At 42.7% G+C, this 57,003-nt stretch carries 46 protein-coding genes, 15 tRNA genes, 2 rRNA genes and 2 pseudogenes (1 of these 65 running past the window's edge); 8 read left to right on the forward strand and 57 right to left on the reverse strand.

Going from position 1 to position 57,003, the window contains the following annotated elements:
- The 4 genes from EV146_RS02150 to EV146_RS02165 all read left to right on the forward strand — a co-directional run.
- Nucleotides 1-500, forward strand: the 3' end of a protein-coding gene (locus EV146_RS02150) for an alpha/beta hydrolase (protein WP_132001508.1). Its footprint begins 586 nt before the window's first position; only the last 500 of its 1,086 coding nucleotides appear in the window; its start codon lies beyond the left edge, outside the window; its stop codon occupies nucleotides 498-500.
- Nucleotides 501-826: 326 nt separating this feature from the next.
- Nucleotides 827-2,008: an MFS transporter gene (locus EV146_RS02155; RefSeq protein WP_132001313.1), complete on the forward strand. Its 1,182-nt coding sequence runs from the start codon at nucleotides 827-829 to the stop codon at nucleotides 2,006-2,008.
- Between the two features lie 219 nt (nucleotides 2,009-2,227).
- Nucleotides 2,228-2,389: a general stress protein gene (locus EV146_RS02160; RefSeq protein WP_132001316.1), complete on the forward strand. Its 162-nt coding sequence runs from the start codon at nucleotides 2,228-2,230 to the stop codon at nucleotides 2,387-2,389.
- Nucleotides 2,390-3,487: 1,098 nt separating this feature from the next.
- Nucleotides 3,488-5,074: an MIR domain-containing protein gene (locus EV146_RS02165; RefSeq protein WP_199232650.1), complete on the forward strand. Its 1,587-nt coding sequence runs from the start codon at nucleotides 3,488-3,490 to the stop codon at nucleotides 5,072-5,074.
- Nucleotides 5,075-5,168: 94 nt separating this feature from the next.
- On the opposite strand, the gene EV146_RS02170 is transcribed toward EV146_RS02165, so the two are convergent.
- Both EV146_RS02170 and EV146_RS02175 read right to left on the reverse strand, forming a co-directional pair.
- Nucleotides 5,169-6,578, reverse strand: coding sequence for an MFS transporter (locus EV146_RS02170; protein ID WP_132001322.1), 1,410 nt, complete (start codon nucleotides 6,576-6,578; stop codon nucleotides 5,169-5,171).
- A 59-nt stretch (nucleotides 6,579-6,637) separates the two neighbouring features.
- Nucleotides 6,638-7,287: pseudogene (locus EV146_RS02175) on the reverse strand (nitrite reductase).
- 631 nt (nucleotides 7,288-7,918) lie between these two features.
- Between EV146_RS02175 and EV146_RS02180 the strand changes: the two are divergent.
- On the forward strand, nucleotides 7,919-8,248 hold the full coding sequence (locus EV146_RS02180; RefSeq protein WP_132001325.1) for a four-helix bundle copper-binding protein: 330 nt from the start codon (nucleotides 7,919-7,921) through the stop codon (nucleotides 8,246-8,248).
- 342 nt (nucleotides 8,249-8,590) lie between these two features.
- Here the strand turns inward: EV146_RS02180 and EV146_RS02190 are convergent.
- The 11 genes and pseudogenes from EV146_RS02190 to EV146_RS02240 all read right to left on the reverse strand — a co-directional run.
- Nucleotides 8,591-8,742: pseudogene (locus tag EV146_RS02190) on the reverse strand (sporulation protein YhbH); the annotation flags it as partial.
- Nucleotides 8,743-8,950: 208 nt separating this feature from the next.
- On the reverse strand, nucleotides 8,951-10,387 hold the full coding sequence (locus tag EV146_RS02195; RefSeq protein ID WP_132001328.1) for a DHA2 family efflux MFS transporter permease subunit: 1,437 nt from the start codon (nucleotides 10,385-10,387) through the stop codon (nucleotides 8,951-8,953).
- 23 nt (nucleotides 10,388-10,410) lie between these two features.
- The gene (nfsA, locus tag EV146_RS02200) at nucleotides 10,411-11,151 is read right to left on the reverse strand and encodes an oxygen-insensitive NADPH nitroreductase (protein ID WP_132001511.1); all 741 of its coding nucleotides are present in this window, start codon (nucleotides 11,149-11,151) and stop codon (nucleotides 10,411-10,413) included.
- A gap of 104 nt (nucleotides 11,152-11,255) precedes the next feature.
- Nucleotides 11,256-11,375 (reverse strand): ribosomal-processing cysteine protease Prp, encoded by a 120-nt coding sequence (locus EV146_RS02205; RefSeq protein ID WP_422392466.1) that lies wholly within the window; start codon nucleotides 11,373-11,375, stop codon nucleotides 11,256-11,258.
- 54 nt (nucleotides 11,376-11,429) lie between these two features.
- Nucleotides 11,430-11,651, reverse strand: coding sequence for a hypothetical protein (locus tag EV146_RS02210; RefSeq protein ID WP_132001331.1), 222 nt, complete (start codon nucleotides 11,649-11,651; stop codon nucleotides 11,430-11,432).
- Between the two features lie 54 nt (nucleotides 11,652-11,705).
- Entirely contained in the window at nucleotides 11,706-12,833 is a 1,128-nt protein-coding gene (locus tag EV146_RS02215; RefSeq protein ID WP_132001334.1) for an NtaA/DmoA family FMN-dependent monooxygenase, read from the reverse strand.
- Nucleotides 12,834-12,866: 33 nt separating this feature from the next.
- On the reverse strand, nucleotides 12,867-13,904 hold the full coding sequence (locus EV146_RS02220) for an LLM class flavin-dependent oxidoreductase (protein ID WP_132001337.1): 1,038 nt from the start codon (nucleotides 13,902-13,904) through the stop codon (nucleotides 12,867-12,869).
- A gap of 15 nt (nucleotides 13,905-13,919) precedes the next feature.
- A complete protein-coding gene (locus EV146_RS02225) occupies nucleotides 13,920-14,072 on the reverse strand; it encodes a nitroreductase family protein (RefSeq protein WP_241993780.1) in 153 nt (50 codons plus the stop codon).
- 10 nt (nucleotides 14,073-14,082) lie between these two features.
- Nucleotides 14,083-15,426: an NtaA/DmoA family FMN-dependent monooxygenase gene (locus EV146_RS02230; protein ID WP_132001340.1), complete on the reverse strand. Its 1,344-nt coding sequence runs from the start codon at nucleotides 15,424-15,426 to the stop codon at nucleotides 14,083-14,085.
- A 244-nt stretch (nucleotides 15,427-15,670) separates the two neighbouring features.
- Nucleotides 15,671-16,099 (reverse strand): MarR family winged helix-turn-helix transcriptional regulator, encoded by a 429-nt coding sequence (locus EV146_RS02235; RefSeq protein ID WP_132001343.1) that lies wholly within the window; start codon nucleotides 16,097-16,099, stop codon nucleotides 15,671-15,673.
- 362 nt (nucleotides 16,100-16,461) lie between these two features.
- Nucleotides 16,462-16,821 (reverse strand): winged helix-turn-helix transcriptional regulator, encoded by a 360-nt coding sequence (locus EV146_RS02240; protein WP_132001346.1) that lies wholly within the window; start codon nucleotides 16,819-16,821, stop codon nucleotides 16,462-16,464.
- Between the two features lie 222 nt (nucleotides 16,822-17,043).
- Between EV146_RS02240 and EV146_RS02245 the strand changes: the two genes are divergently transcribed.
- Entirely contained in the window at nucleotides 17,044-17,790 is a 747-nt protein-coding gene (locus tag EV146_RS02245) for an NADPH-dependent F420 reductase (protein ID WP_132001349.1), read from the forward strand.
- 1,325 nt (nucleotides 17,791-19,115) lie between these two features.
- On the opposite strand, the gene EV146_RS02250 is transcribed toward EV146_RS02245, so the two are convergent.
- The 8 genes from EV146_RS02250 to EV146_RS02285 form a co-directional block, all read right to left on the reverse strand.
- Nucleotides 19,116-20,120 (reverse strand): LacI family DNA-binding transcriptional regulator, encoded by a 1,005-nt coding sequence (locus EV146_RS02250; RefSeq protein ID WP_132001352.1) that lies wholly within the window; start codon nucleotides 20,118-20,120, stop codon nucleotides 19,116-19,118.
- Between the two features lie 226 nt (nucleotides 20,121-20,346).
- Nucleotides 20,347-21,783, reverse strand: coding sequence for a D-xylose transporter XylE (gene xylE / locus EV146_RS02255; RefSeq protein WP_132001355.1), 1,437 nt, complete (start codon nucleotides 21,781-21,783; stop codon nucleotides 20,347-20,349).
- A gap of 217 nt (nucleotides 21,784-22,000) precedes the next feature.
- Nucleotides 22,001-22,828: a sugar phosphate isomerase/epimerase family protein gene (locus EV146_RS02260; protein ID WP_132001358.1), complete on the reverse strand. Its 828-nt coding sequence runs from the start codon at nucleotides 22,826-22,828 to the stop codon at nucleotides 22,001-22,003.
- Between the two features lie 103 nt (nucleotides 22,829-22,931).
- On the reverse strand, nucleotides 22,932-23,951 hold the full coding sequence (locus tag EV146_RS02265) for a Gfo/Idh/MocA family oxidoreductase (protein ID WP_132001361.1): 1,020 nt from the start codon (nucleotides 23,949-23,951) through the stop codon (nucleotides 22,932-22,934).
- 881 nt (nucleotides 23,952-24,832) lie between these two features.
- Nucleotides 24,833-26,002 carry a sporulation protein YhbH gene (gene yhbH, locus EV146_RS02270; RefSeq protein ID WP_132001364.1) on the reverse strand — a complete coding sequence of 390 codons (1,170 nt, stop codon included), beginning with the start codon at nucleotides 26,000-26,002 and terminating at the stop codon, nucleotides 24,833-24,835.
- 535 nt (nucleotides 26,003-26,537) lie between these two features.
- On the reverse strand, nucleotides 26,538-26,765 hold the full coding sequence (tatA, locus tag EV146_RS02275; RefSeq protein ID WP_121609813.1) for a twin-arginine translocase TatA/TatE family subunit: 228 nt from the start codon (nucleotides 26,763-26,765) through the stop codon (nucleotides 26,538-26,540).
- 23 nt (nucleotides 26,766-26,788) lie between these two features.
- On the reverse strand, nucleotides 26,789-28,498 hold the full coding sequence (locus tag EV146_RS02280; protein WP_132001367.1) for a GMC family oxidoreductase: 1,710 nt from the start codon (nucleotides 28,496-28,498) through the stop codon (nucleotides 26,789-26,791).
- 18 nt (nucleotides 28,499-28,516) lie between these two features.
- Nucleotides 28,517-29,263: a gluconate 2-dehydrogenase subunit 3 family protein gene (locus EV146_RS02285; RefSeq protein ID WP_132001370.1), complete on the reverse strand. Its 747-nt coding sequence runs from the start codon at nucleotides 29,261-29,263 to the stop codon at nucleotides 28,517-28,519.
- Between the two features lie 199 nt (nucleotides 29,264-29,462).
- Here EV146_RS02285 and cccB point away from each other — a divergent pair, with 199 nt between their 5' ends.
- Complete coding sequence (cccB, locus tag EV146_RS02290; protein WP_371862535.1) at nucleotides 29,463-29,789, forward strand: cytochrome c551; 327 nt, start codon at nucleotides 29,463-29,465, stop codon at nucleotides 29,787-29,789.
- 208 nt (nucleotides 29,790-29,997) lie between these two features.
- Here cccB and EV146_RS26730 read toward each other — a convergent pair whose 3' ends face one another.
- From EV146_RS26730 to queG, 7 genes are all read right to left on the reverse strand, one after another.
- Entirely contained in the window at nucleotides 29,998-30,168 is a 171-nt protein-coding gene (locus EV146_RS26730) for a hypothetical protein (protein ID WP_158286969.1), read from the reverse strand.
- Between the two features lie 142 nt (nucleotides 30,169-30,310).
- Nucleotides 30,311-30,490, reverse strand: coding sequence for a hypothetical protein (locus tag EV146_RS02295; protein ID WP_132001373.1), 180 nt, complete (start codon nucleotides 30,488-30,490; stop codon nucleotides 30,311-30,313).
- Nucleotides 30,491-30,578: 88 nt separating this feature from the next.
- Nucleotides 30,579-32,474 carry a PrkA family serine protein kinase gene (locus EV146_RS02300; RefSeq protein WP_121609818.1) on the reverse strand — a complete coding sequence of 632 codons (1,896 nt, stop codon included), beginning with the start codon at nucleotides 32,472-32,474 and terminating at the stop codon, nucleotides 30,579-30,581.
- A gap of 354 nt (nucleotides 32,475-32,828) precedes the next feature.
- Nucleotides 32,829-33,578: an oxygen-insensitive NADPH nitroreductase gene (gene nfsA, locus EV146_RS02305; protein ID WP_132001376.1), complete on the reverse strand. Its 750-nt coding sequence runs from the start codon at nucleotides 33,576-33,578 to the stop codon at nucleotides 32,829-32,831.
- Nucleotides 33,579-33,680: 102 nt separating this feature from the next.
- On the reverse strand, nucleotides 33,681-34,154 hold the full coding sequence (gene trmL, locus EV146_RS02310; RefSeq protein ID WP_132001379.1) for a tRNA (uridine(34)/cytosine(34)/5-carboxymethylaminomethyluridine(34)-2'-O)-methyltransferase TrmL: 474 nt from the start codon (nucleotides 34,152-34,154) through the stop codon (nucleotides 33,681-33,683).
- Between the two features lie 65 nt (nucleotides 34,155-34,219).
- Nucleotides 34,220-35,113, reverse strand: coding sequence for an amidase domain-containing protein (locus EV146_RS02315; RefSeq protein WP_132001382.1), 894 nt, complete (start codon nucleotides 35,111-35,113; stop codon nucleotides 34,220-34,222).
- 325 nt (nucleotides 35,114-35,438) lie between these two features.
- Nucleotides 35,439-36,569: a tRNA epoxyqueuosine(34) reductase QueG gene (gene queG, locus EV146_RS02320; protein ID WP_132001385.1), complete on the reverse strand. Its 1,131-nt coding sequence runs from the start codon at nucleotides 36,567-36,569 to the stop codon at nucleotides 35,439-35,441.
- Between the two features lie 108 nt (nucleotides 36,570-36,677).
- Between queG and EV146_RS02325 the strand changes: the two genes are divergently transcribed.
- Entirely contained in the window at nucleotides 36,678-37,349 is a 672-nt protein-coding gene (locus EV146_RS02325; protein ID WP_132001388.1) for a B3/B4 domain-containing protein, read from the forward strand.
- 41 nt (nucleotides 37,350-37,390) lie between these two features.
- On the opposite strand, the gene EV146_RS02330 is transcribed toward EV146_RS02325, so the two are convergent.
- The 29 genes from EV146_RS02330 to EV146_RS02470 all read right to left on the reverse strand — a co-directional run.
- Nucleotides 37,391-38,299, reverse strand: coding sequence for a proline iminopeptidase-family hydrolase (locus tag EV146_RS02330; RefSeq protein WP_373566069.1), 909 nt, complete (start codon nucleotides 38,297-38,299; stop codon nucleotides 37,391-37,393).
- A 378-nt stretch (nucleotides 38,300-38,677) separates the two neighbouring features.
- Nucleotides 38,678-39,826: a galactonate dehydratase gene (dgoD, locus tag EV146_RS02335; protein WP_132001391.1), complete on the reverse strand. Its 1,149-nt coding sequence runs from the start codon at nucleotides 39,824-39,826 to the stop codon at nucleotides 38,678-38,680.
- A 17-nt stretch (nucleotides 39,827-39,843) separates the two neighbouring features.
- Entirely contained in the window at nucleotides 39,844-40,842 is a 999-nt protein-coding gene (locus EV146_RS02340) for a 2-dehydro-3-deoxygalactonokinase (protein WP_158286970.1), read from the reverse strand.
- Nucleotides 40,843-40,865: 23 nt separating this feature from the next.
- Nucleotides 40,866-41,507, reverse strand: a complete 642-nt coding sequence (locus tag EV146_RS02345; RefSeq protein WP_132001397.1) for a bifunctional 4-hydroxy-2-oxoglutarate aldolase/2-dehydro-3-deoxy-phosphogluconate aldolase — start codon at nucleotides 41,505-41,507, stop codon at nucleotides 40,866-40,868.
- A 74-nt stretch (nucleotides 41,508-41,581) separates the two neighbouring features.
- Nucleotides 41,582-44,767, reverse strand: a complete 3,186-nt coding sequence (gene ebgA / locus EV146_RS02350) for a beta-galactosidase subunit alpha (RefSeq protein WP_132001400.1) — start codon at nucleotides 44,765-44,767, stop codon at nucleotides 41,582-41,584.
- Between the two features lie 66 nt (nucleotides 44,768-44,833).
- Nucleotides 44,834-45,664: a carbohydrate ABC transporter permease gene (locus EV146_RS02355; RefSeq protein WP_132001403.1), complete on the reverse strand. Its 831-nt coding sequence runs from the start codon at nucleotides 45,662-45,664 to the stop codon at nucleotides 44,834-44,836.
- Nucleotide 45,665: 1 nt separating this feature from the next.
- Nucleotides 45,666-46,613 (reverse strand): carbohydrate ABC transporter permease, encoded by a 948-nt coding sequence (locus EV146_RS02360; RefSeq protein ID WP_132001406.1) that lies wholly within the window; start codon nucleotides 46,611-46,613, stop codon nucleotides 45,666-45,668.
- A 42-nt stretch (nucleotides 46,614-46,655) separates the two neighbouring features.
- Nucleotides 46,656-47,975 carry an ABC transporter substrate-binding protein gene (locus EV146_RS02365; RefSeq protein ID WP_158286971.1) on the reverse strand — a complete coding sequence of 440 codons (1,320 nt, stop codon included), beginning with the start codon at nucleotides 47,973-47,975 and terminating at the stop codon, nucleotides 46,656-46,658.
- Nucleotides 47,976-48,152: 177 nt separating this feature from the next.
- On the reverse strand, nucleotides 48,153-48,926 hold the full coding sequence (locus EV146_RS02370; RefSeq protein ID WP_199232651.1) for an IclR family transcriptional regulator: 774 nt from the start codon (nucleotides 48,924-48,926) through the stop codon (nucleotides 48,153-48,155).
- A 294-nt stretch (nucleotides 48,927-49,220) separates the two neighbouring features.
- Nucleotides 49,221-49,294: transfer RNA gene (locus tag EV146_RS02375), tRNA-Gly, on the reverse strand.
- A gap of 207 nt (nucleotides 49,295-49,501) precedes the next feature.
- Complete coding sequence (manA, locus tag EV146_RS02380; protein ID WP_132001415.1) at nucleotides 49,502-50,449, reverse strand: mannose-6-phosphate isomerase, class I; 948 nt, start codon at nucleotides 50,447-50,449, stop codon at nucleotides 49,502-49,504.
- 78 nt (nucleotides 50,450-50,527) lie between these two features.
- A complete protein-coding gene (locus EV146_RS02385) occupies nucleotides 50,528-52,489 on the reverse strand; it encodes a PTS fructose transporter subunit IIABC (protein ID WP_132001418.1) in 1,962 nt (653 codons plus the stop codon).
- Between the two features lie 103 nt (nucleotides 52,490-52,592).
- Nucleotides 52,593-54,548: a BglG family transcription antiterminator gene (locus EV146_RS02390; RefSeq protein WP_132001421.1), complete on the reverse strand. Its 1,956-nt coding sequence runs from the start codon at nucleotides 54,546-54,548 to the stop codon at nucleotides 52,593-52,595.
- Nucleotides 54,549-55,148: 600 nt separating this feature from the next.
- Nucleotides 55,149-55,230, reverse strand: a tRNA-Leu gene (locus EV146_RS02395).
- A gap of 23 nt (nucleotides 55,231-55,253) precedes the next feature.
- Nucleotides 55,254-55,328, reverse strand: a tRNA-Cys gene (locus EV146_RS02400).
- A 9-nt stretch (nucleotides 55,329-55,337) separates the two neighbouring features.
- Nucleotides 55,338-55,412, reverse strand: a tRNA-Gly gene (locus EV146_RS02405).
- Nucleotides 55,413-55,417: 5 nt separating this feature from the next.
- Nucleotides 55,418-55,492: transfer RNA gene (locus tag EV146_RS02410), tRNA-Gln, on the reverse strand.
- Nucleotides 55,493-55,530: 38 nt separating this feature from the next.
- A tRNA-His gene (locus EV146_RS02415) sits at nucleotides 55,531-55,606 on the reverse strand.
- Nucleotides 55,607-55,620: 14 nt separating this feature from the next.
- Nucleotides 55,621-55,694 (reverse strand) — tRNA-Trp (locus EV146_RS02420).
- Nucleotides 55,695-55,700: 6 nt separating this feature from the next.
- Nucleotides 55,701-55,785: transfer RNA gene (locus EV146_RS02425), tRNA-Tyr, on the reverse strand.
- A gap of 39 nt (nucleotides 55,786-55,824) precedes the next feature.
- A tRNA-Phe gene (locus EV146_RS02430) sits at nucleotides 55,825-55,900 on the reverse strand.
- Between the two features lie 166 nt (nucleotides 55,901-56,066).
- A tRNA-Asp gene (locus EV146_RS02435) sits at nucleotides 56,067-56,143 on the reverse strand.
- 3 nt (nucleotides 56,144-56,146) lie between these two features.
- Nucleotides 56,147-56,220: transfer RNA gene (locus EV146_RS02440), tRNA-Met, on the reverse strand.
- 13 nt (nucleotides 56,221-56,233) lie between these two features.
- A tRNA-Val gene (locus EV146_RS02445) sits at nucleotides 56,234-56,309 on the reverse strand.
- A 4-nt stretch (nucleotides 56,310-56,313) separates the two neighbouring features.
- Nucleotides 56,314-56,388, reverse strand: a tRNA-Glu gene (locus EV146_RS02450).
- Nucleotides 56,389-56,405: 17 nt separating this feature from the next.
- Nucleotides 56,406-56,497, reverse strand: a tRNA-Ser gene (locus tag EV146_RS02455).
- A 3-nt stretch (nucleotides 56,498-56,500) separates the two neighbouring features.
- Nucleotides 56,501-56,575: transfer RNA gene (locus EV146_RS02460), tRNA-Asn, on the reverse strand.
- Between the two features lie 19 nt (nucleotides 56,576-56,594).
- A 5S ribosomal RNA gene (gene rrf / locus EV146_RS02465) occupies nucleotides 56,595-56,710 on the reverse strand.
- A 125-nt stretch (nucleotides 56,711-56,835) separates the two neighbouring features.
- Nucleotides 56,836-57,003: ribosomal RNA gene (locus tag EV146_RS02470) — 23S ribosomal RNA — on the reverse strand; the annotation flags it as partial.

Genomic DNA, 57,003 nt, shown 5'->3' on the forward strand with positions numbered 1-57,003 from the left:
CCAATCGCAACGGGCTTAAACACTCGCAGACTCTCGAGCAGAGAAAAAAGATTCTCGAGGAGGCAGTGGAGCAGCGCTATGTGGAGTTCACAGGTGGTGAAACCAAATACACCAGTGGGACAGTACATGAACTGAATGAAAACTCTACCCCTATTGAACGTGAGTTTTATGATTTCTACCGCACCCCTAGAGGAGAATTTACTCCCAAGGGCTCGTCACCTGAACTCACGACACACCCGACGCTGACTAGTAACATCAAGTTCATGAATTTTTACCCGTTCGAAGACATAGAAACGATTTCTCCTCGTCCGATGCTTTTCATCACGGGTGAAAACGCTCATTCCAGAGAGTTCAGCGAAGACGCCTACAAGCTGGCGGGGAAACCGAAGGAACTCTACATTGTTCCGGGCGCAGGTCATGTAGATCTGTACGACCGGGTGAATTTAATCCCTTTTGACAAGCTTGAGTCCTTCTTCAAAGAAAATCTGAAGAAAAGATAAGGTTTGTGTTTGAAAATCGTAGAGAGCTTGGAGTACCAATGCACTTCGAGTGAACCCGCTGTGTGAATCCTGCAACTCTTGTAGGGATTCACACTTTTTTGTCTGAATTGATTCCACGTTATGCAGAGTTTTTTATAGTTGGCGGATATGACGAAAAGAGAAAAAGTCAGTATGAAAGGAAGTCCTTGCTCTAAAGAAAACGATATTACTCATAATAGGGGCTCAGCTGCTATGGAAGATATATAAGAATAGATATAACACCCAATGTATGGGCCCCTTTACGCAGCTAGAAAATGACCTTTTCCTGAAGGAAGGAGATCCGTTTTATGACTAAACGTAATAATTTACTTATATTTATAATGGCGGTAGGCGTTTTTGGCATTATCAATACTGAAATGGGCGTTATTGGGATATTACCTTCCCTTGCTGAACACTTTGATGTCAGTGTTTCAAAAGCAGGATTGCTGGTGAGTCTTTTCGCCCTTGTTGTTGCAGTATCGGGTCCAACTATGCCGTTATTATTTTCGGGTATCAACCGCAAGACCGTCATGTTGCTTGTACTAGGTATTTTTGTTATAGGTAATATTATTTCCATTTTTGCCTCTAACTTTACCGTTGCTTTAATATCTCGTGTCATTCCAGCTTTTTTCCATCCCATTTATTGTTCATTGGCTTTTACAGTAGCTGCTGCATCAGTCAGTAAGGACGAAGCCCCAAAAGCTGTATCTAAAGTATTTATAGGAGTATCTGCCGGTATGGTGGTTGGGGTACCCATCGCAAGTTTTATTGCGAGTACAACCTCTTTACAAATGGCGATGGTATTCTTTACTGCTGTAAATGCTATAGCATTCATTGCTACACTCCTATTTGTACCATCTATGCCGGTTAAGGAAAGACTTTCATATGGAACACAATTATCCGCATTAACCAAATCAATTGTCTGGCTTTCCATTATTGCAGTCATCCTTCTCAATTCAGCTATATTCGGGGTTTATAGTTATTTTGCTGAGTACATGAAAACTGTTACAAATTTCCCTTCGAATACTATTACACTAATGCTTGCCATTTACGGTGGAGCCAATATCATTGGGAACGTTATGGCAGGAAAGTTACTTACTAAAAATGCCCAGAAATCTGTAGTAGCTTTTCCTTTTGCACTGGGAGCAGTTTATATCCTATTATTCCTATTTGGTCAGTATTCTCTACCCATGGCATTCATTACTATAGTTTGGGGAATTTTAGCTGGAGTAGGAGGAAATATAAATCAATATTGGGTTATGTCTTCAGCTCCTGAAGCTCCTGACTTTGCCAATGGATTATTTTTATCATCCTGTAACGTAGGAACAACAATTGGTGCAGCTCTAGGTGGACTATTTATATCTCAAATCGGTACACAATACGTCGTATTAGTTGGACTTTTATCGTTAATATTGGGTTCGGTCTCTATTTTTCTAAGAAAATATATGTATAGTTTACAAAACGAAGCTCTAGAGAAGAAAATAATTTAACATTCTATTAAGTTGGCTTTCATGATCGGTTTCATCACCCGTACGAGTATGCAGAAAGAGATTTACATTATAACGAATGGGGTTTTATATGGGCCTTGCTCTTTTATTAAAAATTATAGATTCCTACCACTCTATAAAAAAGTATAGACGTAAAATGTGTCTAAAGAACCTGAAGAACGGGTAAATAATCATAGTGAATGGAACAGAAGGTAATTTTTAATGAGGGAACGTGTTATTGGCGTATATGAAAACGAACAACTAGCGGCTGAAGCTGTTGAAGATTTAAAAAAGAAAGGCTATACATCTGAGCAAATTTCAGTTATAGCTAAAAATACAAATAAATTATCTGAAATAACACAAGAGGTTAAAGCCATCGACTAAGGATGGGGCCATTGCAGGAGCTGCTACTGGAGGAGCCATTGGATTAGCAGGCCTGATCGTAGGGTTATCCGCTGTATTGGTTCCCGGAGTTGGCACTGTATTGGCTGCGGGCCCTATCATTACCACGCTGGGAGGAGCAGTTGTGGGAGCAAGCTCTGGTGCTGGCGGATTACTGCACGCTCTTATTAATATTGGAGTCCCAGAAGATCAGGCCCAACGCTATTCTAACGATGTTCAGGATGGTAAAATACTGGTGTTTCTACAACCCTATGAGTAATAATGAAATAATTGGATAATATAACCGAAGTTTAAAGATTCATGAAAACACACTAAGCCTGAAAGTGTTTTGTAATTATAACACCCCATTGTTCCAGAAAGGTTTTATCTTCGACACCTTCACTAGTTCAAGCTTGGAAAACCAAGTTAGTACGGTAGAATACGTTTCTCCACCTCGATCGTCCCAGTCGGATTTTCCCCAAAAGGTTTAGGTCGCTGCTACTGCCTCCCCTTCTGGTTCAAGTAAGTCTGCCTGGATTGTCTAATGCCCACCTTTTTTTAGTCACTCCCCTGTGACCGCAATAACTGCAGTCGAAGTGGTCTGATTATTCTCTTACTCGAGTAAAATTGCGTCCAAAGAAAATGGATGTGAAAATATGAACCAGAAAAACGACTGCTCTTTTTGAACAATCGCACCCATTCATATTATAAGGTCAGCCAGGTATATAACTGGTTGACCATTTTTTATATGATTGCCACAGTTTTTTTTAGTTCCCCCATTGCTCCAGAAAAGGTCTCTTCTTCAAACACCTGCGTTACTTCAGATTAGTATGGTGAAATACGTTTTTCCCGCCTGCCTATGAAGGTCCTGCGCGAGCGAGGATAAATTATTAATTCACTGGCCTTACTCATTAGCATAAAAGCTTTGATATGCTCATAACCATTTTTAGAACAATCGAACATGTTGTTATGCAGTGGTTGAAACAGGAGGTGTGTGAGTATTAAAAACAAGATGATGCCTATATTGATCAATTGGTATTTACATTATTTCGATTAAGCACGAGGGACTATAGGAACAGGTTCCAAAACATTCAATACGGAGTGGATCATTTTATGACAAACAAGCTTCTCCCAGGACAGGAACTCCTGGAAAACCAACAGCTTACCGCGGCAAATGGGCGAGCATTCTTAATCATGCAGGGCGATGGAAATTTCGTGCTCTACGAAGTACATAAAGGCAAACACATCCCTGTCTGGGCTTCCGGTACCAATGGCAGTGGCGGCGTTAAAGCAGTCATGCAGCATAATGGGACTCTTGTTGTATGTAAAGCGAATGGCGAGGCGGTCTGGCATTCTCCTGGTACCGAGGGGAATTCTGGGTCATACCTCATTATGCAGGACGATGGGAACGCCGTAATTTATACTAACCAGGGAAAAGCGCTTTGGGATTCAGGAACATGGCGCCATAGTCGAAGGCTTGATTTTAACCCCGCTGTTCACGGGTTTTTGTTTCCAAACGAGTTTGTCAATGCTGTGGCCAACATTCCCGGTCATGGACAGGTGAAAACACTGGGAAGATGCGGCGGAATGGCTTTTGCGGCGCTCGACTACTTCCTTAAAGGCATCCCTGTTCCGAAATATAGCGGGAGCTTGTTTAACGGAGAGGTTCCCCCAGATGGACACTGGCTTGCCGATTACATCTACAGTCGACTTATGGACAGCTTCCTCGTCCCTTCCTCGATTAAGTATGTGCATTGGACCGTGGCATCCGACCATTCTACCTGGCTAGGCGGAAAAGGTGTAAGCCGCTGGACGAAGGAGGAAGAATTCCCCAAACTGCGGTCATCCATCGACTCAGGTCGGCCGGTTGTCCTTGGAATGGTAGATGCCACTAACCTTGCGCAGATTGGATCAGAAAATCATCAGGTTCTGGCCTATGGATACGAGTGGCACTCGAAGGCCAATATCATGAAAGTATTCGTATATGATAAAAATACGGTGGGAAAAGAGGTCGTCTTGTCCTCCGAACCTGGAAACCCGCACTTTGACGCCACGAATAAGACTAACGACCCTTGGCGAGGATTTTTTGTGGTTGATTACCAGCAGAAAAACCCGCCTGTATTCACGATGCAGCCTCCAGCAGCCACTGATGCAATCCGTTACGGCCAAACGATCAAGCTTAGTCATCTCATGACGGGACTGACACTACATTCGCATGCACTCTACTATGGACACAGCAGAAGCTCAGGTCAACAACAGGTTACCTGCTTCAGAGGGGCCGATGACAATGACCTATGGAAGGTCAAGGGGCCCCATGGTACCCAGGCAAATCACAGGAGCAATGAACCAGTGCAACACGGAGATGTCATCAGGTTCGAACACGTGCTTACCCAACTCAACCTGCATAGCCATTCAGGACACCCTTCCCCTGTTACGGGCCAGCAAGAGGTGACTTGCTTCGGTTCTGGAGGTCAGGGAGACAGTAACGATAACTGGCGTGTTGAGGTTGAAGGCGGAGGACAGTGGAACGGACAGCGACGAGTCCGGCTTATTCACCTGAATACAAACCATGCACTCCACTCCCACCGTGGGCACAGTGATTCCCGCTGGACAGCCGGCCAGCAAGAGGTAACCGGCTTTGGCGGACGTGACGATAATGACTGGTGGTGGCTCCTCGAAATCCGGTGATTGTTTCCTGGGAAACATCCGCCCCCCAAGATAATAGACTGTAAGGATTTAGAAACCGTATTTTGCTAACCGGTAGAACTCGTTATTTCGATTGTCATTTTTCCGGTGTGCGGACAAACAGGAGTGCTAATAGAGCGCCCGCAAATGCGACTATTCCACACCAGAAGAATGCTTGTTGATAGCCTTCATTAAGAATTAGCTCTTTAGCTCCGGTAGCACTTGCCGTTGCTGCTGCTGCAATCGAAACTATAACAGCTAAACCAACTGCAGATCCTATCTGATATGTTGTATTATACAAACCTGAGGCAAGACCGGACTCTTCTGATTTTGCCTCAGATACTGCTGCCGTGGTTGCTGGTAGATAAGCAAGTGCATTTCCAAGTGCTGCTAGTAGCAGCGGGGTGAATACGTCGCCCCAATAATGACCATTGACTGTATTACCTGAAAATAAAAGTCCTGCAATACCAAGAATGATAAATCCAATCATCATTGTTATTTTCATACCCAATTTATTCATAACCCTTTCAGCTAGCACAATCATGAATATAGCCATCAGGATCGGCGCAGGCAACATTCCCATTGCTGCCTCGAAAGGTTCATACTTCATCACTTGCTGCAAGTATAAAATAAGGAAATAAATCAGTGGGAACCAAGATGCAGATAATAATATAAGCGATATATTCCCCGCTGCCAGATTAGGCGCTTTAAAGATGCTTAGCGGTACAAGTGGATCTTTTCTAAACATTTGGATAAGGATAAAAATGATAAATAGAATGCCACCCATTACTAAAGGTAATACAGTTGAAAGTGCTTGCCAGCCATTTTGTTCTACATTTACGATACCATAAACGATTAAAACGAGTGCCGCTGTAACAGCAATGGCACCTGCATAATCAATGCGACCTGTTTTTGGCGTGCCTTTTTGTAGAAGCTTTGGTGCTAAGTACATAACGATAATAGAAATTGGGACATAAAAGAGTAATGTCCAACGCCAGCTAAAGAGTTGTGTCAATACACCCCCAAGAACGATACCAAGAGCACCGCCTGCTGCTCCAGAAAGCCCCCAGACTGCAAGTGCCTTCCCCAATTCTTTCTTATTGGCAGAAAATAATATCATAACAATTGAAAGTGCTGACGGTGCAATTAAAGCAGACCCAACACCCTGGATTCCTCTTCCTATGTTCAAAGACATTTCATTCCAAGCTAAACCTGCGAATAAGGACGAAACAGCTAAAATTGAAATACCCCACATAAAAATGCGCCGGTGACCGAATAAATCAGATAGTTTTCCTCCTAAGAGTAGTAATCCTCCAAACATAATCAGAAAAGCGTTCATAACCCATTGTAAATTCGCTTCCGTATATCCAAGTGCATCTTTAATAGATGGTAAAGCAACTTGAACAACAGCTGAATCCATCATTACTATAAAATTCGCAAATCCCAATAAAGCCAATGCCTTCCAACGCTTTGGATTGGGTTGCAAAAGTGATTGTGTTTTTGACATGTTTTAATCTCCTCTTTTTGCTGATTGGCTATATTGATTCATAGTGAGCCTTCAGCTTTTTAATTTAAAACTGGTTTAAAAGGATCGATGGTTAAAATCAGGTTGTCTTTCCCAATTCTTTTTAGGAATTTATGAAAGGTCTCACGTTTCTTTCCCGTTCTTGAATAGACCACTATGATATCTTCCACGGCATGGTACAATTCATCTGCTGTTAGGTTTTCCTTTAGCAAGAAACCAACATCAGCGTCTTTCCCTTTTGCCTTTCCTCCAACATATAAATCATACAAGTCTCTATTTTTCATAATCCCTATATATCACTTAACAAAGGTTCACTACACCCAACAGGGCATCCCGTATAGGCAACCTTAAGGGTGAATGGAACTGGTTTCCCGACAATACGCCGATTCAGCTCTTTTGCAACGGGCATCCCTTCTTCTTCTTCCCCTTTGCAGAAATTACAGGTTTTTAAGCTCTTTACAAAGTTTCCAACCGGATAACATGCTAAGCCAACACTTTGAAATTCTTCTATGATTTCTTCTTTCTTGTTTACAGGGATGTCTAGATAGATTTGTTGAAATGTGGTTAATTCAATCTCCTCATCTTCATTCAGATATTTTGAAATTGTCCCAAGTTGCCTTGAGTTTAATTTTGCCCCAAACCCTATTCCTCCATTTACGGCTATCTTACTATTTTTGCTGTTACTCTCCATATTCATTTCCCCTTCCTTTTTTATAAGTACCATACCCGCGAATGGTATCTTAAGCTATCAAAGAGTTCCTGTAGCCAAAGGCTGCAGGCTTATTAATTGGCAATATTCAATAACTAATTTGTTTCTCTAAAATTCGCCATGTTTATCACCTTTTAAATATACCCCCATGGGGTATATTTTATTGTTAAAAATATCTTAATTTATCAGAATGATGACTCTTTCTTTCTGATGGCAATCCAGTTTATTTCCTCACACATTTAATCTCAACTCACACTAATAATTTACTTTACCCCCCTATGGTATGTCAAGAGGTAAATACTAAAGTATAATTATCTTATGTCATTCTTATACCCTACCCCCCTAATGTTTAAAAGCTGTTTATTAGGGAAAATTCTTTATGAATAAACCGGAAGGGGGTATATTACTAAATGAATTGACACTTTCAAAAGGTTGTTCTTCAAGGTGGACCGAAATAGTAATTGTTTTCATGTGGGATCACTTTATAAGGTCAACTTTAATCGAGTTGGAATGCAGTATTAACAGCCTTTGATACTGCATGATAGTTGGATTTAATATCTTGTACACCAATTACTAAGATAAGTATGAAAATATTTTAAGGAGGTACAATCAAATGTCACATGAACAATACCAATCTGTACTTGAATTACTCCACGAATGTATGGTCGCATGCAATCACTGTTATGATGCTTGCCTAAAAGAAAATCATGTAGGGATGATGGCAGAATGTATCCGCTTGGATAGGGAATGTTCAGATATTTGCAGTTTCTTAGAACAAGCAATCACGAGGGGAACTCCATTTGTTAATGAACTTGCTGAAGTTTGTGCAAAAATTTGTGAAGCTTGTGGAAACGAATGTAAAAAACATGATCATGACCACTGCCAGAGATGTGCTGAGTCATGTTTCAAATGCGTAGAAGCATGCCGCAACCTAATCGCATAATAAGACTTTGGAAAAGAAGAAGTGAATCTATTAAGGATTCACTTCTTCTTTTCATCAACTGATTTAGTGACTGATGAACAACGAGTTCTATCAAAAGTATCTACCACCAATGTTTACCGCGGAATTTGTTTTCCATCTTTGAAGAATCCCCCTTTTCGGGTCCAACAGTCGTTAACCAAAGGATAGACTCAGCTGCTTATTTGGAGCCCTTGGAGCAGATGGTCCACCCATATCTGAACTTACCCACCCGAAAACCCTCACCTCTACCCCAAAACCCTGGCTTCATATTATAGTATCGCTGTAAAAAAACTCGACAGGCTCAGCAGGCCTGTCGATTTTTTGTCATGCATATTGTTTGTTTTCGTCCTTCTTAAAGAAGCTCTTCATGGAATGGAATACATCGGCCTTCTGCTTGAGGATATAGTAGCGGAATTTCTCATCTTTGATGTTTTTGTACGCGGACATTAGGTCGAGTGGCGGTTGTACTGGTTTAGTTAGCCACCGTCTATCCTTACAGGAAATGACTTTTGCCTTAACTATGCATTGCTCTTATGCTTTATTATCCTCGTACTGTCCTAGTGAAATTCTTTGGCTATCCAAATGAACACCCTTACGAAGTAATTGACCGTCTGTGTGTCAGAATGGAAAATTGCAGGGTCAACTTATTTATCCGCTAAGGGACCCTGCTGGCTTTTTAAAACATTAATGTGGCGAATTCATCACCTTGTGGCCGACTAAGACGCGGCGGATGAAGAACGCTATAACCAAGCCAATCAGTGCTATGATCATCGTGAACAGGAACACGTTTTGTGATCCAGCCGTCATCGCGTTTGCAATTTCGGCCTGTTTGGACGGAGCGGAGGAGCCATGCAAGTATTTCTCCATACCGCCCGTAAGGATACTGATTGCGACCGCTGTTCCAATCGCGCCCATGACCTGCTGCAGTGTGTTCATGACTGCCGTGCCGTGCGGGTATAACTCCGGCGGCAGTTGATTTAGCCCATTCGTTTGAGCAGGCATCCATATCATGCCTACCCCAACCATAAGCCCGATATGCAAAGACACCATAAAGGCCACTGAAGAAACAGGAGACAGGGTAGTAAAAAACCATAACATGACTGAAACAATCACGAGGCCGGGAATAACGAGCCATTTCGGCCCATACTTATCGAATAAGCTCCCCATACGCGGGGAGAGGATACCGTTCAGCGCGCTGCCCGGCAAAAGCATGAGTCCCGCAGTGAACACAGACAATCCTGCACCCGTCTGCAAAAACATCGGCAGGATAATCATGCTCGACATAATGATTAACGTACACGACAGTACCAGGAGCAGCCCAGTGACGTACATCGGATACTTGAAAACGCTCAGATTCATCATTGGATCGTGCATAAGATTCTGCCTCAGAATGAACAGTACCAGCGCAACAAGCCCAATGATAATTGATGTTACTACGACCATGCTGCTCCAGCCTTCAGCTCCTTCGCCCGCCTTACTGAAGCCAAAGACAACTCCTCCGAAGCCCATTGTTGACAATAAGACAGATAATAGATCGATCCGAGGCTTTGTGACATCTGTAACGTTTTCCAAATACTTCAGCCCTATCAACAACCCTATAACCAAAAGTGGCAGCGAGAACCAGAAGATATAATGCCATGTTAAATACTCGATTAATAGACCACCTATGGTCGGGCCGGTTGCTGGCGCAAACATGATAACAAGTCCAACGAATCCCATCGCCGCTCCCCGCTTTTCCGGCGGATATATAACAAGAATGGTATTGAACATAAGTGGAAGCAACAATCCCATGCCTGCCGCCTGTAAAACTCGGGCGAACATCAGCATTTCAAAATTGAACGCGAGCGCCGCAATCAATGTACCGGTGATTAAGCTTATGAGCGAACCTGTGAACAGCTGCCTCGTCGTAAACATCTGCAGCAGCAACCCGCTCATGGGCATTAAAATGCCGAGAGTCAGCAAGAACCCGGTTGTTAACCATTGTGCGGTTGCAGCCGAAATTTGGAACACTTCCATTAAATTAGTCATGGCTATATTTAGAGCGGTCTCGCTAAACATGCCAACAAAACCGCAGATAAGCAGCGATGCCAAGATGGCACGCGTATTGTATTCTTTCTTCATTTCATATCTCCTTGTAAATCACTTTATTTTTTAGCAAATCCTTGTTTGTTTAAATACTCGAGCATGAATGGCAGTCTGCTTCTTTCAAGATGATCCTCAATATGGTCTTTCCAGCCCTTTACTTTCTTTACTGTGAAAGGAGCTTTAACAGGACGATCTTGGTAATACTCACGCATCTGTTGGTCATAAGTTGCTAATTTTTCTTCATCCAGTGGCTGATACTGATTATCAAACATGACCATCGATTGAGGCAGTCGTGGTTTTAATCCAGGCTTCTCTCCAGCAGGATGGCCTATGCATAGACCAACTAAAGGAACCACATACTTTGGTAAATTTAATACCTCTGTTAATTCTTCAATATTAAGTCTTACTCCACCGATATAGACACCACCGAGTCCCATTGATTCAGCTGCAGTTAATGCATTTTGAGCCATTAGCCCAGCATCGAATGACCCTATTAAAAGGTATTCAATATAGCCAAGGTCCACATTGGGAGCAATCTGATGATTTCGGTTAAGATCTGAACAAAAAATCCAAAACTCTGCTGCTTCTTCTATATAAGGCTGATTAGCAGAGAGCTGCATGACTTTTTTTCGAAGATCTGGCTCTGTAATTCTAATGATGGAAACCGCCTGTAAAAGGCTGAAAGACGAAGTTTGATTAGCTGCCTTAAAGATTGCATCACGTTGTTCCTCTGTCAGTGGTTCATCTGTGAAAGACCGAATGGATGTATGATTATGAAGCAATTCAAGAGTAGCATTCATTTGAATCCTCTCCTCTATTAATATATTAATATTTAGCATTTCCATATTGGTAAGGAACTCCCATATTCTCTCGCAGTGTTTTTCCTTCATATTCTACAACGCTTCTATTGAGTTAGACGTTCCAATGTTACAGCCGATACACCAGCACAAACAATGTCCTTTCCATGTACGTCATAATTCGCATGACCCTCAGTTCGGTAAGACAGGATTTTAGCGTCAGAAATGCTTCCATAATGTCCACTTTAATCAATTAGCTGTACCTCCCTTCCAAATGGCAATTATCCTAGATTGCCATTCATAAAGTACCAGCGATCACCTCTATTATGAAGGTTCCCTTTTTTCTTCAGGGTCCTTAATTGTTTAAAAATAGAAGCTTGCGAATTCGTTTCTTCCGTTACTAATAAATTGTTTGTTTTTGAATCCAGACAAGATACAATCTTCTTTGCGCTTATTCCAGGGTGTTCTTTTATACAAGTGAGGATAATGTCCTCAATTTCCATTGGTCACATTTCTCCTCTGTTTAATAAAAGTATAATGTTCAAGGCTCTTCTTAATCAGATAGAATATCGATTCTTTGGATAAGGTAAACCTAAATTCCCACGCAAAGTTTTTGCTTCATATTCTTCACGGAAAATTCCTCTTTCTTGTAAGAGTGGAACGACTAAATCAATAAAGTCATCAAATCCTGAAGGAAGCTCCTGTCTTATCAGCAATAGATCCAGCGCCCCAGCTTCGTGCCAGTGTTGAATTTGATCTGCCACCTTTTCTGCCGAACCAAAAAGTTTTGGTTTTGGTATACGGTAAATCGGCATCAGCGCTTGCAGCTCCTGGAATTTTTCCTCAGCTTCTCTTTCTGTCTGTCCTACAATCGGATTATGTGAAATCGCAAGTAGGAAATCATCAAACGAACGCCCTTCTAACTCCACTCTCCTCTTTAACTCTTGACTAAAAGCTTTTGCATCTTCTAAATTATCAGCCGGGAGAAATACACCGTCGGCATGCTTTGAGGCAATATTCATGAAATCCCGAGAAGAGCCGGCTTGGAAAATAACCGGTCTTCCTTGTCTGGAACGGCTAATATTTAAAGGGCCATCTACTGAAAAATAGTTTCCTCTATAATTTAGAGCATGCATTTTTCGATGATCATAGAATACTCCACTTTCTTTATCTCGTATAAAAGCGTCATCCTCGTAGGAATCCCAAAGACCTTCGACAATCTCTAAAAATTCTTTTTTCATTGGATACAAGTCTGCTTTAGAAAGATGAGTGCGACTATAATTCGCTAATCCTCCTGGATTCGAAGTAACGGCATTCCATCCTGCCCGGCCATTGCTGATTTTATCAAGAGAAGCCATCTGACGGGCAACCGTGAATGGATCTGCATAGGAAGTTGCAATTGTGGCAGTAAGCCCAATAGAATGAGTCACCATGCTTAAGGCAGATAGAATACTTACACCTTCAAACATACTTAGATAATGAGGAATCATCCCCGGTCCAATATGGCTGACATCAACTAAAAAGATGGTGTCAAACTTTCCTTCTTCTAATCTTTTAGCTTTTTTTACGTAGTAATCGATGTTCTCACTGGCATTAGCTGGCATATCCGGGTGACGCCACCCCATGTAATTCCAGCCTACTCCATCTATAATCCCACCGAGCTTCAGTTGTTTTTTCTCTTTCATTCATTTCGCCTTCTTTCATTCTAGTCTGGTTAACTATTTAGAACTAAAATCAAATTCTTCCGCCAGTAACTGATAACCCTTTAGCCGGCTTGCTTGGTCAGGATAAAAATCCGCGATCATAATTTCATCTACTAAAGCTTCATTTGCCATCCGCTTTAACTTTTCAGCAACATTGGCTGCACTTCCAATAACAAAACGGTCTTTATTATATTGACGCGCTTCCTTTTCCTGTGGTGTATAAACATACTTACTTGCTTCTTCCGTTGTTGGAAATGAAAGATCCCTTGAACCTGTTGCCATTCTTGCCCACATTAATTCCACGGGCCCTGCCAAATATTTTGCCTCTTCCTCTGTTTCTGCAGTAATAACTCCAATTGCCAACATGCTCTTTGGCTCATTCATATAAATAGATGGCTTGAAATTTTCACGATAGGAACGAAGCATTGGTATAGCTAATCTAGGTTCCAAGTGGGCTGCAAACACAAAACCAAGTCCTTTATCGATAGCGAACTGCACACCGCCCTGGCTGGAACCTAACATATACAGATCGGGTACTAATAATCCATTCCCTGGAACGATTATCTTCTTGAAGGGATGATGAGCTGGGAAATTTCGTGAAAAAAACGAGAGTAATTGATCTAATTGTTCTGGAAAGTCATTTGAAGTAACTGACTCTTGTGAACGTTGTAAGGCTAATGCAGTTAATCCATCTGTTCCCGATGCTCTTCCTATTCCAAGGTCTACCCTGCCAGGATAGAGGGCTTCGAGTAATGTAAAGTTTTCCACTACTTTCAGAGGACTATGGTTAGGTAACATAATCCCTCCTGAACCTACACGTATATTTTGGGAATGTGAAGCTGCGTGCAGACTTAACAAATCAGGAGATGTACTGACTTGGCTAGGAGTATTATGATGTTCCGTGAACCAGTATCTCTTATAACCTAATCTATCGGCTAGTTGGACCATCTCTGTTGAATTTTTTAAACTTTGAATAGGATTACTACCAGCATATACATGTACAAAATCTAAGATAGATAACGGTAGATCATTATCAAGTTCATTTTTGACCATTAAATAAAACTCCTTTTAATCAATGATAGAAACCACCTGCAAAAGGCTGAAAGATGATGTTTGATTAGCTGCCTTAAAAATGGCATCCCTTTGTTCCTCTGTCAGTGGTTGATTCGTAAGAGAACGAATGGACGTACGATTATCTAGCAATTCAAGGGTATTATTCATTTGAAAACTATTAATTACTGTTATCATTCAGCCTTCCGTATTGATAAGGAACCCCCATGTTCTCACGCAGTGTTTTTCCTTCATACTCTTTGTGGAACAAACCGCGGTCTTGCAAAATCGGGACAACCAGTTCCACAAAATCAGCAACTCCATCATAGGCTATATCCGGAACAACCGAGAAGCCGTCACATGCACCGGCCAAAAACCATTCTTCCAAGAAGTCAGCAACTTGTACGGGGGTACCTGCCACTACTGGATGATAGTTAATGACCCCATGGGCAAGAACATCTCGAATGGATAGCCCTTGTTTCAGCAGATCTAAAGCTCTGTCGGAACGTGGATCCATTGGGTTGGCATATGCCTTTTTCAACATGTCAGCTGATAAAGGTTGATCAATATCTACTGAGTGCACCGATAGTGGTAAGCCAACCATGGAACCAAGGTAACTTACTCTTCCTGGTATCTCCTCTGGATTAAAACTCATAAGCTGTCTTCGCCGCTCTAAACCTTCTTCTTCAGTTGAACCGATGGAAAACATAAAACCTGCATACATCTTAATATCATCAGGATTTCTGCCAAAACGGGCAGCACTTTGTCGAACCGCTTGCCTATGTTCACGAGCAGATTCGATATCATAAGGATTTGCATAGACACCAGAAGCGTATCTCCCTGCCAATTCCAAACCTAATTCCCCTCCGCCTGCCTGGAAAATAACTGGTTGACCTTGCTCAGAAGGAGGGATTGGCAAAGGACCACGAGACGCATAATACTGCCCTTGAAGATTGATAGGCTGAATTTTGTCCATGTCGGCAAATTTTCCGCCTTCTACATCTAACGTCCAAGCGTCTTGTCCCCAACTCCCCCACAATGCTTGGACAATTTGGATGGATTCATGAGCCATGTTATATCGTTCTTTGCGACTGGCAATCTGAGCACCAAAATTTGCTGCAGCTGCTGGATTTGATGTGGTAACCGCATTCCACCCTACACGCCCATGACTTATAACATCCAGTGCTTTGAACTGACGTGCTATGTTATATGGATAATTGAATGTCGTTGATAGGGTAGCAACAAGCCCAATATGTTTCGTTTCCCTGGCTACAGCCATTAGTGCTAACATAGGATCCATAGGGAACATGGGAGTCTGAGGACCTAAGTCATTGTATAATCCAGGAGTATCAGCGATAAAGATCATTTGAAATTTTCCTTTTTCAGCTAATTTAGCTCGCTCCACATAACTATCGGTATTTGTGTAGGCTGCTGGGTCGGTGCCAGGCATTCTCCAAGCGCTAAATTCGGCTCCGTACCCCGAAACCATTTGTAGTGCTAGTTGCATCTGTTTTCTTTTTTTCATGTATTTCTTCCCCTTTATTTTTAATAGGCTCCAAGTAAGCAAAAGAGCCGCAGTTTATTAGTTCTAATTACATTTCAGTGAAATAATATTTAGCTTGCTAACTAATTTATGGTGAATACCCAGCACAGACAGTTTTCTCTTTGGTGCCCTTACTAAATTGTGGCGTACAATACTCATAGTCTTTGGATTTTGTATTAAGTGCCAAACATTTATTTAGCAGGCTAAATATCAACATAGAGGAAACTTAGAACAAGTTTCTCTCCATTCGCTTCATAAGTTCCCTTAAAATTAAGCGTTCTTCCGGTAAGATTGAACCGAGTAATTTTTCTTGCTGCTGTTTCCATTTGAAATCAACCGGTTTCTCTAATTCTTTGCCTTTGTCTGTTAGATAAATTCGCATAACCCTTGCATCCTGTTCATCACGTTTACGGTATATGAACCCATTCTGCTCCAGCGATTTAACCATATTTGTTACCGTAGGCGGCTCGCATTTTAAATGTTCACATAGTTGCATTTGTGTTATTCCATCACCTAACCACAAACGAGCGAGTAGTCTATCCTGGCCTACATGAAGATTAAGTTCTCTTAGATTTTCGCTATAATCTCGACGCATTTTGGATGAAATTTTATCTAACGACTCACGGATATCGCATCCAACCTTATTATCGTTCATGAATATGCCTCCACTACTAAAATGTACTTAGCAAGCTAACTATATCACGTTTGAAATTTAGTGGCCATTTATCTTAAGGGACCTACTTTCATATTACGGGCTATATTTATCTAGAACGGAGGTCAAATATATGGATCCATCAATAAGATTGAGCCCTTCATCCACATCAGCTATTTCATAATGTCCAGACTGCATATTACTCCATTGCCTAACAACTTGTTGTATGGAGTAATTTTATTACTGAACTCAGAATAAAACCATTTCTCATCTTTGTGAAGAGGACAATAAAAATTGCCGTAGTACATTTTTTTGTACTAATAGCTTAGTTAGTACAAAAAAAGCTGCCCCAATGACAGCTTCAGTTAGTCTACCTGCTCCCCGAACTTCTTCCCGAACTCTTCCATCAAATCAATGATAGGAATGAATTCTTTCCCTTTTGAGGTTAATGAATAATCCACTCGAGGAGGAACCTCTGGATAAACTTTTCGACTTATTAAGCCATCGCTTTCTAATTCTCGAAGTTGCTTTGTAAGAGAACCTTGTGAAATGTCCCATAAAAAGGCTTTAATTTCACTATAGCGACGCTCTTTGTTCTTTAAATACCAAAGAATGATATATTTCCAACGTCCAGAAAGTATGTTTTGGGTATAGGCAATGCCATAAACCTCTCTTTGTTCCTTTATACACTCTTTGTCAAATCCATCCTTACAGATCCTAGACACCTTTTCACCTGCTTTCTACTGTTTAGTACAAAAAAATGAACTACGTCCATTTTTATTGCCTACTTCAAAAAGATGGGAAATCATTTTATTCTAGTATGTGTAACAGAAATACACAATACATTTTTATTATCTAATATATGTTAATCGTTTAATAAACATATGATTGTGTAACTTTAAACAGAATAGCTCTTTCATATACAAAATACATTAGGAGGAACAATAATGAGATTTGGAATTATAGGTGCAGGACCAATTGGGTCAATCATTTCAAAAAAATTAGTTAAGAATGGACATGATGTCAAAATCGCAGATGCACGAGGAGTTGAACGTTTAGAAGGAAAGGAGTTTGCTGGAACAGCTGTGCGCGTAGAGGATGTAATTAAAAATATTGAAGTTCTTATAATATCTCTCCCAATAAAAGCACTGCCAAGCATTCGGAACATTATCGATCAAGTCGGGGAGGAAGTAATCATTATAGATACTTCAAATTATTATCCTTTTAGAGACGGAAAAATTGAAGAAATCGAGAACGGGATGGTTGAAAGCGTTTGGGCTTCAAATCAATTAGGCAGACCTATCATTAAAGCTTTCAACAACTTATTAGCCTATACTTTAGAAAATGAAGGAACATCCGAAGATTCTAGTGAACGAATTGCGATGGCAGTTGCTGGTAATGACCCATCACAAAAACAAGTAGTCATGGACATAGTATACGAGCTAGGCTTCGACGCAGTAGACAGTGGTTCTTTAAGTGACTCTTGGAGACAACAGCCAGGAACTCCTGCTTACTGCACAGAGCTAACAAAAGATGAACTCACGAAAGCGTTGAAAAAGGCAAATAAAGAAAAAGCACCATTACTGCGGGATAAGGTGATGGAAAGGTTCGCAGAGCTTCTTGCAGAAAAAAAGGGAGTTGAATTTTCACATAATGATATTGTGAATATAAACAGAGAAATATACAATTCATAAAAACAAAAGGTGCACTTAGATAGAGCGCACCTTTTTTACCCATATATATCCATAAAGTTGTGAAGATATAGGTACCTATTTCCTTTTTGATTGGTAATTCTTACATCTTACAAAACTCATTCCAGTCCGATCTCAATCTTTTTCAAAAACAGACCCTAAGTATGATTATATTTTAAATCCCTCTTCCACTCCCTCAATAAAAGAAGCGAACACCCGGTTATTCCAGGTTTTTCCCTTTAGGCATCCATGAAGCGAAATTCGCGCCTGATCAGAAAAAATAAAAAGGGATCGACACTTTCAATACTAGATCTGCGGCTGGGTTGGTTGGTTAACTAGGGTGGGAGAGCCCACCCGTTTTTTGTACTAGGCCATTTATGGGCAATTTATTAACATCTATTAACATTAAGAAATTCTATGGATGGCTAGCGTATTTAATCAGGGCTACCGGAACATTTATATCATCAATATTAATATGTCCGAAACCACCCGTTTCATTGTCCACAACCTTAATGTATCGTCTTCCCTATATTCAATGGCAAAAGAACTTTCCTTTATATCATCCCAATTTTTTATCTTCATAAAAAACCCCCTCACACTGAAAGTCAAACTTCAGCATAACCTTTAATTGAACCATTCTTCCTCTTTTTGATTATATTTATCAATAAGTTAAAAATTCAGCCTATTCTGTTAAAATAAAAGCGTATTTTTTTAGTAAGTAGAAAAATAATTTAGAGAAATCTTTATTCATACAAACCTACTGGTATCTGAATAAAAAAGCTGCATGGATAGTTGTTGAATCCTCAACGTAAACCACCGATAGTGGTCACAAATATTAAAACAAAAAGCAAAGTCGTTCTCTCCAACCATTCTGCCTCGTTTTGTTAAGTGTAACCTTCACAAACCCAAATATCTTTTAACATAAAAACCTACTCACCTGTTTTATTTCTAAAACTAAATACAAAATCCTCTTGGTTTGAAACTGGTTAGCACATATTTTAAAAGATTGTATTTCCGATATTAAATCCTAATACTCCTTGAAATGACAATAAACATAACAAGCGCGAATTAGCATTTAAATTCGCTTGTTATGTTTATTTTTCCACCTGTCAAACTGAACTACTTAGGAGGATTATTTCCTCTATTTGTTTATGGATGGTTGAAGAATAAAATTATTGACTTCCCAGGTGGTCCTTTCTCAAATTTTAAATTTTGCGTCTAAGCAGAATTTAAACCCTTAGAAACCACTCCCCCCCCCCTTGCAGCATAATCGAAAGCATGATGATGATACAGGGCTAGAGACACAAGTGGGATAGAGCCTGTTCCATTTAACTGTTTCTTTCAGTTGCCGTTCCTCGAATGATTAGCTCTGGAGACATGACAATGCGTTGTTTGACTTGTTGCGGATTCTTGATTTCTTCCACTAATAATTCAATAACTTTTTTTCCCATTTCACGGATCGGCTGGGAAACCGTGGTTAATGGCGGATAAGACATTTTTGCCAGGATTGAGTTATCAAAACCTACGATTGATAACTCCTTTGGAATATCTAATCCATATTCCCGGGCACCTTGCATCACACCAATTGCAAGAGTTTCCGTTGATGCAAAAATCGCTGTGGGCGGTTCGGGTACATCTAATAGTTCTACCGTTGAATTTAATGCATCGCCATAGCTCGTATTATTGATTGCTACTAATTCTTCATTGTAAGGGAGACCACCTTGCTCAAGAGCTTGTTTGTAGCCTTCCAGTCTAGATTGGGTGACAGGGAAATAAATGTCCTCTGTAACCATGGCGATTTTTTTATGTCCTAGTTTTATCAGATAGGACGTCGCTTCAAATGCTCCTAAGAAGTCATTCACGACTACTGTGTTTACGGCTAACGAAGGAACTTCCCTCGCCAATAAGGCTACTGGAATCTCATCGTTTAATAACTCCTGCAGGGCAGCTGTATTTTTTAATCCTGTTGCAATAATAATTCCATCTATATATTTTTTCTTTAATACTGAAACGTATTCCATTTCCTTTTCTAAATCATTATCGGTGCTACATATCATCAAACTAAACCCAAATTTACGCCCATGATCCTCAATCGCCCTTGCAATTTCGGCCATAAACGGATCGGCGATGTCCGGAATTAATAGTCCGATTGTTTGTATTCGTTTTTTGACTGATGCCGCAACACTAGGTTGATAATTTAATTTCTGCATCGTCTCTTCGACTTTTTTTCTTGTTTTCTCGCCAATCCTTCCTGTATTATTTAATACTTTTGAGACTGTAGAAATGGCGACTCCGGCTTCTTTGGCAACATCATAAATAGTTGGTTGTTTCATTCCGTCTTGCTCCTTCCCCTTCGGCACCTTCATCTATCGTTTATTTTATTATTTTTATAGGTAGATGAAAATGAGTAGGAAGGGGTTTTTTCCTTTAATACTCTTTTCTCATAAAAAGTTAAAACTCATTTCATTCAATTCATATTATACTGATTCAACTGATAACGCTTTCAATAGTCCTCAAGCACTCCCCTTGCCAAAAAAATATAAATGGGATTTTCTCTATTTATAAATCTATTTTTCTTTGACTTAAATCAGCCACGATTTTTGGTTTCCAATAAGTTTCAATCTCTTCAAGGGTTTTTCCTTTTGTTTCAGGGACCCATTTCCATACGAAAAGGAAAGAAAGGATACACATGACTCCATAAAAACTATAAGCTACGCCAGCGCTTATTTCCAGTAAAGACGGAAATGTCGATGAGATCAATAAATTACTTCCCCAGTTTGCCACAACGGTGATTGCCATCAATTGACCTCGAATTTTATTCGGGAAAATCTCAGCAGCTAGCACCCATACAAGCGGCCCAAATGATAGGTTATAAAAAGCGACAAAAACTAAAATGAATAAGAGCGCACCTAACCCCATCGAATCTGCAAATGCTAACGACGCTACACCAAACATTCCGACTGCCATCCCTACTGATCCGATTAGAAGCAAAGGCTTTCTTCCCCACTTTTCTACTAGCGTGAGGGCGATGAAAACAAAAATCAAGTTTACAACCCCAATGAGAATTGTTTGTAGCATAGAACCATCTGCACTTGCTCCCATATTGGCAAAGATACGTGGTGCATAATAGAGAATCACGTTGATCCCTACAAACTGTTGTGCAGCAGCTAATAAAATCCCAACGAGAACGACCAACCTTCCATAGGAAAAGATTCCCGCTTTAGGAGTTTTAAGAGCGGCAGTATTATCCAACGTTTGTTTGATCTCTTGATAAATTTCTTTGGCAATTTTCTCCGATCCATTTACTTTCGTTAAAATGGCCATCGCCTCTTTATATTTCTTTTTCGAAATTAAATAACGAGGCGTTTCTGGTACAAGAAATAAAAGACCAAAGAATAATAGAGCTGGGATGGCTTCAGAAGCAAACATATATCTCCATCCAAGATCGTTAATCCAACTCATGCTTTGCCCGGCGGCAATTCTCCAGTTTACAATATAAACAGCCAACATCCCAAAGATAATGGCTAGATTATTTAAAGTGACTAATTTTCCGCGAATATGTGCAGGAGAGGTTTCACTAATATACAAGGGCCCTAATCCTGAAGCCAACCCTACACCGATTCCACCAATAATTCGATAGATGTTAAACATAATGAAAAGACCCATCGTTGGCTCACCTTTTGTAAAGAATAAAAATTCAGGATAGCCGGAAAGTACAGCGGAAATAAAAAATAAAACCGCAGCAACTAGGAGAGAATTCCTGCGACCAATTCCATTCGAAAGGACCCCACTAATTAATCCCCCTACCACACAACCAATCAGAGCACTAGAAACCGTTAATCCGTGGAATATTGTACTTAAACCAAGACTATCAATCAAATAAACTTGTAAGGAGCGCTCAGCACCGGATATCACAGCTGTATCGTAACCAAATAGTAGTCCACCTAGTGCGGCAACCATAGATAGAAAGATGATATATGTCATATTTTGTTTCATTGTAACAAACTCCTTTCATGATCGATTTACTTCTCTTTTTCTTTAAAAAGGTCTGGATATTCTTTATCACTAGCCGATGCTGGAATCATGCTGACATTGACTCAGTTGCCATACCCACATCCTAAAATTTTACAAAAGGACTATAAACCAATCAATCTAAAGCGTTCAATCTAACCCCCCTTCTCTTCACAATCTACCTTTAAAGAGTCCTATTTCGTTAAGCTTGAACCTTAACCGCATCCCATTCTCTTAGCTGTTTGAGCGATTCTTTGTAGTAACTCACAACGATATCTAAATAGTTTCCATCCTTGACCGGTGTGAAGGGGTTTGGTCCTTCCGCAACCATTTCCATAATAATCGGTCCCTTATAGCCAATCTCAAGTAAAGCTGCAACTTGCCCTTTCAAATCCGCATGTCCGTCCCCTAGCCCTTGCCGGTTTGAATCAGCGATATGATAAACCCCTAACTTGTCCCCTGTTTCTTTAAGAGCCTGGATTGGACAAGCTTCCTCAATATTCATGTGATACGCATCTAAAAGAATCTTAAAACTTTTACTATTAATTTCATTTAATAAGGATAATGCCTCTTTCGCGGTGACGATTTGATGATTTTCATACCGGTTTAGGACTTCGAACACGACCTCAATCCCAAGCTCCTCCGCTTTCCGTACAACGGCTGATGTACTATCCACAAGAAATTCCCAATCTCTCGCTGCATCTCCACTGCCTTGCGTTTTCCCAACATTCCCATGTAGACAAATTCTTTTCGTCCCTAATTCTTCGGCCCAATCTAGTAAGGCTAAAAAATATTGAACCGCACTATAACGAACCTTTTCATCATCACTTGAAATATCGACATTCTCTGGCGTCACGGATAAAACCTTTAAATCACACCTATCTAAAAGCGCTTTCAATTCAGCAGGGTTTTGGGATAAATCTCCTTGAACCTCTACGCCGTTTACACCAATTTCCATTGCCAGTTTGCACTTTTCTTCCAAAGATAGATTCCCAAATGTCCATAAACAAAGTCCATAATCTCGATTCATCTAGATTCCCTCCAAGTATAATTTGGCAACTTTTCCATTTAAGAGGGGATCATCTGATCATCTCCCCTCTTTTGATATTTTTTCCTCAGAAAAAGCGAATGAATTAAACTAAAATGTGTTGGTCAAGCTTAATGGGTAAGTTGCTTTTTACGGACTCAATGCTTGCTAAGGCGATTTTCAACGCCCATCGAGCATCCTCAGCCGTTGCGAGCACCGGTTTTTGATGAATCACACAGTCTACGAAACTACTTAATTCAGCAACGTAAGCATCAAACAGTAAATCTTGATCATACCGACAAGTATCAAAGCTTACCCCATTCTGGTTATATCTTGTCATGCTTGATTCACGAATTCCTCCAGCTGTAATCATCCCTTCAGCTCCAAATACTTCTGCTCGAACATCATATCCATATACAGCCTGGAAATTCGCCTCTGTTGTCGCTATGGCCCCATTATCAAATTTGAGCGTTACTACAGCGGTGTCGAGCAAACCCTTCGCTTTTAAGTCTGGTCGAATGAGTGCATCTGCAACTGCATAAACTTCGACAGGCTTAGCACCAGGATTTAAATACATTAACGTATCAAAGTCATGGATTAATGTTTCTAAAAAGATGGTCCACTCAGGAATTGTCTCCGCTCGATTTAACTTTGGATCTCTCGTGGTCGATTTTAATAATTGTGGAGTGCCAATTTTCCCTGAAGCAATTTCTGTGTGTGCAGCTTTGAACCCTTTCTCAAATCTCCGGTTAAAACCTACTTGAACCAAAACATTTCTTTCCTCACTCGCTTCAACAATTTCATTTGCTTCAGTTAAATTGACTGCCATCGGTTTCTCACAGAAAACCGCTATCCCATTTTTAATCGCAGCCAGAACATTACTAGCATGCGTACGTGCTGGTGAAGCAATCACCACAGCATCTACTCCGGGGTCTTGGATTAATTCCATTGGATCTGTGTATGCCTTTGTATTAACATTTAGTTGACTGATAAGTTTTTCAGCAGCACCTGGAACAGGGTCAGCAACCGCATACAAAGTAGCTTGAGGCAATCGGTTCGCAATTGTCTCCCCGTGAAATGCCCCCATTCTTCCAGCACCGATCAAACCAACATTTAGTCTTTTCATACACTACCTCCTGATTAATTATGTAGGATATACAAACACGCGTGAATTTAGGAAAGTCCTTTCCTTTGATTTGAATTTTATACCATTATATTTACATTAGTCAAACTATTTAAAATACATTGATATATATTTTCTATCATAATCTCCTATAATTTCCCGAAACATACCCATCATATGAGCTGCACACTGGTAAAAATCCGGGAAACTAATGATGATTTTTGTTGTTCCTTATTAGGAAAGTTCTTTCCTTAATTCTATACTCACACACGAATCAAGGTAAAATTAAAAGGCATGAGAACGGTACAATGCACCAACTCATGCCCTAATGTCTGCCTAATAATGATTGTATCTATCATTATGGGATCACTTGAACTCAGAGCGTTTCTCTTTAATGTCTTATAAAAAAATAAGCTACAACTGTAACTTATTTAAAACTATCTTATTTTTAATTCAGAATCCATTCGGCAAAACGAATAAAATATATTTTATCCGTTTTAATCACGTCTCAAAGTTCAATGAGTAAACTTTATATTAGATTTACCAACTTTTGTTCAACTAATCTGATCCTTTAGCTTAAGAGGATCATGCTTTCCTCAGAATTCAGTCCTTTGTCCGGAAATCTGTTCGTTTGTGAGAGCTTTATCATAAGGGTCATTTTCGATAAACACAATGTAGTCCAATGAATTGTCCCCTCCGTCATCCAATGGGGGCTTACGATGAGTACTGCCATGAGTTGGTTTGGGCCATGAACGTTTTTCATCTCCAAGGTCTCCGCCGGGGTGAATCCGCCCCCTCCAGTTCCTTTATCTCCTCGGGCTATCTCAATAAATTTTACATCTGTAAAAAAACTCGACAGGCTCAGCAGGCCTGTCGAGTTTTTGTCATGCATATTGTTTGTTTTCGTCCTTCTTGAAGAAGCTCTTCATGGAATGGAATACATCGGCCTTCTGCTTGAGGATATAGTAGCGGAATTTCTCATCTTTGATGTTTTTGTACGCGGACATTAGGGTCGAGTGGCGGTTGTACTGATTGACTTCACCGTAGCCAAACATATTGGATACCTTCATCAACTGTTCGACTAGCTTTACGCAGCGCGCATTGTCTGAGGTCAAGTTATCTCCGTCGGAGAAGTGGAAAGGATAAATATTGTATTTCTGCGGGTCGTATTTTGTATCAATGAGTTCAAGCGATTTGCGGTATGCTGACGAACAGATCGTTCCGCCGCTTTCTCCCTTGGAGAAAAAGTCCTCCTCTGACACGACTTTGGCCTCTGTGTGATGAGCAATGAATTCGATTTCGACTGTTTCATATTTCGAGCGTAAAAATCTCGTCATCCAGAAGAAAAAGCTTCTGGCCATGTACTTTTCCCATAATCCCATTGAACCACTTGTATCCATCATCGCAAGCACAACTGCTTTTGAGTCCGGCTTGATCACTTCATTCCATGTCTTAAATTTAAGGTCTTCCTGGTAAATCGGATGGAAGGCTGGCTTTCCAGTCATGGCGTTGCGCTTGTAAGCCGTCATCATGGTTCTCTTCTTATCAATATTGCCCATTAAGCCAGTCTTTCGGATATCATTAAACTCAATATGCTCCACCGTGTGTTCCTGGTTTTGCTTGCGCTGCAGATTTGGCAGCTCCAATTGTTTAAACAACGCTTCTTCAAGCTCCATTATTGATACTTCTGCTTCATAGTAGTCTTCCCCAGCCTGGTCGCCTGCCCCCTGCCCTTTGCCAGGTGCCGGCTGCCCGCCTGAACCATCCCGAGCTACGACATCTCCCACTTTGCTATCCCCGTTCCCCTGGCCGACATGTTTATTTTTATCATAGTTGTAGCGTATCTTATATTCATCCAGAGAACGGATCGGAATCTTGACTACCTCCCTGCCGTTCGACATCACGATGTTTTCTTCAGTGATAAGATCAGGTAGATTATTCTTGATGGCTTCCTGAACTTTTTCCTGATGGCGCTGCTGGTCGTCGTGGCCTTTACGGTGGAGGGACCAATCTTCCTGGGAAATTACAAACTGCCCGTTGTTTTCTTCGGTCATTATAAACCCCTCCTGTTCATTTTACTTTTCGGTTTCAACGCATAACGCCTTGTGCCGCGTTAAGGCTGACCAAGGCATTTTTTGCGCTAACCATGCACACAATTGTGATTGGTGTCATACAATATCCGGAGTGCAAAAAAGCATGGGATATTGTGATTACTCTATCTTATGCAGAGGACGAAAATAATTTACAAATAATTTAGACAATTATTCTGTTAATATTAGACAGGACAAGCCTGTTTTGCAAAAATTCCACTCTGCATGGTCAAATGCTCTTTCTACATTGACAAAAAACTAAAGAGCTGCCCCGAAGGAACAGCTCCTATATCTATTTAACGCTTATTTCTTCCTTAATAATTGCACCTTGATGCAACATGACCAACTATTTAAAACATTATTTTCAACATAATAATTTCTCTTTAAAAAGAGATACGAAAATTGCCTTAAAATTAAAAGCCTGTGCACTGGCCAGGGAGATGCACGGCAGTGATCAAGTGAAACACAGCCGGACAAACACCCGCTGTACTACCCATTCCTACAGCTTCTTTTTATCCTCGGCTGGATTTACTGCTGTAACGACTTTCTTTTCCTTTTCTTCCTCAGAATCATCATCATTCATTAAACTTCTTGCCGATCTTTTAAATTCGGATAGGGTTTTCCCAAAAGCCGAACCAATTTCAGGAAGTTTCTTTGGTCCAAATACGATCAAGGCGATAACCAGAATAAGGATGAGGCCGGGTATGCCTATATTGGAAAGTCCCACAAACTATTCCCCCTTTCAATTCATCACACAAGCGCGCCGCCGTCTTTGCTGTACTTCAAAATTCCCTCTGCTGCCCGGTAGGCCAAAGCTCCCACGGTACCGGTCGGATTATAGCCTCCATTATGGGCAAATGCTGATGCACCAACAACGAATACGTTTTCGGCATCCCACATTTGAAGATAATTATTTACTGCTGATGTTTCTTTTTCAGCCCCCATGATGACACCTCCCGTATTATGGGTCGTCTGATATGGCACGATGTCATAATGCTCAAGCGGACTTCGGTCGTTAATAAAACTTGCACCCATTTCCTTCATGATTTGGTCCGTAATTTTGCCAATATAATTGTACAGATTCTTATCCTGATCTGAAAAATCATACGTCAGCCTAAGCAGCGGCTGTCCGTATGCGTCCTTATACGCCGGATCAAGATCCATATAGTTTGTGCGGGTTGGCATCGAAGCACCCTGTGTCCCGATGTTCATGGAGCGGGTAAAATACTTAATTGACTGTTTCTTGAATTCCTTTCCCCACCTTGGAGTATCCTGCGGCACCGGATTATGCTGGATGGCTCTTGCCCCCGACTGGTTAATTGAAATGGAGCCTCCATGGATAAAGTCCACGTCTGAATGGTCGAAGTTATCGCCATTATAGTCATCCACTGTCGCCCCAAGAGCCCCGGCACCCATAAAGGTATTGAATTGCTCATCATCAAAGAATCCTGTTGTTCCAGGAAGGATCTGATAACAGTAATTCTTTCCGATTACACCTTTGCCTGTGTCAGGGTTATATGGGCGTCCAAGTTTAGACGAGAGCAGCAAACGAGTATTATTCATAACATAGCTTGTCAGTACGACGATTTCAGCCGGCTGAATGAATTCTTCTTTTGTTTGCACGTCCACATATTTCACACCGGTAGCTTTACTGCCATCGTGTATAACCTCCGTCACATTCGAATGCGCACGAAGTTCAAAATTGCCTGTATTCTTGGCAAAAGGGATGACAGCGACAGTCGGATCAGCTTTCGCCCCGTATTCACAGCCAAAGCGCTCGCAGAACGCACAGTATTGGCAGGCGGCCATCTTCGCTCCATACTGGTTCTCATATGCCTCGCTCATGTTTGCTGATGGCATGTGATAGGGCTTCATCCCCAGCGTTTTTGCTGCATCTTTAAACCTTTTGGTCAGCGGCGTTTCCTTCATCGGCGGATTTGGATAAGGGTTTGACCGCTTTCCTCCAAACGGGTTTTCCTCGCCTCCAATACCCGCTGCTTTTTCATACTTGTCAAAATACGGTTCCAGTTCATCATAGGTAATGCCCCAGTCCTGAAGCTGAAGCCCCTTGATCTTTTCTTCCCCGTATTTCTCTACGGTTTTAGAGCGGATTTCAAAATCATAAGGCAGGAAACGGAAGGTATGTCCATTCCAGTGGACACCCGATCCGCCGAGTCCTTCTCCCAGCAGGAAGGAACCGAGCTGCCTCATCGGCAAAGCTCTTTCCTTCATATTATTACGGAAGGTCAGGGTTTCCTTTGAAAGGTCCTGCATTAGCTCGTACCTTATTCCATAGCGCAGTTCATCATGAATCATGGAGTAATCCTTAAGACCTCTTTCTCTGCCCCGCTCAAGGCCTACCACCTTCAGTCCTTCCTTGCCAAGCTCTGCTGCAATAATGCTGCCTGCCCAGCCGACGCCTACCACTACTACATCTGTTTTTGGTAATGTCTTTGCCATAATTGCCCCCCATAAAAATTAGTACGAATGTAAGCCCTTTGGTTTTATTTCCACAAATTTGTCCGACTCGATCTGGTTTATGTAACTCATTTGATGTCCCGGGAAGCTCTTCATCTTCCAGCCTTCCATGTTCAGATTCCCGCCATATGCCGGGTCCGCATAAACTCCTTCCAATGTCGCCGCCCGAAGCTGATTGAAGAAGGTCTTTGAAGTTGCCCCGCGCATCTTCACTTTGTCTGCTTCAAAGTCTTTAAGAACCTCATCCTGCTGCTCCCCTTCTAGCTCGGTAAATTTATTTTTGAATTTTTCCTGGCTGTAGGAATCGAGGCGGTCTATGCCGACATCAAATAACTCATTACGTTTAAGCGGCGATTGGTAGCCCTGGAAATTCGAACCCGGAAAGAAAGGGCCTTGCATGTACTCTCTCGCGTTATGTCCCCAGGAACCCGCGAGCTGATGATCAATAAAAAAAGGAACACCTAAATCAATTGCTCCTGGACCGGTTTCATCCTTTGGGTAAATTCGCTCCACAGCGTGCTGCAGGATCTCAAATTTCTCAGGATTGGTAAAATACAGCTGTGCCTGATTGGCAGTGCCATGGTCACTGTCGACCGAGCCAGTCGAAGCTGTTTCCGTTTCGGGATTAAATCTGGATCCAATCAGTCCTCCAAGCAAACCTCCCCCAACAAGTCCTCCTGCGACGTAGCTGGAGTTCCGAAGAAACCTGCGTCTAGACATTTTAGAATCAGTCGTTTTAGCCGCCATAATTACCTCCTCTTTTAGATTGTTAAAATGTTAAACAGGAAAATATTTCTCTATCAAGCTTCCACCTTTTTTATCAACTAAACATGTAAAACTGTGATTGAGTCTTTAGTCCTATCTCCCTCCCTCCGGTAATGGCTTAGAGGTTTAAGGTTTTTTTATTTGTGGAATGGTTAAGAAGAAATAAAAAGAGGAGATGGAGATTATGTTGAAAAAGGCTTTAATGATTTCCGGTATTGTGCTAGGATTAACAGCCTGCTCGGGAGGCGGCGGCAGCGAGGAAACCTCTGGCGGCTCAGGAGAAGTGGATACAGCAAATGCAGAAGAGGTATTTCAGCAGAATTGTGCCTCCTGCCATGGAGGAAACCTTGAAGGCGGAGCCGGGCCTGCATTGAACAAAGTGGGCAGCGATATGAGCAAGGATGAAATACTGAACAAAATTAAAGAAGGCGGCGGCGGAATGCCTGCTAATATCATTGAAGGCAAGAATGCCGAAAGTGTTGCTGCATGGCTTGCTGAAAAGAAATAATCTAAGGGCAGAAATATAACAGCAGATTCATTCCAGGAGAATGTTTCTGCTTTTTTAATCTATGAGGATAATATATTGCATGGTTGCGTCCAGGCTCCGAGGGGTACTTATTAGCACTCTCTTATGTTACCTAAAAAGATTTTTATATTGATCCCCGCGACCCAGATGATTTCACAGGTGACTCGCCCGGTTTTCGGCTTCATTAACGCTATGAAGACGGTTTTGCAGGTGGCACCTGTCCACTTTTCTTCCTCATCGAAGTCATGATGATCATTTTGGGGCTAGTGTCTTTAAGGTTCGTCTTCATCCAGGTCATAATGACGGATTTGATGCTAAAGTCCCCTTTAGCCTTCAACCTTTCACCCCGCCTTGAAGACACTTTACTCCTCCACTTGCTTAATTTTCGTCTCATACTCCAAGTCTCAAAAATTAAAATATCCTCCAAATCCCACGTTAAAAGGCATGAATCCTCTAAGAATCCATGCCTGCTGCAATTATTTCTTTCTCCGTGTATTCCTGGCCTATTCCTTACTTTCCTGATATTGCTGCGGATCAGGGACTTTATTATATTCCTGTTTTAATACCTCGCCGGTCCGTCTGTTTTCCATTTGCTTGCCGAGGTTTTTGATTTCTTCTTCATCTACAGCCATCGAGCTGTTTTCGGCAACATAGTTTTTTGGTAATTCATGGTTATTCATCATAATCACCTCTTACTGTTCATTACCCGGACAAGGCCATTGGTAAACAAAAATGAACCTGCCGTCATGGCAGGTTCACTTTTTAAAGTTATTATCTGTTCAGGAGGCTTCCCACATATCGGAGCAGTTCGTTGGCTGAAGTCGAGTTATAACCGTGCTCATCAATGAGCCTCTTAACCACTTCGTTTACCTTTTTCAGCTGCTGCTCATCAGGAGTTTTTGTGGACGTGGTAATTTTAACAACATCCTTTAAGTCAGCAAACAGCTTCTTCTGGATTGCTTCGCGCAGTCGGTCGTGGGAGTTATAGTCGAACCTCTTGCCTTTTCTTGCATAGGCGGAAATGCGGATCAGGATTTCTTCGCGGAAAGCCTTCTTGGCATTTTCAGAGATGCCGATCTGCTCTTCAATGGAGCGCATCAGCTTTTCATCCGGATTGATTTCTTCTCCTGTCAGCGGATCGCGAAGCCTTGCTTTGTTGCAATAAGCCTCTACATTATCAAGATAATTATCCATCAAGGTCTTAGCAGACTCCTCATAGGAGTATACAAACGCTTTTTGGACTTCTTTCTTGGCAATGTCATCATATTCTTTCCTGGCAACCGAAATGAAGTTTAAGTACCTTTCCCGAAGCTCTGCAGATATGGACGGATGCTGATCAAGGCCTTCCTTCAGTGAACGCAGCACATCGAGTGCATTAATGGACTGCATATTTTTCCTGATAATCGTTGACGAGATCCGGTTGATGACATAGCGCGGATCAATCCCGCTCATGCCTTCATCCTGGTATTCCTTTTTCAGCTCTTCCACATCAGCAAGGTTATAGCCTTCTACACTCTCACCATCATAAAGCCGCATCTTTTTCACAAGATCAATATCGCCTTTTTTCGGTTCCTTGAGGCGCGTCAGAACTGTAAACATTGAAGCCACTCTTAACGTATGCGGGGCGATATGGACATTTCCGACGTCACTTTCCCTGATCATTTTTTCATAGATTTTCTCCTCTTCCGTCACCTTGAGGTTATACGGAATCGGCATGACAATAATCCTGGAGTGGAGGGCCTCGTTCTTTTTATTTGAAATGAAGGAACGGTACTCCGTTTCATTGGTATGAGCAACAATTAGCTCGTCGGCAGATATCAGGGCGAACCTTCCTGCCTTGAAATTCCCTTCCTGTGTCAATGACAAAAGGTGCCAGAGGAATTTCTCATCGCATTTGAGCATTTCCTGGAATTCCATCATCCCGCGGTTTGCTTTATTTAATTCACCGTCGAAACGATAGGCGCGCGGATCTGATTCTGATCCATATTCGGCGATGGTCGAGAAATCAATGCTTCCTGTCAAATCGGCAATGTCCTGTGACTTAGGATCGGATGGACTAAAGGTGCCAATCCCTGTCCTGCGGTCTTCCGAAAAGAAAATCCTTTCAATCTGGACATCTTCAATCCTTCCGCCATATTCCTGTTCCAGCCTCATCATATTTAAAGGGGAAAGATTTCCTTCAATGCGAATCCCATATTCATCATAAAAATCCTTGCGGAGGTGATGCGGAATCAAATGAAGCGGATCTTCATGCATCGGGCAGCCCTTGATTGCATAAATGGCCCCCCTGTCTGTGCGTGAATAGGCTTCCAGCCCTCTTTTCAGCATCGTAACAAGTGTTGATTTCCCTCCACTTACAGGTCCCATAAGCAACAGTATCCTTTTTCTTACGTCAAGCCTTTTGGCGGCTGGATGGAAATATTCTTCAACCAGACGTTCAAGCGCTTCTTCAAGACCAAATAATTGGGCATTGAAGAAAGAATACTTTTTCTTGCCTTTTACCTCTTCAATTCCAGCGTCTTTAATCATATTGAAAACCCTTGAATGTGCCGATTGAGCTACCCATGGCTGTTCTCTGACAATCTCCAGATATTCCCTGAACGTCCCTTCCCATCTAAGCTTCTCATCTTCCTGGCGATGCATCTCAATCTTTTTTAAAATATCCATAAGGACCTCCCTGTCTAGCAATTATCAAGAGACGATTAATATACTCTATGCAGGGATGAAATTGAACATGCCAACAACCTTAAAGTCGTTATGACTTCTTTTTGCGTACCATAAAAAATGAAGCCTTTTCTTCACAGCTTGGCACCTTTAGGATATAATAAGCTTAGCTCAAAAAAACGGCACAAAAGGGGGCTTTCATCATGAGTCTAATTTTGATTATTGGTGTATCTCTTGCATTCCTTTCCGCTATTTTTACTGCAGGCTATAATGATAAGCCAGGGATGTCCAAGAAGTAATTGGCCGAAACAGGCTAAAAAAGGAACAGCTGCTGAAGACCCGCAGCTGTTCCTTTTTTTAACGCAAGTTCATTTTCTTCTTGCTTACATAATCGTTCATATACATCCGTGATTTTTTCTCCAGCATCTGGCCCATCTGCCCTGTCCAGGTATCAGCCCGCGTGCCGCCCGTTCTTTCCTTGTAGTACGCCGAAATGAGTTCGTTATACGAATTCAGCTGTTCCTTTAAGACTTCCGGATCCTGTTCATATTCATTCTCCATATAAACATGGTTCATTGGGAGCCTTGGCTTTTTGTCGTTCAGTTTAGCCGGATGGCCAATTGCCATTCCAAAAAGGGGTATAACATAATCAGGCGTTTTTAGAATTTCCTCCACCGCCTCAAGGTTATTCCGGATTCCGCCTATATAACAGATCCCCAGCCCCATGGACTCTGCGGCAATAGCTGCATTCTGGGCAGCAAGCGCTGCGTCAATGAGGCTCACCATGAATTTTTCCGTACTTTCGATGGATGGGAAAACATTGCTGCCTTCCATTTCTCCAATGAGCGAATGCCGGTAAAGATCCGCACAAAAAACAAGGAAATGCCCATTATTGGCCACATATGGCTGATTCCCCACTACTTCGGCCAGCTTTTCTTTCTTGCTGCGATCACTTACCCCTATTATGGAATAAGCCTGGATAAAGCTTGAGGTAGAAGCTGCCTGGGCACTTTTTACAATGGTTTCAATCTGTTCCTTTGATAATGGCTTGTCCTCGAAATCTCTCACAGATCGGTGATTTAATATCGTTTCAATGAGATCGTTCATTTTACCCGCTTCCCTTCTATGTAAAAGTCCGTCTTTTTTTAAAGAGGACCTGAAACTTTTCAGGTCCTCTTGATCATGACCCGCCATGCGTGATCCTGGAAATTACCTCAAGTTGGGATAATTTTGCTGGCGGAGTGCCTCGTAGATGAGAATCGCCGCTGTATTAGAAAGATTCAGGGACCGGATATTTTCATTCATCGGAATGCGCAGGCAACGGTCCATGTTTTCTGCAATCAGATCCTTCGGAAGCCCCGTAGTTTCCCTTCCAAATATAAAATAATAATCCTTGTCTACATTGCTGTAATCAAAAGTTGTATGCGGCTTTTCCCCAAATTTTGTCAGATAGAAAAATTCCCCATCACTGTTATTGGTAAAAAAATCGTCCAGTGAATCATGGTAAACAACGTTAACAAATTCCCAATAATCCAAACCTGCCCGCTTTAGCATTTTATCATCAGTTGAAAAGCCAAGCGGACGAATTAAATGCAGAGTAGTTCCGGTTCCGGCACAGGTTCTGGCAATATTTCCGGTATTGGACGGTATCTGTGGTTGGTATAGTACAATATGCAATGACACTTTTCTTTCACCTCATTATCAAACTCTAGTTTTTATTATACCACTCTGCGCTTTTACAAGCCGGTTTATTGATCATCGACGACCGTAAGGAACCGATACTTAATATTAGGAGTATAGGCGGTTGAATCTTCATAGGCCCAGTACCGCCTTCTGCTGTTTGCTGTATGGGCATTTACAAGGGGCATGCCGTTCGCATCCTTGGCTGTAACAATCGTCGTATGATCAAACCGGCCGTCTCCCTGAAAATCATAACAAATCACGTCACCCGGGAGAAGCTGGCCCGCTTCACTGACTTCCTTAGCCCGCACCCCTGTTTTTGCCCTTGGCAAATATAAGCGGAGCGAGTTGGCTACCGACCAGCTGTAGCTCCAGTTATTGCTCCTCATCCACCAGCCTTTTGTCCTTCCGGGATAGCCAATCATTGGAGCGCCCCCCGTATTCAGGCACTGGGAAATATAATTGGTGCAGTCCACCTCAAAGCTTTTATAGGCGGGATTATGATCGTTCCACCATCTCTCGGCGTACTGCACTGCTTTTAACCGGTTGTATTGAAAACCAACCCTCTCCTCCGGACCATCCGATTCTCGAGGTGCTTCTTCCTCTGTTTGCCCAATTTCCTTTGAATTCAAATGTTGAAAGCTAATATCTTCATCATCCACCAGGATGCCTTTATAAAATTCAGCCTTCCTGCGCTCCACAGTCTCCTCTAAAAAGAATTCACTTTTTTGCTTTACTAAGTATTGGAAGTGAGCCGTATAAAACACTTCTGTTGCTTCTTCCACTTCCCGTTGTCCGGTTATTTGCCCCTGTGCTGTTGTTTTAACAATTTCCGCGTTTCTCCGTGCACAGCATTCCTTCTTCCTCTCAATCACCGGACATTCATAAAGCAGCTGGCTTCTCGCCTGTGAAACACACTGTTGAACCCGCTGTTCAAGTAAATTTTGCAATTGTTCACGCAAAAGCCATCTCCCCTTTCCCCACATATGTATGAAAAGGATAAGGGTTTAAAACTTAAAAAGTGCAGATTAATATTTTGGAGAGGAGATACCGGGAGTGAAGGATGTTTCCATATAATGGAGTTTGTAGAATAAATATCTCTTTTTGTAGAGAAAATTAGGTAAGACGCAGAGTAAATGCAGATTCCAGTAGTGAAAGTCTTTAAAACGTAGTTTAAACAAGCCAATTCGTAGTGTATATGACCATAAGATACAAAACTCAGGTATTTCAACAGCTTTGCCATAAAAAACCCACAGCAACTAAACGTCTGTGGGGTTTCTCAAATTATTAATGGAAAAAGCTCAGGCCTTTGGCAACTTCCGCTAAGACTTCTTCATCTTTCTCGCTTTCAGCAGCTTGTTCCAGTGCCTCTTTTGCTTTTGCTCCCCCGATTTTCCCGAGGGACCAGGCGGCCGTGCCGCGCAGTACAGGTCTTGGATCTTCCTTCATTACCTGTATCAGCTCAGGAACCGCTGTTTCATCTTTGTAGTGGGCTAAGGCGATAATTGCATTTCGCTGGATGGGCTTCTTCCCTCTCCAGGAACCCGAGACAGGCCCGAATTTTTCTTTAAACTCGCGGTTGCTGATCTTAAGGATGGGTTTTAATAACGGTTTGGCTGTTTCAGGGTCAGGTTCCATTTCGTCATGAAAATGATAATCTCTTCCTTTATTAACCGGGCAGGCCGTCTGGCAGGAATCACAGCCATAGATCCTGTTTCCGATTTTATCCCGAAACTCATCAGGCAGAAATCCCTTTGTCTGGGTAAGGAAAGCAATGCACTTCTGCGAATTCAGCTGGCCTCCCTGGACAAGGGCGCCTGTAGGACAGGCCTCGATGCATTTATTGCAGGTGCCGCATTGATCCTCCATGGGCGAGTCCGGCACAAATGGAATATTCGTGATCATTTCCCCCAGGTAAACATAGGAGCCAAACTCAGGCGTAATGATGGAACAGTTTTTTCCGCTCCAGCCAATCCCGGCACGCTCTGCCACGGCCCTGTCCACAAGCTCTCCCGTATCGACCATGGATTTGAATTTTGCCTCCGGAACCCTTGAAGCAATATAGTCTTCAAGCTTCTTCAGCCTTTCCCGTAAAACGTGATGATAATCCTTGCCCCAGGAAGCACGGCAAAAGATTCCCCGTCTCTCCCCTTTTTTGCTGACAACCCTGATTTTCATTTTAGAAGGGTAAGCGACAGCAATCGCAATGATGGACTGCGGCTGATCAAAAAGTAAATCCGGCCGTACACGTTTTTCTATATCAGGCTCTTCAAAGCCCGACTGGTAGCCCAATTCCTGCTGGCGCAGCAGCCGGTTCTTTAATTCCATAAAGGGCGAGGGCGATGCGAATCCGATTTTATCAATTCCAATCGTTTTACTGTATTCAATAATGTCCTGCTGCAGCTGATGAATATTCACCTCTATTCCTCCTTTCCGCCAAATTTAATCTATATAAAAAGGTAGATCATTTTTAAGCACATAGGTAATATGATAAACTATTTTAAAGGAATTTTGGAGGTGGAAACATTGGAAATTCAAGTTTCCAGTGAGTTATGCAGGCTGGTTCCGGGATTTAATGCCGGAGTGATCCACTATCGGAATATTGAAGTGGGAGCTTCGCCGCAAATGCTTAAAGGCAGGCTTCAATTATTTCAGGAATCGATTTTTTTCGATTTAGAGGATAAAAAAGTCACGGATCTTGATGGGATAAAGGAATGGAGAGAAATTTTTAAGAAGGCCGGAAAAGACCCCAATCGCTATCGTCCTTCGGCGGAGGCCCTTTACCGTAGAGTCCAGAAACAAAATTATCTGCAAACCGTACATAGTGCCATTGATGTTAATAATTTCTTCTCTCTCGAATATCAGGTGCCGATCGGCATTTATGATTCAGACAAGCTTGACGGGGACATCGAGCTGAGATTAGGGGCGGAAGACGAGCAATATACAGGCTTGAACGGCCGGCCAAACTCCTTGCACAACTTGATCGTTTCGGCTGATGAGCACGGTGCCTTTGGAAGCCCTTTTGTGGACTCTGAGCGGACCGCCGTTTCAACTGAAACGAAAAATGCCCTGCAAATCATTTACCTCCGGCCGTCCCTGGGTGTGGAAAAGAATAGCCAGCTAACGGAATCCCTAATGAATATGTTTCTTCAGATTCATGGGGGAGAAGGAAGCTTCTTAATGACTGGATGCGAATAGCATCCTTTTTTTAGTCCTCCTGTCCGAGTTCTAATGGGTTCTTAGTCCCCTTTATCGACCGAGAGAAAAAACTCTCCCATTACCCTTATATATTCCTCCGGCTCCTCAACATAAGGCATATGGGCACTCTCCTCAAACACATGAAATCTTGAATAAGGGGATAGAGAGTGATAATACTCGGTCGATTCAGGTGTGGCTTCATCAAAGCGCCCGCATGTATAAAGCGTGGGACAATGAATTTCCTTTAATCGGGAGGTACAGTCAAATTCCTTCAGATTCCCGAGAACCGTAAATTCCGATGGACCCCACATGATCTTGTAAACCTCGGGATTCCGGTACTGCCTGCCCGCTTTCAGAAATTCCGGATATGGATTCAATCTGCAAACAAACTGCTTATTAAACTCTTCAACAGCCTCCTTGAATTCAGGAGAATCCGTCTCTCCGCTTGCCTCACACCGTTCAATCACTTCCTGCACTTCTTTCGGCAGCTTTTTCAAGTTTCGCTTTTGATCCTGTTCCCATAGCGGCGCACTCAAACACGGACTTGAAAAAACAATGCTTTTTACCCCATTAAGATCATTCAGGGCATAGGCTGCTGCCAGCGTAGTTCCCCAGGAATGTCCAAGAATGTGGAGTTCCCCCAGGCTAAGAGCTTCCCGTACTTGTCCTAGTTCCTCAACAAACCGTTCCAGCTTCCAGAGAGAGGCATCGGCTGGCCAATCTGATTTCCCGCAGCCAAGCTGATCATACAGGATGACAGGGCGGTCAGCCGACAGAGCTTTTAGCCCCTGCAGGGAATAAGAGGATGAGCCTGGCCCTCCATGTAAAACAATGAGGGGAATGCCGCCAGCATCCTCATTAAACATTTGATACCACACCCGTCCCCCCGTTACTTCAATGAATCCTTCCTTCGACATTTTTTCATGCTCCTTTTTACCGTTTTTCATCATTATACAACTCTTATAAATACTATAAATAGCTTTTAGAGTTATGAAGCTCATAAAGTCACATCGAAACACCTTGGGATTGAAGGTAATTAGGGCATTTTCACATCCACCTGGACCGCTTTCAGGCTGATTCGTTATTTATGCATCGATTCTTTTCATTTATCGATCGATTCTTTTGGTTTATTGATCGATTTCTCCGGTTTATCGATCGATTATTTAAGTTTATTGAAAAACCCGTGTCTGAACGGTGACCAAGAACTCCGGCCAACGTATATGGAGGCAGGGACCTGTTTACGGCAGGATTAAATGAATGTCTCTATAAAAAAAGGACTGCTTAACTTGCAAGCAGTCTATCCCTTTTGCATTGCCCTCTGTTTAAGGCTACCATTCTGCTATTGTTCCATCTTTATGCCGCCACACTGGATTCTTCCATTTATGGCCCACTTCCGCCTGCTTTCGAACGTAATCTTCATTTACTGCAATGCCAAGTCCTGGTCCATCAGGTATCTTGACAAACCCGTCCTGGTAATCAAAGACCGTTGGATCTTGTATGTAATCAAGCAAATCATTGCCCCTGTTGTAATGGATTCCCAAGCTTTGCTCCTGGATAAAAACATTATGGGAAACGGCGTCCACCTGAAGGCAGGCAGCAAGAGCAATTGGTCCGAGCGGGCAATGCGGCGCAACCGCAACGTCATAGGCTTCAGCCATGGCAAAGATCTTTCTGCACTCTGTTATGCCGCCAGCATGTGAAAGGTCGGGCTGTATAATGTCGACATACCCATCAGATAATAATTGCTTAAAGTCCCAGCGGGAAAACATTCTTTCCCCAGTCGCAATCGGTATAGTGGTACCATGGGCAATTTCTCTCAGCGCTTCATTGTTTTCAGGCAATACTGGTTCCTCAATAAACATTGGCCGGAACTGCTCCAGCTCTTTTGCCAGAATCTTCGCCATTGGTTTATGGACCCGCCCATGAAAATCGATGCCGATATCCAAATCGTTCCCTGCAACCTCGCGAATCGCTGAAACCCTTTCAAGCACGTCATCAATTTTTTTATGGGAATCGATGTACTGGAGCTCCTCTGTTCCATTCATCTTAATGGCTGTAAATCCGGCATCAAGCTTTTCCTTCGCAGCGATTCCTACATCGACCGGCCTATCTCCCCCTATCCAGGAATAGACGCGGACAGTATCGCGGCAAGCACCACCCAAAAGCTCATACACCGGGGCATTAAAGTATTTACCTTTAATATCCCATAAGGCCTGGTCTATTCCGGCAATGGCGCTCATTAAGATCGGACCGCCCCGGTAGAAGCCTGAACGATAGAGCATCTGCCAATGATCTTCAATCCTCATGGGGTCCTTCCCAATTAAATAATCCCCAAGCTCTTCAACCGCGGCCTTTACCGTATGTGCCTTGCCCTCTACGATCGGTTCTCCCCAGCCTACAATGCCTTCGTCCGTTTCTATTTTTAAAAATAGCCATCTTGGCGGTACGACAAAGCATTCCAAATTTACAATTTTCATAGATTGCCACCCTTTTCTTAACCTTTAGTAAGTGAAACAAGATTTCCAATTGCTCTGGATCCAATCACGGTGGAGAGATCTGCCTGTTCATCGGCAGCCTCAATCACATGGCTGAATCCCAAATATGAAAAAACCTGGGCGAATGCCTTCCTTAGTGGATTCCCGCCGCCAATGACAACCCATTCCTGCTCTTTTAGTCTCCGTATCATATGCTCCGCCATATCGGAAGCGATGACTGCACCCACCAAATAGTTCGACCGCTGGTTCTCGTTCATGATGTCATAAAGGTGCAGAAGGCGCACTTGGAATAATGCCCTGGTCAGCCCGTACTTTTTACTGGATTGATAACCTGCAAGCAGATGCTCGGGTTCGATGCTGGCAACTAAATTTTTACTGAGTGAGTCTGAAAGGATGGTGCCCCTGCTGATTGAATGGATCGCTTCCCCGCCTAATGTCGTGTAACAGGATTCAATTTCACCATTATTTACAAACACAAATTTTGTATGAGAGCCAGGCAAAAGGATGGACCCTTTCCCTGTAAGACCAAGCTGCTTCAGCAGACCAAAGGTTTCAACTTCCTCTCCCCTCATTACATCAAGCTGGCTGATCCCATCAGCCTGGATTCCTTTGAAAGCCCCCGCTCTGTTCTTCATGCCCGGGATAAAAATACAGGGAATATCTAAAAACCATTCAAACCTCTGAACCTCAGAGGATCTTGCAAAGTCTTCAATTTTCGAAGGTGCTTCAATATGATCGACCTTGTAAAGGCCCAAATCGGATGTGATCATCCCCGCAGCCACGATATACTGGATCTGTTCTTTTTCCAGAGCATTCCTAAAAATCAGCTCCTGTAATCCTTCCGAAAGTCTGGTTTTGAGTGAATCTGAATTGCCTGTGATCGCTGTATTCCTTACACCTACCGGCTTTTTTATGACATCCAAAACTTTGGTGTCTTTTTCACGAACTAGCCGTATACGAGAATTTGTTGTGCCAGAATCAATTGTAATCATATACATTCTCATCACCACTCGTATGTCATTTATCTTTCATTGGCATTTTTTGGTACAGCCTCCACTAATCTTTTCGCCCGCCGGCTGATTTCAGAAAAGTTTTTTTGGCTGATTAGGAGATCGTTTACCAGTGATGACCCAATGCCGACCGCAAAGCTTCCGTTATTTAGATATTCCGCAACATTATCCGTGTCCACGCCACCAACGGGAATCATGTTGACGTGAGGCAGCGGCCCTTTTATGTCTTTTATATATTGGCTGCCAAAGGAACGGATAGGAAATATTTTTACCGCCTGAGCACCTGATTCATAAGCCTTTACGATTTCTGTCGGAGTGAGGACCCCGGGAAATAAGGGAACATTATATCTGTTGGCAAGAGCGATGGACTCCTCATGGAGAGTCGGAGCCAGCAGAAAAGCTGCGCCAGAAAGGATGGCTAGCCTGGCTGTTTCCTGATCGAGCACTGTTCCTGCACCCACCAGCATGTCCGGATATTTCTGCTGTATCTTTTCTATGCCTTTTAGTGCATTAGGGGTATTCATCGTAATCTCGACTAACTGGATTCCCCCATCATACAATGCCCCCACAACCTCTACCAGGTCACTTATCGATTCTGAACGAATAATGGAAATGATTTTTTCCTCACGGATCTTTTGAAGAATCGTTTGCATAAGTAGCTTTCCCTCCTTTCAAGGGGTATTGGAATCCTATTGCGCGAAGGAAGGCACAATAGGATTCTTTTATTCTATATATATAGCTTTTCGGCGATTCCCTCTAACTGAAACTTGCTTAGCTCAGCTGGAGAAGATTGATTTTTGGAATAAGGCTTTAACACAATTTCAAATTCGAAGGCTTCCGGTTTTAAACGATATTTTTCGAGAACATCCGGTCCGCAGCTTGAGGAGCCAAGACCGTGCTGCTTATGATCCAGGTTAAAGGTGATAAACTCCTGCTTTATCAGATCATAAGTATGTTTGGCGGTTTCCAGATTATCAATCGTGTAATAATGGGCGCTGAAGTCAATTGCCGGCTGAGCAGCTGTTAATAGTCCAAACCCATTTTTTTCTGTCAGGGATACCCATTTGACCTGATGGCGGTTTCCATTCTCCTGAGGATAAACGTATGGTGTATAGAGATCTTCAACTTTGCTGGACCATACTCCCATTCGATTTGCCGTCCGGCTGTCTACATAAGCTTCACCAGGTCCAAGTCCATACCATGAAACATCATCAAATCTTTTTGGAAGCTTCATGGTCAGGCCGATTCTTGGCAGCGTTTCTGGCAAGTCTCCCTGCGGATCTCCTTTTATCTTTAAGACCACATGTCCACTTCCATAAACACGGTAGGAATAAGTAGTCAAGATTCCCCATGAGAGGCGTGGAGGCGCAATCCTTACGGTGACCTGGATATCCGCCCATTTTTTATCGGGCGAAATCACATAGGAAACATCATCAACCCGATGCTGCATCCAGTGGAGCCCATGGTTTTTCCACGCATCCTTCGAGCTGATGGACTTCCATTTGCCGCTGGCTAAACTGTCATTATCGGTAGGAGCCCTCCAGAAGTTCATTTTTGGGCCTTCTTCCAGTACTTTCATTCCTTCAAATGTCCACGAATCAATGGTTCCATTGATTTTATTAAAGACCAGGCTGAAGCCACTTCCTGCTACGGTAATTAAATGCCCCTCTTCATTGACATCGAGCGGGTATTGATTATGCTTCGTTTTTACTGGCCTCCCAGCAGCAACAGGCAGTTTTAATTGAGCCCAGGCAATTTCATATCCCGCTTTTGCCCACAAGGCATCAACTGCAGTCAGGAAACTTATATTTAACCAATAATCAGTATGGGCTTTGCAAGTTGCCGGAAGTTCGAAGGGGATCGTAATTTCCATTGAACTTCCAGCCGCAATCCCTTGAACAGGCAATACTCCCTGATCGACCATCTGGTCATCATACATAACACTCCACGAAAGCTGGAGATGGTCTAATGAGATAAAATCATAGCGATTGGTCAGCTCGATTATTCCTTTTTCTAAATCAACAGCCTTAACAATGACTGGCTCAATGACCTTTTTATATTCGGTCAAGGCTGGCGACGGTGTCCGGTCGGGCATGACGAGGCCATCAATGACGAAATTGGAATCATGAGGAGCATCCCCAAAATCTCCGCCATAGGCAAAGTATTCCTCGCCATTCTTATCCTTCTGCCTTATGCCATGATCAATCCATTCCCAAACAAAACCGCCCTGCAGCCTGCGATGCTTGTAGAACGTTTCCCAATACTCCTTAAATCCACCTGCCCCATTTCCCATTGCATGGGCATATTCACATAGGATATGCGGTTTCGTTAAGTCCTCGCGTTTCCCCAATTCATCCATGATCTCAACAGCGGTATACATAGTGGTATGTACATCCGATGCTTTAGGGTCCCTTGTGGGATCGTTATTATCCTCTGTCATGATAAATCTGCATTCGCCTTCATAATGCAGCGGGCGTGTCGGATCCTTTTCCCTGGCCCATTCCGCTATCGCATCATGATTCCTTCCATAACCCGATTCATTTCCCAATGACCACATAATAATGGAGGCATGGTTTTTATCACGCTCAACCATCCGCTTCATTCTGTCAACATAAGCTTCCTCCCAGACAGGATCATCACTGATTTGATTTATATTATTAATAACTTGGAACCCATGGCACTCCAGGTCGGCCTCGTCAATCACATATAGACCGTAAACATCACATAAATCATAGAAACGAGGATCATTCGGATAATGGGAGGTTCGAACGGCATTGATATTGTGCTGCTTCATTAATCGGATATCCTCAATCATGGAATCTAAAGGGACCGCTCTTCCCAGATCAGGATGATGATCGTGACGATTGACCCCTTTAAGCATGATCGGTACACCGTTTACTTGAAGAACACCATCTTTAATTTCAACAGAACGGAACCCGACTCTTGCCGGGATCACCTCGATCACGTTGCCACCTTCGTCTTTTAATGACAGAAGAAGATGGTACAGATAAGGGTTCTCGGCGGTCCACTTTTCCGGATTTTCAACCGGAATCTCCAATGAGACCTTCTCCTCGTCCACCCCTGCTATCCCAATATTCCTGAGCTCTTTTGTGACGACTTCGTTATAGCGATGGTTCAATAGCCTGACTTCGACCTGATGATTTGAGATGCCTGCGAAATGCTTATTTAAAACACTCGTATCGATCTTTAGCTTGGCGTTCCTGTAATCCTCATCCAAATGGGTTTTCACGAAAAAATCCCTAATATGTACCCTGGGCCGTGCAAGTAAATACACATCTCTAAAAATTCCACTTAGCCACCACATATCTTGATCTTCAATATAGCTGGCTTCAGACCATTGGTAGACCTGAACGGCGATCACATTTTTTCCTTCATGTATCAATGAAGTAATATCAAATTCACTTGGCAGCCTGCTGCCTTGGCTGTATCCGGCCTCCTGACCGTTCACCCACACATGGAAGGCACTGTCCACACCCTCAAACCTTAAAACAATATTTTGGTCTATCCATTCATTGGGAATGAAAAATTCACGTCTGTACGAGCCTGTTGGGTTTTCAGCCGGAACGTTCGGCGGATCAATCGGAAAAGGAAATTGAACATTGGTATAATGCGGTTTCCCATATCCATGCATCTGCCAGTTCGAAGGGACATGAAGACGGTCCCACTGGCTGGTATCAAATGATTCATCATAAAACTGTTTTGGGGCAAGGAATGGACTCTCAGCATAATGGAATTTCCATTCTCCATTAAGAAGCATAAAGCCATCTGCCTCGCCTCTCTCATAGCTCAAGGCTGAATGCTCATTACGGTATGGAAAAAAATAGGCCCTTTCTTCCTGACGGTTCTTCTGGAGAAGCGATAGATTCTCCCAGTCCTTTTTCATCTTTGTCATCGGAATCCTCCATTAATTTAATTTTTTAACCATGAAGCAAGCATGCTGAATAAAAATACTGGCCCACTAACCTTTAACGGAGCCGCCAAATACTCCAGAAACAAAGTGTTTTTGAAAGAATAAAAACAAAATCAGCATAGGAATTAACCCGATAGCTGCCGAAACCATCACTTGGCCATACTGAACCACCTGGCCTGGCTGAACCATCATGGACAGCATCAAAGGCAACGTATACATTTCTTTTGAGGAAACAACAACCAAGGGCCAGATAAAATTGCCCCATTGCTGCATAAAGGTTACAATTCCAAGCGCAGCACAGGCAGGCTTCATGACTGGCAGGACAATCCGAAAGAAAATTCCGAAATCTCTGCAGCCATCAATCTTTGCTGCTTCGATTAAGTCATCGGGAAATGCCAGCATTTGCTGCCTCATTAAAAACACTCCAAAAGGGGTAACCAAATAAGGAATGATTAAAGCAAAGTAAGTATCCATCCAGTTAAAATTCATCATAATGATGAACATGGGAACGAGCATCACCTGAGTCGGAACCATCATGATCAGCAAAACGCTAAAGAACAAGGAATCCCGTCCCTTAAAGCGATATTTTGCAAATGCATAACCCGCCAATGCAGAGAAAAAAATAGTTGTTACAGTTGTAATCCCTGATACAGCCAGGCTATTAATCAATGCCCGCCAGAGGGGCCAGCTCCCAGCCAGGTTCATAAGATTGTCCATAAAATTCCCGCCTGGCACCAACGTAGGAGGAACCTTAAAAATTTGAGAATCCTTCAAGGTAGAAGCCGTAAACATCCAATAAAAAGGAAAGACCGAAATCGTTACACCAATAAGGGCAATGATATAAAGGAGCAGCTTGTTAAACTCACGTTTTGCCTGCATATCAGATTTCTCCTCCTTTAGAAAGCCGGATCTGGAAATAAGAAAGGATCGCGATGATTGTTGTCACCACATAGGCTCCCGCAGAAGCCAAGCCAAAATCAAAGGAACCAAACGCTTTGCTGTATAGATAATGGATGACGGTCATCGTTTCATCCCTCGGTCCGCCGCCAGTCAATACAAAAGGTTCAGCGAACAGCTGTAAAGTGCCAATTGTCGACAAGATCGTACAAAAAAGAAGGACTGGCTTTAACATTGGAACAGTTATTTTAAAGAAGCTTGTGATTCTGTTGGCCCCGTCGATGCTGGCTGATTCATATAAATCTTTAGGGACAGACTGGAGACCTGATAAAATAATGATGGAGTTATATCCTGTCCATCTCCAGGTTACGGCTATAATGATCAAAACCTTTGCCCATGTGCCATCCGAGAACCACTTGATGCCATCCAGACCAACAGCCTTCAACCCCTGGTTAATCATCCCGTAGGTTTCATTGAAGAGCAGGGAAAATACCAGCGCATATGTAACAAGATCAATCAGTGCAGGAAGAAAAAAACCAAGCCGGATTAATCCTTTGAACTTCAGGCTTTCAGAATTAATGACGGTTGCAATCACAGTGGCTAGAATTAGCATGACCGGGACCTGGACAATTAAGATGATCCCGGTTGTGCCGAGTGATTTCCAGAACATTGGATCTGTCAGCAGCATCCTGTAATTCTCCAGACCCACAAACGTGGTAACTCCTGCCCGCCAGTTGCCAAAGCTTAAGACAAAGGAATAGATAAGCGGATAAAGCATGAATACGATAAAAAGCAAAAAGTAAGGTGCTATGAAGATATAAGGACTTAGATTAAGGAGACTAAATTTCTTTTTCCCCTTAACCGGAGTATTGGGGTAGGCTAGATTCGTTTGCTTTTCCTGTTCCACCGAGGACACTTTCTCCACCTCCATTATGGTGGTACCCCTGAAAGAATCAGGGGTACCTGCTTCTATTTACTTGCTGATTTCCAGGCCTGTTTCTCTTGCAGCCTTTTCCTCGGCCGCTTTCAGCGCTTCCTCAACGTCCTTGCCATCAATCACCTCGCCCAGGGCGCCGACAATTGTATCGTTCACATCCATGAAGTTCGAGCCGTAATCAAGGGTAGGGATATCTGTGGACAGCTTTCCAAAGAATTCGGATAGCGCAATTCCAAAGTAATCATCTACTTCCTTGAACTTCTCTGTTTCATAGTAAGGCTGCCAAGAAGGGAACAAGCCATATTTCATCTGAACATCCTGGCCTTCATTTGTCATGAGTGTGTACTCAATGAACTTCCAGGCCAGCTCTTTATTTTCGGACTGAGAGGAAATGGCCAGAACCGATCCTCCTGAATGGGATTGATTTGGACCTCCTTCCGTAAAGGCCGGCATTGGCATGATTCCCCACTTTCCTTTTTGATCCTCTGCCTGTGTTTTGATGGAGCCTGCATACCAGACGGGATATACCGCTGTTGCAATTTGGTCATTAGCAAACGCCCGGATTCTGTCATCCCATGTCGGAGCATCAACGACTAAGCCTGCATCCACCATTTTCTTGAACATATTGACAGCTTGTATGTTTTCCTCGGTAACAAACTTAATGTTTCCATCCTCATCATAATATTGGGCTCCAAGCTGATTCATCAGCATACGATACATTTCGGCTATATCTTTAGAGCTCATTCCCAATGCCAGCATCTTTACACCATTTGCTTCCTGGATTTTCTTACCTTCCTCAATGAATTTATCCCAGGTTGTTAAAGAAGCTGGATCCACACCTGCTTTTTCAAACATATCTTTTCTATAATAAATTCCAACAGGGCCTAAATCCCATGGGAGCGCCATAACTTTTCCATCTTTATCTTTCACCAGATTGAGGGCAACCTCTGCAAACTCACTTTCTTTTCCATCCAGCCTTGCTGTCAGGTCGACAAACTGACCTTCAAACACGTCTAAAAAATTTGGGAAATCGCGCTGCTGAATTTGCATTATATCAGGTGCACCTTTTCCCGAGGTTAGAGGCGGAGTAATGCTGTTATAGTCACTCGTCACATATTCAATTTTGACTTTGGCCTTCGGATATTTTTTCATGAAATTTTCTGCTTCCTCAGTGAGCGAGTCAGCCGCAAGGTTCCAGCTGGCCACAGTGATTTCACCTGAAACTTCTCCCTCAGGCGCCTCTTTTTCCAATCCTGCCTCTGTCCCGGAAGTGGATTTGCCTCCGCCCGAGCAGGCACTAAGTATCGAAATAAGCATTACTGCCGCTAAAACAACTGAAAAATAGCGTTTAAACATCCCATTTCCCCCTATAATAGTGTTTTTAGAAAAAGTCATACGCGATGTATCCTTCCTCGCATCCCTATAGTTTTAAAGGAATAGGAAAGGCTCCCAACATATGAAACTCGATTTTTTTATTTACCACCTCCCTAAAAATAAGAACGTTAATACGTTGCTTGCAAATTCTAGCGCACATCATTGTTTGCGATTGCCCAGCCCTCTTGAAATGCTGCCTGCACAGGCTGTTAATTTAGCGGCATACTCCTCAACCATTGTTGTAGGAAGCCGGTAGGTCGGCGCCGCCACACTGACTCCCGCTACAACCTTGTTATGATGATTGAAGACGGGGGCAGCGACACAGCGAATGCCCAATTCATGTTCCTGCTCATCGATTGAGAATCCCCTGCTCCGGATTTCATCCAAATTGGCCAGCAGGCTCTCCCTGTTTGTATGAGTGTATTCCGTAAATCTATGGAGTCCCTTTTCCGTAATGATTTGATCAATCTCCTCTTCCGGAAAAAAAGCCATAATTGCCTTTCCAACACCTGTACAGTGGACCGGCGCCCGCCTGCCGATTCTTGAATACATCCGAATCGTTTGAGGGCTTTCAATTTTATCTATGTAAACGATTTCACAATTCTCTAAAATAACCAGGTGAACGGTTTCGTCCAGTTCATTTACTAGTTTTTGAAGATAAGGCTGGGCAACTGTTCGAATATCAAGGGTTTCCAAAACGGTCTCCCCCAGTTCAACCAGCTTTAAGCCTAATAAGTACTTATCATTTTCCAGATTCTTTGTTACAAGACCAAAATTACAGAGGGCAGTTGTCAAACGATGGGCCGAACTCTTCGCCACCTCCAGTTTTTTTGCAATTTGAGTGATGCCCATCCCGCCTGGATGGTCCTTTAACAAGTTTAAAATGCATAAGGCTCTTTCTACAGATTGAACGGAGGAATTGCTTTTTGTCATTGACATCCCTTCACCCGCCACGTTGGTATTTTCCCTTGTTCCCTCATACGGAACATTGTTCCTCTTTCATCAATTTTTACAAGCCTAGTTTAAGTAACATTCGAAACATTGTCAATAATAATTCAGAAAAAATATAATATTCGATAAATTTACAAGAGATTCGACAGCAAATTAAAAAAATACGTATTTGCGTAACTTAAGTTAGGCTTTTACTGTCTTATAACCTTTTTGGACAAAATAAAAAACGCAATACTTCGTTCCTGTTTCAAACGAAATACTGCGTTATATATGTATTGGAGCGGGTGATGGGAATCGAACCCACTACATCAGCTTGGAAGGCTGAGGTTTTACCAGTAAACTACACCCGCGAAATAACTTTATTTTGTTTTGTTTTGTTTACCTGTGTTCCTGTTGACTATTATTATATTACACGTTATTTCTGTATTCGTCAACCCCTTTTTGCAGTTTTTGTCGAAACCCTTTTAGAAACCAAAAGTATCGGAATTCTCCACTTATTTTATTCTTATGAAGAAAGCCAATGCATCATACCATTAGCATTGGCTTTTTATCATTTTTTATAAATGGGAAACAATTAATTTAGCATTTCCAGTTAATTGATATTGGCCAAATTCCGAAGGCAGAAGGAAATGATCTCCTTTTCGGAACGGATGGGAATGGCCGTCCTGATTCAGAGCACCTTCCCCTTCAATTACACTTATCAGCAGGAACTGTTGGTCTTGCTCCAGCTGGGCCCTTCCATTTAAATCCCACTTATGTACAGTAAAATAGTCACACTCCACAAAAGTGGTCATTTCGAGTCCATCTATTTTCTTTGTTGCGGACTGAATTTCCGGATCTGCAGATGGCACAGTTGTCACTTCGATCGACTGCTGAATATGAAGCTCTCTCAAATTGCCGTCCTTATCACGCCGGTCATAGTCATACACCCGGTAGGTAGTATCCGAGTTTTGCTGCGTTTCAAGGATGATAATCCCTTCCCCAATGGCATGGATGGTTCCGCTCGGGACAAAGAAAAAATCTCCGGCTTTCACTGGTACTCGGCGCAGCAAGTCATTCCAGCGCCCTTCCTCAATCATTTTTGCTAACTCTTCCCTTGTTTTTGCATGATGGCCATAGATAATTTCAGCCCCTTCTTTACAGTCGACAATATACCAGCACTCTGTTTTTCCCAGTTCGCCATTCTCGTGTTCCCTGGCATAGGCATCATTGGGATGAACTTGAACCGATAGATCATCATTAGCATCAAGAATCTTGGTTAACAGGGGAAAGCGGTCACCCTCGGAATCTCCGAATAATTCCCGGTGCTTTCCCCATAACTCTCCCAGGGTCAGGCCCTTTAACTTACCGTTCTTCACAACACTCTGGCCATTTGGATGCGCGGAGAACGCCCAGCATTCCCCGGTCTGGTCTGAATGGAGTTCGTAGCCGAATTCTTTTAATGCCTGCCCTCCCCAGATTCTCTCCTTAAAAATCGGCTCAAAAAATAATGGTTCTCTTGTCATCTGTAACACTCCTTAAAAGTAATACCGTTAAATTGATGCCAAGAGGAGCTGATTATTAAAGTCAGCTCCTCTTTTCCATTACTCGATTGTTTCAAGCAGGCTGTAGGCCTCTTCCTTTGTTTTTACAGACAATAATTGCTCTCTGAAGCTGTCATCCATCAGTTTTCTGGAGAGCATTTGAAGGATTTTCAGATGGGCGTCTCCAACGCTTTCTTTTGGAACAGCAATCATGAAAATCAATTTAGCATCAGTCTGGTCAAAGCTCTTCCAGTCCACTCCGTCTTGTTTAATTCCAAAGACAACTGCAGGTTTTTTAACACTGTTGGATTTCCCATGCGGGATAGCGATATTCATGCCAATCCCCGTTGTGCTCTCTGCTTCACGGTCCAGAATGGCCTTCCTGAAATCCTCACTTGATGTCAGGATGCCTTGACGGTCCAGCTTGCCAATCATTTCATCGATCACTTCATCACGGCTTGTCCCGGCCAATTGTATATCAATCAAATCCAGGCTGGTGATGTCAGTCAGTTTATTGATGTGCAACTCTTCTTCCTTATTAGTCTGCCCTGAGGCTTCCTGGCGCTCTGGCTCTGGTGTTAAAGGTTCATCAGGAGCCTCAGATGGATACGTTGCAGGCTGTTCCTGATTATCTACATTTTTTTTCAGCGCGTTTGCCATTATGGCTGTAACCAAGGAACCAATAATAACTGCAATAAAGAACATCAGCACATTGTCAACAGCCCCAAGAACAGCAACAATCGGTCCTCCGTGTGCTACACGGTCCCCCACATTTCCTAGCATGGCTATGACAGCCCCGACCATAGCTCCGACCATATTACTTGGAATAACCCTTAATGGGTCTTGGGCAGCGAAAGGAATAGCTCCTTCAGTGATTCCAAACAGTCCCATCGTAAAGGATGCCTTACCTGTCTCCCTTTCAGCTTCCCGGTACTTCTTTTTATTTAAGAAAGTCGCGAGTCCCATCCCGATTGGCGGAATACAGATGGCCACTGCAATGGGTCCCATAATTTCATAATTTCCCTCGCCAATCATTGCTGACCCAAATAAAAAGGCAACTTTATTTACTGGGCCGCCCATATCAAAGGAAATCATTGCCCCTAAAATTAACGCCAATAGGATTGAACTAGTGCCCTGCATTCCCGCCAGCCATGAAGTCAGACCAACAAATACAGCTGCCACAGGAGCCCCAATAATATAGACGAATGCCATTCCTACAATCAAAGAGGCAAAGACCGGAATAATAATAATCGGCATGATTGGCTGAATGGCTTTAGGAACCTTCAGCTTCTTAATCCATAATGCTACATATCCCGCAAGAAAACCAGCAATAATACCACCGATAAACCCCGCACCTGCTTCACTTCCATAAAAGCTTCCGTTTGCTGCAATATAGCCGCCGATCAATCCAGGTGCTAAGCCAGGGCGGTCAGCAATACTTACAGCAATAAACCCAGACAGAATTGGTACCATGAAGGTAAAGGACGCTGCCCCAATACTCTCAATAGTCTTCCAGAAGGAATCCTCCGGAATGACGATCCCGCCGGGCGTTTTTTCTCCCCCCAATGTCAAGGCAATGGCAATCAGAAGGCCCCCGATGACAATAATAGGAATCATATAGGAGACACCATTCATCAAATGGCGGTAGATTGGGTTTTGCTTATCCTTCTTTCCTGATTTGCCATCATCGCCGGTTTTACTTTGCGATTCAAGAACAGGAACATTGCCAGTGGAAAAACGGCTGATTAGCTCCTCAGGCCTTCTGATCCCCTCCTGAACACCAGTAACCAAAACTTTTTTCCCTGCGAAACGGCTTTTGTCGACCGTTTTATCGGCAGCAATGATAATGCCATCCGCTTCCTGAATATCTCTGTCTGTAAATTCATTTTCAACCCCGATGGAGCCTTGTGTCTCCACTTTCATTTGTACACCCAGTTTATCGGCCGCCTTCTGTAAATTCTCTGCTGCCATGTATGTATGGGCAATACCATTAGGACACGATGTAATCGCTAACAGTTTCATTCGCTTTGTCCTCCTTGCATACTATGTATTATTTTTAATATATCTCAAATAAAAGCGGTAAAAAGTATGAAATGTTGCCGGAAACTCCGGAAAAACTATTTTTTTACCTAGGCAGGTGCAGCTGGAGTAATTCAGGAAGCTCATTCAAGTGCGAGAGAAATATATTCTTGTCTTGAAATGAGATAAGCCTTTGCAGGACACCCGGATGCTCACTCAGACTAGACAATTCATGAAACAGCTGCTTGGTCCTTTCCAGGTCCTCCTCTTTTAGAGCAAGCATAATAACCATAGAAACCTTTTCCGTTTCCCAGTCAATCTCCTCTTTGAAGGTTGCAATGGCTATTCCTGATTTAAGGATGTAGCTTCGGTCAGCATGCGGAATGGCCATGCTGCTTCCGATAGCTGTGGAGGACATCCGTTCTCTGGCAATGGCATAATGTCCATATTCTTTTGCAACATATCCCTCTTTATACAATTGTCCAGCCAGAAATTCTATTATTTCAAACCGATGGCACTTCTCTTGATGGAGAAAGATGGACGATGAGAGTGCCAAAGTGGATAATACAGATTCACGCCTTCCAAAATGATCTGTTCGATCAAGGGTTTTTAAAAATACGTCCAACTTTATGGTTTCCACATCAGATAACAGCGGTGAGACAACGATATGGGGAATTGTTAATAGTGGAACTTCTATAGTGGAGATCACTAAATCTACTCCTGTCCTGTCAAGATAGTGATTCAGATCCGCTTTTCCAATACAGTCAGTCACAGTGATAGCAGAGAATTTTCTTTCTAGTTTTGACCGTAAAAGCTGAGACATTCCAATCCCCAGATGGCATACGATGACTGCTTTCTTTTTTCTGATGTTATTCTTTAACTGCCTTTCAATAGCTGCCTGGAAATGGAGAGTCAAATATCCGGCTTCTTCCTCCGGTATTTGAAGGAAGAAGGCCTCATTTAATTTTCCAAGGATGTCAATCACCTTGTTAAACAGATAGGGATACATTTTTTTAATTTCAGGCAGCATAGTGTTAGAGATATCTAGCCCATGGCTTAAACGGTTGAGGGCGGTGTTTAGATGAACGGACAGTCCCTTTTGTAAAATAGTGTCATCTGTAAATCCCTGTTCAGCCTCCCCCGCCATTTCTTCAATTAATGCAGCCGTAAGCTTATTCAGGAGTGGATGAGTAAGCGAGGAACCTTGCTTTATCTTTGCGCCAATTAACTGAAGCGCAAAATACATAATTTCCGACTCAGAAAAGTGAACAACAAAGATTATTTCAATTTTCCTGAAAAAATCCCTGGCCCATTTATATTCCTTTTTGTCCTGCAGAAATTTACGATCTTTATCATCTATAAAAAAAGAGTGTTGAAGCTTAACTCTCCTGATTTGCAGCAAAACATGAATAATAAGATCATCCAAAGCATCGTCCGTAAAATAAAGAGAATGCTGTTTCACTAACTCATTTATCTCGGATTGGATAATTTCAACTTCATACTTTGAAAATTGCCCGGCAATATACCTGAAAGGGGATTTGCTATCCCCTGCCAGCTGTGACAATCTGGAGAGAGCCACCCGCATGCTCTTTTCTGAGCCCTCCACCATTATTCCTATCCTTTGTTTAGTGATCAGCGTTAACCCCATATGTTCCAGCCATGCCCTAACCTTGTTTAAATCCGTTTTGATCACATTCTTATTCACATAGTATTTTGCTGCCAGGGCACCAGCTGAAATGGGTTCTTTGCTCATAAGCAGGCTGTACCCGATGCCCAGAAGCCGATCCTGGTCATTCATTGCCTCGACTTGGTAATTTGCAAACAGCCTCTGATAAAGATCCGCTTTCTCCACCTCTCCTATTTCCAGGAGTACCCCATAACCCGGCTTCCTGATTAAAGCAGCGCGGGAAACTGATTGAAGATCTTTTTCGATTTTTTTAAGATCATTCCTGATCGTTTTTTCAGAACATTTAACCTTGTCGGCAAGGCTCTGAATTAACAAGTACACTCCCACTGGCTGAACCAGCAGCAATTTTAAAATTTCTATTTGTCTAGTATTCATTTCCTCACCTTTTGCTAAGATACTTTTACAAAATAAACTTAGTAATCTTGTTTTACTGCTTTTAACGCAAAGATAGGTGCCATAAAAAAACCTCCGTTCCAGTTCAACGAAGGATCAAATTAAAATTCAACTGATAATCATGATGCCCGCTTTTAAAAAAAATACGGCGAAGCCTATACCTTAGGCCAGTTCCAGCATTATGTTATATTAACATTTCAGTGAAGTCTTATTATAAACAACCACTAATTATTATCCGTTTAATTGACAATACCGTCAAGAACACAAGCCATGTTTGTTCTTATGGCGATTGCAGTATGTTATGACTATACATAAAAAACAGCTAATTATTGTATGTACGGCCGGATTACATGATTTAAAAATTGGAGGAATAAAGGGTGAATAAGAAATTTGTATTGGCTGCCCTGGCATTGGCAATTGGAAATTAGAATTCGAAACGAAACTATACTAAAAAACCATTAGCCACATCAATTGATGTACATGGTTTAGTTGCCTTTCACCCATCCCGGGAAAATAGAAAAAGACCTTCAACATGGACTGTTGAAAGTCTTGATTTGACAGCTTTGGCATGCTGTCTGCTAGTACCGGTGGTCGGGGTCGAACCGACACTCCCGAAGGAACACGATTTTGAGTCGTGCGCGTCTGCCAATTCCGCCACACCGGCAAAATCATCATAAATATTTAAGATGGAGGCGGCAACCGGATTTGAACCGGTGAATAAAGGTTTTGCAGACCTTTGCCTTACCACTTGGCTATGCCGCCTTAAAACTTTGGAGCGGAAGACGGGATTCGAACCCGCGACCCCAACCTTGGCAAGGTTGTATTCTACCACTGAACTACTTCCGCAAAAATGGCTGGGCTAGCTGGATTCGAACCAACGAATGACGGAGTCAAAGTCCGTTGCCTTACCGCTTGGCTATAGCCCATTATCATTATATTCAGCTATCATCATTTTTGTGATTAATGGGGCGATCGATGGGAATCGAACCCACGAGTGTCGGAGCCACAATCCGATGCGTTAACCACTTCGCCACGACCGCCATAAAAAGTAAATTGGCAGGGGTAGTAGGAATCGAACCCACACTGGAGGTTTTGGAGACCTCTGTTCTACCTTTAAACTATACCCCTGTATAATGGTGGAGGGGGACGGATTCGAACCGCCGAACCCTGAGGGAGCGGATTTACAGTCCGCCGCGTTTAGCCACTTCGCTACCCCTCCAATATTATAACATGTTTCAAATAAACTCTTAAAATAAAATGGTGGCTCAGGACGGAATCGAACCGCCGACACAAGGATTTTCAGTCCTTTGCTCTACCGACTGAGCTACTGAGCCGTAATAAATTTATATTTCATAATAAGTTATCGTTCGTCCTTTGCTCGAAAGACCTTCGGTCTTTCTCGCAGGTTGACGCAGAAGCTGTCTCTGAGAGGTTTGCAACCTGCTCTACCGACTGAGCTACTGAGCCATAGTTTATTGAATTAATAACTTATTAAAATAATGGCGGTCCGGACGGGACTCGAACCCGCGACCTCCTGCGTGACAGGCAGGCATTCTAACCAACTGAACTACCGGACCAGATTGCGGGGGCAGGATTTGAACCTGCGACCTTCGGGTTATGAGCCCGACGAGCTACCGGACTGCTCCACCCCGCGATAATAATATTTATGGTGGAGGATGACGGGATCGAACCGCCGACCCTCTGCTTGTAAGGCAGATGCTCTCCCAGCTGAGCTAATCCTCCATAATGGTGACCCCTACGGGATTCGAACCCGTGTTACCGCCGTGAAAGGGCGGTGTCTTAACCGCTTGACCAAGGGGCCAGATATGATAATTATAATGGCGGAGAGCAAGGGATTCGAACCCTTGAGACAGCGGTAACCGTCTACACGATTTCCAATCGTGCTCCTTCGACCTCTCGGACAGCTCTCCATATGGCTCCGCAGGTAGGATTCGAACCTACGACCGTTCGGTTAACAGCCGAATGCTCTACCACTGAGCTACTGCGGAATAATGATGAAAATTCATCGCCTGGCAACGTCCTACTCTCACAGGGGGAAACCCCCAACTACCATCGGCGCTGAGAAGCTTAACTTCCGTGTTCGGCATGGGAACGGGTGTGACCTTCTCGCCATCGCCGCCAGACAATTTTTTTCAAGACATTTACTATTATAACGTCTTTTTTCTATTTTGCAAGAGAAATTTTTCATTCCCTCAAAACTAGATAATGTAGGTAAGAAGAAGTAATCCGAGTATCGTTCTTAACGTATTAGGTTAAGTCCTCGATCGATTAGTATCAGTCAGCTCCACACGTCACCGCGCTTCCACCTCTGACCTATCAACCTGATCATCTTTCAGGGATCTTACTAGCTTGCGCTATGGGAAATCTCATCTTGAGGGGGGCTTCATGCTTAGATGCTTTCAGCACTTATCCCTTC

Source organism: Mesobacillus foraminis, from assembly GCF_004340465.1.
Taxonomy (GTDB): Bacteria; Bacillota; Bacilli; order Bacillales; family Cytobacillaceae; genus Mesobacillus_B; species Mesobacillus_B foraminis.

What these genes read in the sequence shown, in the direction of transcription:
- nfsA (WP_132001376.1), bottom strand. Translation starts at nt 33,578, where the DNA reads ATGAACGATCTCATTGAAACGATATTAAATCACCGATCTGTGAGAGAT.
- dgoD (WP_132001391.1), bottom strand. Translation starts at nt 39,826, where the DNA reads ATGAAAATTGTAAATTTGGAATGCTTTGTCGTACCGCCAAGATGGCTA.
- EV146_RS02360 (WP_132001406.1), bottom strand. Translation starts at nt 46,613, where the DNA reads ATGGAGGTGGAGAAAGTGTCCTCGGTGGAACAGGAAAAGCAAACGAAT.
- EV146_RS02295 (WP_132001373.1), bottom strand. Translation starts at nt 30,490, where the DNA reads ATGATGAATAACCATGAATTACCAAAAAACTATGTTGCCGAAAACAGC.
- EV146_RS02260 (WP_132001358.1), bottom strand. Translation starts at nt 22,828, where the DNA reads ATGAATCGAGATTATGGACTTTGTTTATGGACATTTGGGAATCTATCT.
- yhbH (WP_132001364.1), bottom strand. Translation starts at nt 26,002, where the DNA reads ATGACCGAAGAAAACAACGGGCAGTTTGTAATTTCCCAGGAAGATTGG.
- EV146_RS02285 (WP_132001370.1), bottom strand. Translation starts at nt 29,263, where the DNA reads ATGGCGGCTAAAACGACTGATTCTAAAATGTCTAGACGCAGGTTTCTT.
- EV146_RS02345 (WP_132001397.1), bottom strand. Translation starts at nt 41,507, where the DNA reads ATGCAAACGATTCTTCAAAAGATCCGTGAGGAAAAAATCATTTCCATT.
- EV146_RS02155 (WP_132001313.1), top strand. Translation starts at nt 827, where the DNA reads ATGACTAAACGTAATAATTTACTTATATTTATAATGGCGGTAGGCGTT.
- EV146_RS02215 (WP_132001334.1), bottom strand. Translation starts at nt 12,833, where the DNA reads ATGAAAGAGAAAAAACAACTGAAGCTCGGTGGGATTATAGATGGAGTA.
- EV146_RS02340 (WP_158286970.1), bottom strand. Translation starts at nt 40,842, where the DNA reads ATGTATATGATTACAATTGATTCTGGCACAACAAATTCTCGTATACGG.
- EV146_RS02220 (WP_132001337.1), bottom strand. Translation starts at nt 13,904, where the DNA reads ATGGTCAAAAATGAACTTGATAATGATCTACCGTTATCTATCTTAGAT.
- EV146_RS02195 (WP_132001328.1), bottom strand. Translation starts at nt 10,387, where the DNA reads ATGAAGAAAGAATACAATACGCGTGCCATCTTGGCATCGCTGCTTATC.
- EV146_RS02230 (WP_132001340.1), bottom strand. Translation starts at nt 15,426, where the DNA reads ATGAAAAAAAGAAAACAGATGCAACTAGCACTACAAATGGTTTCGGGG.
- EV146_RS02160 (WP_132001316.1), top strand. Translation starts at nt 2,228, where the DNA reads ATGAGGGAACGTGTTATTGGCGTATATGAAAACGAACAACTAGCGGCT.
- xylE (WP_132001355.1), bottom strand. Translation starts at nt 21,783, where the DNA reads ATGAAACAAAATATGACATATATCATCTTTCTATCTATGGTTGCCGCA.
- EV146_RS02170 (WP_132001322.1), bottom strand. Translation starts at nt 6,578, where the DNA reads ATGTCAAAAACACAATCACTTTTGCAACCCAATCCAAAGCGTTGGAAG.
- EV146_RS02390 (WP_132001421.1), bottom strand. Translation starts at nt 54,548, where the DNA reads ATGAATACTAGACAAATAGAAATTTTAAAATTGCTGCTGGTTCAGCCA.
- EV146_RS02265 (WP_132001361.1), bottom strand. Translation starts at nt 23,951, where the DNA reads ATGAAAAGACTAAATGTTGGTTTGATCGGTGCTGGAAGAATGGGGGCA.
- EV146_RS02280 (WP_132001367.1), bottom strand. Translation starts at nt 28,498, where the DNA reads ATGGCAAAGACATTACCAAAAACAGATGTAGTAGTGGTAGGCGTCGGC.
- ebgA (WP_132001400.1), bottom strand. Translation starts at nt 44,767, where the DNA reads ATGACAAAGATGAAAAAGGACTGGGAGAATCTATCGCTTCTCCAGAAG.
- manA (WP_132001415.1), bottom strand. Translation starts at nt 50,449, where the DNA reads ATGACAAGAGAACCATTATTTTTTGAGCCGATTTTTAAGGAGAGAATC.
- EV146_RS02210 (WP_132001331.1), bottom strand. Translation starts at nt 11,651, where the DNA reads ATGGAAATTGAGGACATTATCCTCACTTGTATAAAAGAACACCCTGGA.
- EV146_RS02330 (WP_373566069.1), bottom strand. Translation starts at nt 38,299, where the DNA reads ATGATGAAAAACGGTAAAAAGGAGCATGAAAAAATGTCGAAGGAAGGA.
- EV146_RS02180 (WP_132001325.1), top strand. Translation starts at nt 7,919, where the DNA reads ATGTCACATGAACAATACCAATCTGTACTTGAATTACTCCACGAATGT.
- EV146_RS02235 (WP_132001343.1), bottom strand. Translation starts at nt 16,099, where the DNA reads ATGAACGATAATAAGGTTGGATGCGATATCCGTGAGTCGTTAGATAAA.
- EV146_RS02250 (WP_132001352.1), bottom strand. Translation starts at nt 20,120, where the DNA reads ATGAAACAACCAACTATTTATGATGTTGCCAAAGAAGCCGGAGTCGCC.
- EV146_RS02355 (WP_132001403.1), bottom strand. Translation starts at nt 45,664, where the DNA reads ATGCAGGCAAAACGTGAGTTTAACAAGCTGCTCCTTTATATCATTGCC.
- EV146_RS02225 (WP_241993780.1), bottom strand. Translation starts at nt 14,072, where the DNA reads ATGAATAATACCCTTGAATTGCTAGATAATCGTACGTCCATTCGTTCT.
- EV146_RS02365 (WP_158286971.1), bottom strand. Translation starts at nt 47,975, where the DNA reads ATGTTTAAACGCTATTTTTCAGTTGTTTTAGCGGCAGTAATGCTTATT.
- EV146_RS02245 (WP_132001349.1), top strand. Translation starts at nt 17,044, where the DNA reads ATGAGATTTGGAATTATAGGTGCAGGACCAATTGGGTCAATCATTTCA.
- EV146_RS02370 (WP_199232651.1), bottom strand. Translation starts at nt 48,926, where the DNA reads ATGACAAAAAGCAATTCCTCCGTTCAATCTGTAGAAAGAGCCTTATGC.
- EV146_RS02300 (WP_121609818.1), bottom strand. Translation starts at nt 32,474, where the DNA reads ATGGATATTTTAAAAAAGATTGAGATGCATCGCCAGGAAGATGAGAAG.
- EV146_RS02385 (WP_132001418.1), bottom strand. Translation starts at nt 52,489, where the DNA reads ATGAAACTGTTAGCGATTACATCGTGTCCTAATGGTATTGCCCATACA.
- nfsA (WP_132001511.1), bottom strand. Translation starts at nt 11,151, where the DNA reads ATGAATGCTACTCTTGAATTGCTTCATAATCATACATCCATTCGGTCT.